The following is a 53995-nucleotide window of genomic DNA, read 5'->3' as shown; positions in this document are numbered from 1 at the left end:
GCGAATGGCTGCGAAGACGCCTGCGAATGTACATCTGGAAGCAATGGAAGAAGCCCAAAACAAAGGTGCAAAACCTACACAAGCTAGGGATACCGGAGTGGCAGGCCTACCAGTGGGGGAATTCCCGACTTGGCTATTGGCGTATCGCCGGAAGCCCTGTACTGTCTCGTTCCATAACAAACGAAAAGCTCGCACTGGCGGGATATTATGACTTCCCAGCACAGTACGAGCAATTACGTAAATTGCACTAATGCGATTGAACCGCCGTATACCGAACGGTACGTACGGTGGTGTGAGAGGTCGGCTACTCAGTCAATGGGTAGCCTCCTACTCGATTTCCTACAGCCTAATGCCCCCCATCCGTCTCCACAATCCATACCTCCGGCAGGTTGCGGTACTGCTCGGCGTAGTCGAGGCCGTAGCCGACGACGAATTCGTCGGGGATGTCGATGCCGCTGTAGTCGATGGGGATATCGGCCACGCGGCGGGAGGGCTTGCTGAGGATGGTGCAGATACGGACGCTGGCGGCTTCGCGGAGGGCGAAGAGCTGCTTCAGGTGCTGCAGGGTAAGGCCGGTGTCGATCAGGTCCTCGACGAGCAGCACATGCTTGCCGCGGATGTCGGTGTCGATGTCCTGCTTAATGGTAATGACACCTGAGGTGGTAGCGCTGCTGCCATAGCTGGATACAGACATATAGTCAACGGCGACAGGAAAGGTGATCTCCCGCATCAGATCGGACATGAATACTGCGGCTCCCTTCAGGATGCCGATGAGCACAAGCTCTTTGCCTTCATAATCGCGTGAGATGATGGCGCCCAGCTCCCGCACCTTGCTCTCCAGCTCTGCCTTGCTTACCAGTACCTTGCGTAATTCGTTCATAACCACTGCTCCTTGTGAGTCGATATTATCTGTCAGGATGTACGATCCTTCTCCTTTAGCATAACATCATGTGCCCCGCCTTCGTAAATAGTTGTGGCGGAGACAAGGGTGATTTTGGCGTGCTGCTGCAGCTGGGGGATGGTCAGTGCGCCGCAGTTGCACATGGTTGATTTGATTTTGCTGATGCTGAGATCCAGGTTATCCTTGAGCCGGCCGGCATAGGGGATGAAGGAATCGACGCCTTCTTCGAATTCGAGCTTGCTCTCCTTGTCGGCATTGCCGAAGTCGTAGCGCTGCCAGTTGCGGGCCCGGCTGGAGCCTTCGCCCCAGTATTCCTTGACAAAGTTCCCGCCTACGAGCAGCTTGCGGCCCGGGCTCTCGTCAAAACGGGCAAAGTAGCGGCCGAGCATAACAAAATCTGCGCCCATCGCCAGTGCAAGCACGATATGGTAGTCATGAACGATACCGCCGTCAGAGCAGATCGGTACGTAAATTCCCGTCTGCTCGTAATATTCCTGGCGGGCTGCGGCTACTTCGATTACAGCGGAAGCCTGGCCGCGGCCGATACCCTTCTGCTCCCGGGTAATGCAGATGGAGCCGCCGCCGATTCCGACCTTGATGAAATCCGCTCCAGCCTCGACCAGATACAGAAAACCTTCCTTATCCACCACATTGCCGGCGCCAACCTTTACAGCTTCTCCGAACGTTTCCTTTATATACTGGATCGTCTCGGCCTGCCATTCGGAATAGCCGTCCGAGGAGTCAATGCAGAGCACATCCGCTCCTGCTTCCACCAGTGCCGGTACCCGCTCCTTATAGTCACGCGAATTGATGCCTGCGCCGACGATCAGCTGCTTGTTGCTGTCATGAAGCTCCAGCGGATATTCCTGATGGCTGTCATAATCCTTGCGGAAGACCAGGTACATCAGATTGCCTTCGCTGTTCACGATCGGCAGACAGTTCAGCTTGTGGTCCCAGATCATATCATTAGCTTCGGTCAGGGTAATGCCTTCCTGGGCGTAGATCAGAGAGGAGAGCGGGGTCATGAACTCTGTAATCGGGCATTCCGGCGGCAGCCGGTTCTCACGGTAGTCGCGGCTGGTGACGATCCCCATCAGCTTGCCGGTCGGCTCCCCGTTATCAGTAATGGCGATGGTGGAGTGGCCGCTGCGGGCTTTAAGGGACAGAACATCCTGCAGGGTATCCTCCGGACGGAGGTTAGCGTCGCTTACGACAAAGCCTGCCTTGAATTTTTTGACTCGGCGGACCATCTCCACCTGCTGCTCGACGGACTGGGAGCCGTAGATGAAGGAGATGCCGCCGCTTTTGGCCAGGGCAATCGCCATATTATGGTCAGAGACCGCCTGCATAACGGCAGAGGTAACCGGAAGGTTCATGGTCAGCGCCGGAGTCTCGCCGCGTTTGAATTTGGTTACGGGGGTGCGCAGATCCACATTGCCCGGGATACATGCTTTGGTCGTCAGATTTGGAACGAGCAGAAATTCGCTGAACGTTCTGGACGGCTGCTCATAATAATAAGCCATTGTTTTCACTCCTTAAGTGTATGGTGAGTGCGGCTCCTCAACTGTTGCTGTATGCAGCCCGCTTTTGGAAAATCCGCAGTATTCTTTCATAAAAACCGTCCGTTATACCGCCGACAGCACCCGTACAGGAATCCCGTAGTCTGCTTCCAGCTGTCTGTAATGCTCGCCTTTGGCCAGAATGCCCTGTACCCCGACAAGCTCAATGCCCATGATCTTCATTTGATCAGCGATGCAGCGGATCGTTGCGCCCGAGCTGATGACATCATCGAGAATAAGCACCCGGTCCCCGGCCGTGAAGCCGTCAAAATAAATGTAATTCTCGTTATACGCCGTCTCCCGCTTGATACATACCTCATAATTGTCGTACAGCTCGGTGCTGAGCCGCAGGATGTTCATCGGTTTGTTCAGCTTGTAGGCCGCCAGCATTCCCCAGGTGTGACCGCCCGGCTCGGGCGATACGATATAATCGAAAGCCGGAAACTGCTCCGTAATGCTGCTGGCCAGATTATCGGTGATTTCACTGATCAGCTCGGGATGGATATAGGTGCCCCGCTCACCAAAAGGGTACAGCTTGAAATCATAGGCGGTATCCTTATTTTTGTAGATTCTCACGTTCTTGGCGCTGCTGATGGATTCACTGAGCCGTGCATACGATGCGCTCATGACCTTCACTCCCTTTGTCTGAATATGCAAAAATACCCCGGAATACAAGAGACGCCTGCAGAGCAAAGGTCGCTAAAAGCGGGCTGTCACAGTAACTTCTGCGGCAGCACGGATTCAAGCTTCTTCGTTCTTGCGGAGTCTCTTGTAGCCTGGGGCAATTTACGGTTGCCTGTAGAAACGCTCAAACCGGATTAATGAGCTTATACAAGAGTTATAATGTTGTAATGTTTGTGTTAGATATTATGACTTTTGTTATTTTTATATATGCTATCATTGTGGATTATATGTGTCAATCCTTGTTTTTGTGTCATTAAATATGACATTTATATTGACTAATCTGAATGGATTGGGCTTATAAAGGAAAAACGGGTGCTCTATGCGAAATGTAAAGGGATCAGTTACTTGCTGTTAGAGGAACGGAAGGGGGAGAGACATGGTAAGCATAAGCCATTGGACATTGGAAAAATATACGCTGCAAGGGGACGGGCAATGGAATGAGGATGCGCTGATCGTCAATGAAAATGCGAAGATTTACGGAGTCGTGGACGGGGCCACCTCGCTGTCACCTTACCGCAACAAGGAGGGAATGACCGGAGGGTATCTGGCTGCACAGCTGGCTGCTGCCTTTTTCGGGCAGGCGGACGGGCAGGAGCTGGAAAAGATAGCGGTCCAGGCCAACACACGTTTACGCGAGGTAATGGAAGCTGAAGGTGTGGATGTCCTGGATGCTTCTGCGCTATGGTCAGCTGCCTATGTCATTGTCAAAGTAAATCCGTATTCTATCGACTATATTCAGTCAGGAGACTGTATGCTGCTGTGCAAATACAGGGGTGGCGCGGTCAGGGCGCTAACGCATACCCAGGTGGCCCATATAGACAGGCTGACGCTGAACCGGATGGCGGAGCTGCGTGCGGCAGGAGTTGAAGATCCCCATGAGCTGCGCAGGCTGCTGCTCCCGCTGCTGCAGGATAACCGCAGAAAGGCAAATACGCTCGAAGGTTACGGTGTGATGAACGGCAGCCCGGAGTTCCCGCTTTTTCTGGAAAAGGGTACATTCAACCGGGCCAATGTGGAGAATCTATATTTGATAACAGACGGCTTATACTCGGGTGCGGAGAGCTGGGAAAGCCTGCTGGACAATATGGAGGCAAAAGGGCTGAATGGCTATACGGATGAGCTGTACACTAGAGAGCAGGAGGATGCCATGCTGCTGGCTGTTCCCCGTCTGAAGGTTTCGGATGACAAAACAGGAATGGTGCTTCGTTTCGTCTGACCTATAAATAAAATGAAAATAACCCATCATAAACCATAGTGCTTTTGTAGTTTTTTATTTATAATAATTATTATCTGGATGTCATAAAGAATTCAAAGGTTTTGTAAAAAGCCTTATATTGATGTGATATACTTAACACACGTGATTTGAGAAAATGTGAAAGACAGTGCCTGCACCACTGAATAGAGACTAGGATGGTGAACAAGCGATGCACATTGTCGTCGTTGGCCTGAATTACCGTACGGCTCCCGTTGAGGTGAGAGAGCAGTTCGCTTTTGCCGAGAAGGATCTGCCCGAAGCGCTTCATCAGCTGATGAAGACCAAGAGCGTGCTGGAAGGTGTCGTTGTTGCCACCTGTAACCGGACGGAAATTTATGTGGTCGTAGACCGCCTTCATATGTGCGGATATTTCATCCGCAGCTTTATGGAGCAGTGGTTCAATGTGAAAAGTGAGCAATTTACGCAGCATATGTATATATATGAGGATGAGCAGGCAATTGCCCATCTGTTCCGCGTAACCTGCGGTCTGGATTCCATGGTGATTGGTGAGACGCAGATTCTGGGGCAGGTGCGCAATTCTTTTTTGACTGCCCAGAGCGAGGGAGTGACCGGCACCTGGTTCAACCAGCTGTTCAAGCAGGCGGTGACGCTCGGCAAACGTGCGCATAATGAGACCTCGATCGGGGAGAGCGCCGTTTCGGTGAGCTATGCGGCTGTTGAGCTGGGTAAGCGGATCTTCGGCATGTTCACCGGTAAAAGAGTGCTGATTCTCGGCGCCGGCAAAATGAGCGAGCTTACCGTCAAGCACCTGTACAGCAGCGGCGCGGCTGAAGTGATTGTCGCGAACCGTACGCTATCGCGGGCGGTAGAGCTGGCGGAGAAGTTCTCCGGCAAACCGAGCACGATTGATGATGCGCTGCAGCATCTGGATGAGGTCGATATTGTGATCAGCTCCACCGGAGCTGAAGGCTATGTGCTGACTGCGGATCAGGTATCCGCCGGCATGAAGCGGCGCCCGTCGCGGCCGCTGTTCATGATCGACATTGCCGTTCCGCGTGATATTGATCCGGAAGCTGCGAATGTACAGGGTGTATTCCTGTATGATATTGATGATCTGGAAGGCATCGTGGAGAGCAATCTGGAAATGCGCCGCAGCGAAGCGGCGAAGATTGAAGTGATGATTGCCGAAGAGATGGAGGAGTTCCAGGTCTGGCTGAAGACGCTTGGTGTCAGACCGGTTATCCGCGCACTGCAGGACAAATCGAATGCCATTTATGAAGATACAATGGACAGCCTGTTCAACAAGCTGCCGGAGCTGGATGAGCATCAGCGCAAGGTGATCCGCCGCCTGACGAAGAGCATCGTGAACCAGATGATGCATGATCCGATCAATGTAATCAAGGAGATGTCCGGCGGAGACCAGGGGACCGAAGCGCTTGCGTATTTCACGCAGATCTTTGCCCTGCAGGAGCAGCTTGAAGCCGGCGGCGGAAGCGGAAGCAGACCAGCTCCTGCGCAGAAGCAGAAAAAAGAGGATGAACGTGTATCCGCTGCTGAATTCATTGTGCCTAAGACCGTTTTTGCTCCGGCAGGCCTGCTGGGCGGGTGAGCACCATGCAACTGCTGAACGGAATATATGATGCCGCTCTGCTGCTATATGCCCTGAGCCTGCTGTTTATTTTCTCGGATTGCCTAAGGCGTAATCCGGGCGGAAAGCGGCTGGGCACAGGGCTTCTTGCTGTTGTGGGCCTGCTGCAGATGGCGGGACTTGCGGTCCGTTTCTCCCAGGAGGGCGGGCTGCCGATTTTCACCCCTTATGATTTCCTGTTCTGGTTCTCCTTCATTATCGTCATTACGTCGCTGGCCATTGCCTATACTCGCGGCGGGGAATTTACCATTCTGCTGCTCAGCGGTGCCGGCTTCAGTGTGTTTCTGCTGAACCGGGTATGGCTGACGGCGGCAGATCATGGTCTGGAGAGCTGGAGGGCGGTGCACGGCTGGCTGGCGATGCATATTATTTTGGCCAATCTGAGCTTTGGCGCACTGACACTGGGGACGGTTTTTGCGATAATGTACCTGTTCCTGCATATGAAGCTGAAGAATAAAAAATGGGATGACCGCATCCGGCGGCTGCCGAGCCTCGAGACGATGGACAAATATTCATATACGGCGATACTGGCCGGTGTTCCGCTGCTGGTGGTGTCACTGGTGCTGGCGGGGATGTCGATCATTGCCGAGGGGCGGACGCCGCTGTTTCAGGATTCCAAGGTACTGACCACAATGGTCGGGCTGGGGGTATATATAACCTATATTCTGCTGAAAAGATCCGGCCGTAAAAGCGGTATGGTGATGGCCCGCTGGGCGATTTCGGGGTATGCTTTCATTATTCTCAATTTCCTGTTGAACTCGCTTTCTGAATTTCACGGCTGGAGCGGGAGGTGAGCGGGATGGCGGGGTATTTGCCGGTTATGCTGGATGTCAGCGGGCAAAAGATTGTGGTAATCGGCGGCGGAACTGTGGCGGAGCGCAAGGTACAGTCTCTGCTTGAAGCAGGAGCCGTGGTTACGGTGATCAGTCCGGGGCTTACGGCTGTGCTCTCCGGGCTGGCCGGGGAAGGCAGAATACAATGGATTAGCCGCGCTTATGAATCTGGAGATGTCCGGGGCGCCTTTCTGGTATACGCTGCGAGCAGTGATCATGCGGTAAATGAAGCAGCGGCTGCCGAAGCCAAGGCGCTTGGACTGCCGGTGAATGTAGCCAGTCATGCGGAAGCGGGAAATTTCATTACACCGGGGGTTCTGCGCCGGGGAAGGCTGACCGTGGCCGTCTCCACATCAGGCGCTGGACCCTCTGCTGCGGCTGAGATTACCGCGCAGCTGGCGGAGGTTTTGGGTGAGGAGTATGAGCCTTATCTGGATTTTCTGCACATGATGCGGTCCGAGATTAAGCGGCAGGAAGCCTCTGCCGAAGTCCGCAGACGGCTGCTGCACCGGCTCGGGCAGCTGGATGTGTTGAATCAGCTGCGTCAGGGCACCTTTATACAATGGACGCCGGAGACAGCCCGGGCGTGGATTACGGCGAACCGGGAGGAATAGCGGCGGAAGGAAGTGCCGGAAGAAGCGCCGGACCCTGGATGCTGGAAGTGATTGCACTTTGTGCAACAGAATCCTTGCTGAACAGCCGGGACAATCATTCTATTGCATTCTGTACAATTGATCTCAGGGAAATGAGGCTGAAACGCATAGAAGGTTCAACGTATATAATTGCCTGCCGCAGACTGTAAAAGAGTACTATGGCGGGAATAGTGGCGGGAGAAGAAGCGATACCGGGAGGAAGATGAGAATGCGCAAAATTATTGTAGGCAGCAGACAAAGCGCGCTGGCGCTGACCCAGACGGGGCATGTCATCGACGATCTGACGCGGCTTAGTGAGAAGCATGGCTTCGGGTTCACCTTTGAGGTGCACAAAATCATTACCAAGGGCGACCGGATTCTCGATGTCACCTTATCCAAGGTGGGCGGCAAAGGGCTGTTCGTAAAGGAAATTGAACAGGCCATGCTCGATAAAGTCATTGATATGGCCGTACATAGTATGAAGGATATGCCATCCGAGCTGCCGGAGGGGCTGATTAACGGGGCGGTGCCGAAGCGGGTCGACCCGCGCGACTGTCTGATTGCCACGGCTGCGGCAAGCCTTGAGGAGCTGCCGAGGGGTGCGCGCGTAGGCACAAGCAGCCTGCGCCGCTCCAGCCAGCTGGCCGCGCTGCGCCCTGATCTGGTGATTGAGCCGGTACGCGGCAACATTGATTCCCGGCTGAAGAAGCTGGAGAACGGCGAATACGACGCCATTCTGCTGGCCGCCGCCGGCCTGACCCGGATGGGCTGGCAGGACCGGGTAACCTCCTATCTGGAGCCGGAGGTATGTCTGCCGGCAGTAGGCCAGGGTGCGCTTGGCATTGAATGCCGTGAGGACGACAGCGAGCTGCGCAAGCTTTTGGCGCTGTACAATGATGAGCAGACAGCGCTTACGGTAGCTGCAGAACGGACGTTTCTTGGTGCGCTGAACGGCGGCTGCCAGGTACCGATTGGCGCATTTGCGGTGCTTGGGGCTGAAGGGAAAGTAGCAACGGCAGAAAGTCCGGAGGATCAAGAAAAAGTGGCAGAAGCGGTTTCTGGGAAAGCGGAGGAGTCCGGTCTTGCCGGGTCAAATAATCCTGCCGGACGGGTAATTACTTTGACAGGGATGGTCGGAACACCGGACGGTTCGGTGATTCTTAAAGAGACGCTTACGGGGACTGACCCGGTACAGCTTGGTGAAGAAGTGGCCCGCAAGCTGATTGCCCGGGGTGCGGAGAAGATTTTGGCGGATACAAGGGGATGATGGAGATGGCGGAGAAGACGGGGAAAGTATATCTGGTAGGTGCCGGTCCGGGAGATGCAAAGCTGATTACAGTAAAAGGGCTGGAGTGTATCCGCAAAGCGGATGTGCTGGTCTATGACCGTCTTGCCAGTCCGAGGCTGCTCAAGCATATGAAGTCCGGCGGGGAGAAAATCTATGTAGGCAAGCTGCCCGACCGCCACACCATGAAGCAGGAGGAGATCAACCAGCTTCTGGTTGATCTGGCGCTGGAAGGCAAAACGGTGGTGCGTCTTAAGGGCGGGGACCCGACGATCTTTGGCCGGGTGGGCGAAGAAGCAGAGCTGCTGCGCCAGAACGGCATCTATTATGAGATTGTGCCGGGCATTACCTCGGCCATCAGCGTGCCGGCATATGCCGGCATCCCGGTCACACACCGGGACTATGCGTCCTCCCTGTCGATTATTACCGGGCATGAAAGCCCGGACAAGCTGGACCATTCCATCCACTGGGACAAGGTTACGAATGCTACGGGAACGCTGGTCTTTCTGATGGGTGTAGCCAAAATCGGCTACATCAGCGGCCAGCTGATCAAGCACGGCCGTCCGCCGGAGACGCCGGTGGCGCTGGTGCGCTGGGGCACGCGCGCCGAGCAGGAGACGCTGACCGGTACGCTCGCCGACATTGAGGCGAAGGTAACAGCGGCCGGCTTCCAGCCGCCGGCGGTCATTGTGGTAGGCGAAGTGGTGCGCCAGCGCCCGCAGCTGATGTGGGCCGAGGCGCTGCCGCTGTTCGGCAAGCGCATCGTGGTGACCCGCGCCCGCAGCCAGGCAAGCGAGCTGGTGGACCGCATTGAGGAGCTCGGCGGCGAGCCGTACGAGTTCCCGGTGATTGAGACGGTCATGCCGGAGGATGCCGGGAAGAAAGCCGCCATAGCTTCCGCGCTGGGGGCGCTGGAAGCCTATGACTGGGTTTTCTTCACGAGCCCTAACGGCGTGGAGTTCTTTTGGCGTCACCTGGCGGAGCTTAAGGTGGATATCCGCGGTTTGCACCGCGCCCGGATCGGCGCGGTGGGGCCGGCCACAGCCGCCGCGCTGGCGGAGCGGGGGCTGGTGGCCGAGGAGTTGCCCGCCCGCTTCCAGGCGGAAGGGCTGCTGGAGGCGTTTGGCCCGCGGCTAGAGGCGGGCCAGAAGGTGCTGCTGCCGCGCGGGGACCTCGCGCGGGAGTGGCTTCCGGCCAAGCTGCGCGAGCTTGGGCTGGAAGTGACCGAGATCGACACCTACGAGACGGTGGTGACGGGCGAAGACGATATCGAGCTGCTGCGCCTGCTCGAGGAAAACCGCATCCATGCGGTTACATTCACCAGCTCCTCGACCGTGCGCAATTTCATCGAAATCCTGAAGCGCATGGGCCTGGAAGACCCGGTGGCCGTGCTGGCCGGCGTAAAGATCGCCTGCATCGGCCCGGTGACCGAGGAAACCGCCGTTGCTGCCGGCCTAACCCCCGGCCTGCTGCCGGACGAGGCTACGATCGAAGGCCTGGTACAGGAGCTGTGCCGCTGGAACGAGTCAACGAGAGTAAGATAGGGGCTTCATCCCCAGCAGGCGAAGCGGCAAGGATAGCTGCTTACGGCAGAGGATCGCCAGAGTGAATGGCAGGATTGCCTGTTACAAGCCGGCTGATGGTACAGATGACATTGGTTAGCTAGGCGGCTTGGACAGGCTGTTTGTCGTTAATGCGCCGGATGTCTGCGGAAGTGCAGAACGCGTTTGTGGGCTGGCTGGATGAGCTACGTTGTTGTAAGATGCGCCGGATGTCTGCTGAAGTGTTGAGGACATTAGGGTGCTGGCTGGATGAGCTATGCTGCATGTTGTGAAATGCGCCGGATGTCTGCGGAAGTGTTGAGCACATTAGAGTACTGGCTGGATGAGCTATGCTGTTGTAAGATGCGCCGGAGTCTGAAATAGGGCAGGTAACACTGTTCTGGTGCGGGTTAACTGCACTTTGTGCAACTAAACCCGGTCATATTCGGCTGCTGTATGGAATAGCTGCACTTTATACAACTAACTCTGCTTAAAACGGCTGGAAATCGCTTTTTCCGCCAGAATAGCTGCGCAAAATACAACTAATCTGGTTACTCGGGGGAAAACTGGAGTAATAGTTGTACAGCGTGCAGTTAACGTTAGTTTGAGGCGGGGGAGCCCTCCCGACCGATCAACATCAAGGGTATTCCGGACATTCGCTGACATTGCTCAGTGCTGCCGGACTTTTTTTACATATTAAATACACAGGAGGATACATCAATGAGCTTTCCAATTACCCGGCACCGCCGTCTGCGCGGTACAGCCGGAATCCGCGGGATGGTGCGGGAGACTGTGCTGAATACGCTGGATCTGATCCAGCCGATTTTTGTGACCTACGGGACAGGTGTGAAGACGGAGATTGGCTCGATGCCGGGCGTGTATCATTTTTCGCTTGATATGCTGAAGGCTGAGGTGGATGAAATTGCGGCGCTGGGAATTCCGGCGGTTCTGCTGTTCGGGATTCCGGAGACGAAGGATGCGGTGGGATCGTCCGGTTTTGCCGATGACGGGATTGTGCAGGAGGCGACACGCCTGATCAAACAATGGTACCCCGAGCTGCTGGTAGTAGCTGATACCTGTCTGTGTGAGTTCACGGACCACGGCCATTGCGGCATGGTTCATACTCATGTGGTTGACGGCGTGGTGCATGGGGATGTCATCAACGACGCTTCGCTGGAGCTGCTGACCCGCACGGCGGTATCGCAGGCCAAGGCCGGGGCGGATATTATCGCGCCTTCGAACATGATGGACGGGTTTGTGCAGGCCATTCGTGCCGGGCTGGATGAGAACGGATTTGAGCATGTGCCCATTATGTCCTATTCGGTAAAATACGCCTCCGCCTTCTACGGCCCTTTCCGCGAGGCTGCTGATTCTGCGCCGCAGTTCGGCAACCGCAAAACATACCAGATGGACCCGGCCAACCTGCGGGAAGCGATCCGCGAAGCGGACTCCGATGTGCTGGAAGGTGCCGACATGCTGATGGTTAAACCGGCGCTGGCTTATCTCGATGTGATCCGGACGATCCGCGACCAGTTTGATCTGCCTTTGGTGGCTTACAATGTGAGCGGGGAGTATTCGATGGTCAAAGCTGCTGCACTCCAGGGCTGGATCGATGAAAAAGCCATCGTAATGGAAATGCTGACCGGCATGAAGCGGGCTGGCGCGGACATTATTATCACTTATTTTGCCAAGGATGCGGCCCGCTGGCTGCGCGGATAACCAAAGAACAGAACAGGAGTGAATTACATGGGCAATGTGCCATTATCGCGCCGGGAAGAGGCTTCCCGGAACGCTTTTGAAGAAGCCAAGCAGTATATTCCCGGCGGGGTGAACAGCCCGGTGCGGGCGTTCAAATCGGTTGGCCTGACACCGGTGTATGTGGATCACGGGATCGGCTCGCGTATTTATGATATCGACGGCAACAGCTTTATCGACTATGTCTGCTCCTGGGGTCCGCTCATTATGGGACATGCGCATCCGGAGGTGGTCAAAGCGCTGCAGGAGACTGCGGTAAAAGGGACAAGCTTCGGCGCGCCGACGCTGCTGGAGACGGAAATGGCCAAGCTGGTCGTTGAGCGGGTACCGTCCGTTGATATTGTACGGATGGTTAATTCCGGTACGGAAGCTACCATGAGCGCCATCCGTCTGGCCCGCGGCTACACCGGACGCAGCAAAATCCTTAAATTCGAAGGCTCGTACCACGGCCATGCGGACAGCCTGCTGATCAAAGCCGGCTCGGGCGTCGCAACCTTGGGTCTGCCGGACAGCCCGGGAGTGCCGGAAGGGGTAGCGGTGAACACGATCACTGTACCTTACAACGATCTGGAAGGTGTCAAAATCGCCTTTGAACGCTACGGCAACGAAATCGCCGCAGTCATCGTCGAGCCGATTGCCGGCAATATGGGCGTTGTGCCGCCGCAGCCGGGCTTCCTTGAGGGTCTGCGGAAGGTGACTACGGGGTATGGGGCGCTGCTGATTTTTGACGAGGTGATGACCGGCTTCCGGGTGAACATCAGCTGTGCACAGGGCTTGTTCGGTATTGAACCGGATCTGACCTGCTTCGGCAAGGTCATCGGCGGCGGTCTTCCGGTCGGCGCTTACGGCGGCCGCAGGGAGATTATGGAGCAGATGGCTCCGGCTGGGCCGATCTATCAGGCCGGTACACTCAGCGGTAATCCGCTGGCGATGGCTGCCGGTTACAGCACGCTGAAGCTGCTCACGCCGGAGGTGTACGACCGGCTGGAAACGCTGGGCGCGCGTCTGGAAGCAGGGCTTAAGCGCAACAGCGTTGACACCGGCATCCCGCTGACGATCAACCGGATCGGCTCGATGGTCTGCCCGTTCTTCACGGAAGGGCCAGTCTATAACTTCGAAACGGCCAAGACCAGTAATCTTGAGCATTTCCGCAGCTACTTCGGCAAAATGCTCGACCAGGGCATCAGTGTGCCGCCTTCCCAGTTCGAGGGCATGTTCGTGTCAGGCGTGCACAGCGAGCAGGATATCGACGATACGCTTGAGGCGCACTATCAGGCGCTGAAGTCACTGTGACGGCTGGCGGCAGGGAGAAGCCGGGAAGCGGCGGTTGGGACAAGACGTCAACAGGCCGTTGGTATAAGCCTGCAAGAGGCGGCGAGAATAAGGCAGTAAAGGGCAGCTGGGATAAAGCGCCAAGAGGCCGCTGGGATAAGCCTGCAAAAGGCGGAGAGAATAGGGCATTAAAGGCCGCTGAGGATAAAGCGGTAAGAGGCAATTGGGATATGACCGCAAAAGGCAGCGGGAACAAGACGGTAAAGGGCAGCTGGGATAAGGCGGTCCAGGGCAGTGGAAATAAGGCTGCTAAGGGCGCCGGTGACAAGGCGGTAACAGGCAGTTGGGATAAGGCCGCCAAAAGCAGCGGGGACAACGCTGTAAAGAGCGCTGAGAACAAGCCGGCAGAGGCTGCCGGGAACAAGGCGGTCCAAGGCGGCGGCTCCTGGAAACGGCGCGGGGAATGGCTTGAAGCCATGCCTGGACGGGCTGTCACCGGAGCGGCCGATAAGGAGGCTGCGATTGACCGCTGGCTGCTGGAGACTGCCGGGATGCCGGCGAAGCTCCATGTCCGGCTGCGCCGCGAAGGCGGCATCCAGTGGCGGGGCGACCGGCTGCGGCTGGCGCTTTGGCCGCAGCGGGAAGCCGGGATAGAGCCGGTATGGCAGGAGGCGGAGGTGCTGTATGAAGACGACTTCTGCCTCGTCGTCCATAAGCCTGCGGGCATGGCGGTCCACCCGGACGGCAGCGGCTCGGATACTACGCTGGACCATCTGGTGGCCGGTCATTACGCCGCTTCCGGCGGCGGCATTGCCGTGCGCCATATCCACCGTCTGGACAAGGATACGACCGGTCCGGTGCTGTATGCGAAGAATGAGTACGCGCAGCTGGTACTCGATGAGGATATGCGCAGCAAGGACATTTCGCGCCGTTATGCAGCCATTGCTGAGGGCGCTGTGCCGGCTGAGCTCACCGTCATCGACGCGCCGATCGGCCGCGACCGGCATCATGCATCGCGGCGGCGGGTGTCGCCCGGCGGCCAGCCGGCGGTGACGCGGATTACCGGGCGCGAGGTGCTGCGCGGGGCAACCGCCCTGCAGGTCGAGCTCGAGACCGGGCGGACGCATCAAATCCGCGTTCACCTCAGCTATGCCGGCCATCCGCTCATTGGGGATGACCTGTATGGCGGGCCCCGCTGGGGACTGGCTGAGCCCGGGCGCCAGGCGCTGCATGGCGAAGCGCTGGCCTTCCGCCACCCCTGGACCCGAGAGCTGACCGTAGTGGCCGATCCGTGGCCCGAGGACATGCTCCGGCTGCGCGAGTCGCTGGGCGGCGCGCCTCTGTAACAAGGCGTACCGGAGAGCTTGACTGGCGGGGAATGGAGCACGCTCAACTGCGGGCTTATTAATTAAATCACTCTATGTTGCAAATAAAACCAGTGTGGCCCGCCAGAGTATTGGCGGGCCACACTGGTTTTGTGTAGGGGCTTGGAGTTGTTTCTCAAGCGAGCCTGCAGCTTGAGCTTTTTATGATACTCCGCAGGACACACCAATGAAATAAGTGGAAAATCGCCAACTAATTCTCGCTAAAACAACTTAACTTGGAAATTAGGTGGAAAAAGGCTGCTTAATTTTACGATTTTCGCCCTAAAAGGGGGTTGTGGCTTAAATTAAGTGGCATTTTTCCACTTAGGATTTGAAAAAGTGGGGAACCAAAGAAATTAGGTGGCGAAAATCCAACTAATTACATGAAGCCCACACAATACATGACCCCCACACAAAACATGCAGCTGACACTAGATTTTTATCTGAAGCCGCACTCCCGGCAGACTGTTAAACGGGTCCATCGAAATCCCTGGCGATTACCTCAATTTCCCAGCAGTCGCACCCTGCCGATTTTGGGTATAACACTATTAAGCGTTAGCAAACAAACATTAATAAGGTTTTGCTGGTTTTGCTGTTATCGCAAGAATCCGGAATGTCCGGATTGTTACGGAAACAATAATCCATTAATGTAAACGGACTGGAGGAAAGACACCATGAAGTGGCAGGGAAGAAGAGGCAGCTCGAATGTGGAGGACCGCAGAGGCAGCGGCGGCGGTGGCGGGAAGCTGGTCGGCGGCGGGATCGGAGGCATTATTCTGGTGGTTGTAGTCACGCTGCTGAGCGGCGGGAATGTCGGGGATATCCTGGGCAATCTGACTTCAGGCGGAACCACCACCTCCAATGCCCCTTATCAGGAGACGGCCGAGGAGCAGGAGCTGGCCCAATTTGTCTCAGTGGTGCTGGCGGATACGGAGGATGTGTGGAGTGACCTGTTTGCGGAGCAGGGGATGACTTACACTGATCCTACACTGGTGCTGTATAGCGGCAGCGTGAATTCGGCCTGCGGAACCGCAAGCTCGGCGGTCGGACCGTTTTATTGTCCGGGGGACAGCAAGCTGTATATCGACCTGAGCTTCTATGACGAGCTGCAGCAGCGCTTTAAGGCGCCGGGTGATTTTGCAATGGCCTATGTCATCGCCCATGAGGTTGGGCATCACGTGCAGACTCTGCTTGGAACGACCAAGCAGCTGGATTCCCTCCGCCGCAGCTTGAGCGAGACGGAATACAACAAATATCAGGTCCGCTTTGAGCTGCAGGCGGATTATCTGGCTGGAGTCTGGGCGAACCATGCCCAGGGGATGAATCTGCTGGAGGAGGGCGATCTGGAGGAGGCGCTGACGGCGGCGAGCGCTGTCGGCGATGATACGATCCAGAAGCAGGCCCAGGGCTATGCAGTCCCTGACAGCTTCACGCACGGGACGTCGGAGCAGCGGAAACGCTGGTTCTACAAAGGCTTCAACAACGGTACGATCACCGGCGGAGACACTTTTAACGCTGCCGAGCTGTAAACAATCGCGCCCTTTATGGAGCCGGTGATGTCCGCACTATTTATTGAGCTGCACGAACGCAGCCGGGTTTGCGGTGGATACCGCTTACCCTTATGCAGCTCTGCAGACACAACAAGAGCCGTTCCAACCGGGCAACCGGTGGAACGGCTCTTTTACATAACAGATTAGTCAGCCAGGGCATTATGTGACGAGAGGCGGCTACGGCCGAGTTTTTTGGATTCCAGCAGGAGCTGGTCGGCGCGGACGTACCCTTTTTCCATGGAAATGCTCAGGTCCGCTTTAAAGTAGTAGAGGCCAAATGAAGCCGAATAGCTGACCTCGATCTGCTGATCCTCATAATCCGCCACAGCGGAACTCCCTTCAATATCAAGCAGCATTTCCTGAATGATCAGGCTGCACTCCTGGTACGATTTGCCCCTCAGAAACAGTGTGAATTCCTCTCCACCGCTGCGGAACAGGATGTCCTCCTCCTGCAGACGGGCTTTCAGGGTATCGGCAAAATGAATAATGACCCTGTCACCAACAGCGTGATTGTAGGTATCGTTGATTTTTTTGAACCGGTCGATGTCTGCTACAACTATTCCTATATATTCGCTGCTGTGGTCGAGCTCGTTCATCATTTTGTCCATGTGGGCCCGGTTGAAGGTTCCGGTCAGGAAATCCTGATAGGCCATCTGCTCAAACTTGTCCCGTTCGAATTTGTGCTGGGCGCTCTGGGATTTGGAGAAGAAGGAAAGGCTGACAATGTAGTTCAGCAGGAACAACGCAATCAGCATCTCCCATTTCTCCATCTGCAGCAGACGCAGCAGCAGGGCATTGGTCAGCGCTACTTTGCTGAAATCCAGCAGGTTTCTGCTCTTGAACAGCAGGTCAAGCGCTTCTTTGCGTGTTGTAATGTCCCCGGAGAGGGCGAAGGTTATGACCAGAAACCCCGAGGACAAAAGAGTTGTTACACAGACCACCAGCAGGAACAGCAGCCAGTAACCGGCGGGAACATGTGCGGCAGCCGGATAGAGCAGCGTGTAGAGGTAATAGGCGGCGGTTCCGCCAAGCGTGAAAGAGCCGATATTATAAAAAGCGTCCAGGAATTCTCCCGTATCGGCGGTCTTTGTTTTCTTTTTATAGATGTACACTGTAGTCCGGTAGAAAATCTCATAAACTAGCGTGCCGAGCGGTCCGGCAAAAATACCGAAGGAAGAAGTATAGCTGATCGCATAGTCGATCGTGGAATTCCCTTTACGGGTAACAATGCGCAGCTGAAAGTAAAAGCTGGCGAATACCCAGTAGAGCAGCATGGCTTTTATATATGTAACATCCAGAACCACTGAAGGGTGCGTTAGAAGCGCCAGGACCACAGCAGCCGCGAACAGGGAGAGGTCGAATAATCTAGCTTTAGACATATCAGTAACATCCTTTCGAGCGTTATACCGATTATACCCGAAATGTGTAAACATGATGAAAATAGTTTTGCAAAAATTCACACTTTACTTCGTTGATAGAATTGAGACCCCACCCATGCCGGAAACCGGCGCCGGACATATAATACTTTGTTAATGCATATGCCGGCTGTTTCTTTTTCTGTAGTGAAATCTATAACCGGAGGAGAGGGATTCATGAGAATATTGCTGGTCACCTACTGGGGACTCACGAATCTGGGCGGGATCTGGACCTATATCAAGCAGCTCTCAGATAAGCTGGCCCAGCAGGGGCATGAGGTTACGCTCATGGGCAGCCATGTGGACAGCAACACGTTATACCTGCTGGACCGCAATGCTTATTTTGATAAAAAAGCTTACTACTCCTCGCTGCTTCCTTATCTGGATCCGCTGCAGTTTCCCCATCTCCACCAGGAGCACGGGATATTCAGCTTTGAGCTGGGACGCTATGTATTTGAAGGCGGCGCTGCAGCGCTCGGGCTTGAGCAGTATGATGTTATTCACGCCCAGGATCCTATTTCTGCATATGCGCTGCGCAGGGTAATGAAGAAGGAGGTGCCGCTGGTGGCAAGCATGCACGGGGCCCTTGCCCGCGAATCCTATTATGAATACAGGGGGCTTGAACCGGGACTGACCCGGGAGGAGTACGAGAAACGGCCGATCTGGAGCTATTTCCGGAGAATGGAGCAGCTTGCTGTACATGCGGCTGATCTGATTCTTGTTTCTTCAAAATGGATTGGACAGGTTGTGGGCGGCCACGGTGTCACGCCTGACCGGATTCATATTCAGCCCTATGGGGTCAATCTGGAGGAGTATGAGGCCAAGGCTTTAATGCCGTCCCCGCTGAAGCGGCGTCAAGGTAAAAAGCTCATCATGTATGCAGGACGCCTTGAATACATTAAGGGAGTTCACATCCTGATCCGTGCGCTCGGCCTATTGCAGCAGCGGCGCCGGGACTGGATCTGTGTCATCGCCGGCAGCGGAAGTCTGCTGGAGGAGCTGAAGCTGCAGGCACAGGCGCTGGGCGTGCAGGATGACATTGATTTTACCGGAACAATAGACAATATTCCTGCTGCGCTGACGTCCGCCGATATTTATGTCCAGCCCAGCCTGCAGGATACCCAACCCTTTTCAGTGACGGAAGCCCAGCTTGCCGGCATAGCACCCGTGGTGGCGGGTACGACAGGGATGCCCGAGATGGTACAGCACGGAGTGACAGGCTGGATTGTGCCTGCGGACAATGCAGCAGCACTGGCCGGTCAGCTGGAGCTGCTGCTGTGTGATGACAGCCTGCGGGCCAGAGCCGGCAGTGCAGCACAGCGGTGGGCACAGGCAAACCGTTCGTTGGATACGATGGCGGAAGGGACGCTTAAGGCTTACCGCAGAGCAGCAGAGATGCATGGCTGGCCGCAGCAGAGTCGTCCTGCCGGGCAGTCAGGACACCTTATTCAGGGGGCATTTCATCCGGCCGATCTGCTGAATGTAATCACTCCCGGCAATCCGCTGGAGTCTGTGCTGCGCAGCCGACTTCCGGCGGATTACAGAATACCTGATGCTAATATCCTCCCCGGGTAAAGCCGTAAGCACAGGGCAAAACCGGATGTGTCCAAATCAGTCATGCCTTCCTGATTGGAGCATATACATGAGTGGAGTAACATTTTGGGCTTATGCTCTGGGCTTGTCTCAGGGTTAGATTATGCCAAGAAGGAGGAAATTTCCCGTGTTTGACCAGTCCCACGGCTTGCGGTTTGATATTTATGAACGCATCCACCTGCCTGCAGAACTTCCGGGAATCGCTGAGCTGGAAGAGGTGGAGCTCATTCCGGAAATTCAGGTGATTCAGCGGGAAGACCGGGCCGAGCTCTACGGCCAGCTGCTGCTCACCGGGCTTTACCGGGGAGAAAATGACCGGACGGAGCGCCTGGAGCATGCAATCCCCGTTGAAATCACAGTCCCGCTGACCCGGGTCAGATCACTTGAAGACATAGGGGTAGAGATCGAGAACTTCGATATCGACCTGCTTACAATGCGTACTGTCAACATAACCGGCGTGCTTTCCCTGAGGGGAATTGGCGGAACGGAGACAGGGACGGCCTGGCAGCAGGAGGAGTATACAGTGGCTTACTCTCCCGAGCAGGAGGACCGGGCAGCTGCTGCTCCGGCCGAGGGCAGGGAACAGGACGGCGATGCCCTGTATGAGAATTCACTGTGGACCTACGGCGAGGGGGCGGCGGAAATTCCTGCTGACCAGCAGGAGTATACCTCCTTTATTCCCGATGCGGCAGCGGTCAATCCGCTGGTTCTGGAGAGCTCTGTCTATACACAGGCGGCTGAACCTGCTGCCCAGCCGCATAAGGATAAGGAAACGAAGCTGCGCACGCACAGCCTGGAGGACAAGGCGGGATTCACAGGTGGAGCAGCCGCGGAAGCCTGGGAGAAGGGGAAGGCACCGGCGGAGCCGGTATCCGGGTATTTTTTCGGCACGCGAGAGAAGGAACCGGCAGTGAAAACGGCCGTTTCTGCCGCTGATATTACGCTGGCAGGTTCCGGTGATGCTGCAGAGGAGATTGTTCCCGCAGCTGCGCAGGCGTTTGATTTCGCGGACATCGCCTCCGGGCAGCTCTATGCCGAGAGACGGGAAGAGCCGATTGCTGAAGTTGAGCCTGAGAATGAGAATGAGAATACTCCTCCGGAGGTTCAGGAAGAAGCAGTGCTGCCGGAAGCGGAGGACACCAAGGAGAAGGATACGTTTCTCTCACCGGAAACGCTGCCTGTCCAGGAAGATAAGGCAGATCTCAAGGTTGCGCTCGGCAGCAAGAAGGAAGAGGCAAGCTCCGCCAAGGAGCATCTCACCTTCTCCTCCCTGCTCAGCTCAAGCCGGGCCCATAAGGAGCAGGAGAGCGCAGTGACGGCTGCAGCGGCCCCGCAGCCGGAGGTTCAGGAAGCGGGGAATGACAGCGACTGGAAGAGCCGTTTTATCAGCAGAACCGGCGGTGCGGAGCTGTTCCGCAAGGTCCGGATGTGCATTGTGCAGCGGGAGGATACGCTGGATACGATTGCCGAAAAGTATCAGCTCAGCGCAAGGGAGCTGGTAATGTACAACCGGCTGGCCGGCCAGAATGTGGAAGAGGGGCAGGTTTTATATATTCCTTAGATTATGGTTATGGGACTGAGCAGCGGCTTCCTGAATGCGGGGAGTGCTGCTCAGTTTTTGTTAGCAAAGAATATATTCAATAGTATAAGACCGGCTGTTTGTGTGTATGCTGGTTGACTAGGAATAGTACTGAATGTATTATGGGAATAAGTAAAACTTAGCTAAAGACTGGGAACGGGAAGAGTAGGTCGTCAGCCCTTCAGAGAGCGGAATTGTAATTGCTGTGATTTTCCGCAGGATGCATGCCACCGAAGTCGCCCCGGAGTCGCCCTTCCGAAGGTTAAGCCGTTATCAGGCTGATCCGTGTAGGATGTGGCCGGACGCAGCCGTTATCTGCATGAGTGTCGCGCTAAGCTTGGGGAACTGCAGGTTCCCGGGCACAGGGTTATTTGGTATTAGCGCGAAACAAAGGTGGTACCGCGAAAGAATGGCCTTTCGTCCTTTGAGACGAAAGGCCTTTTTGTATTTTCAGAAGAGAAGAAATTAATGGAGGTTCTGAACATGGCTGATGACATCAAAGCGGCAGAGATGCTGCCGGACACGCAGGAAGCGGCAGCACAGGCTGCGGCTGACAATAGCGCTAAGAACGACATGCCTACTACCTACGATCCGAAAGCGGCAGAGAACAAGTGGTACACCTACTGGATGGAGAATGAATTCTTCAAGGCCGGCCAGCGGCCGGACGCAGAGCCTTACAGCATTGTAATCCCTCCGCCGAACGTAACAGGGATGCTGCACATCGGGCACGCGCTCGACTTCACCCTGCAGGATATTCTGATCCGTACCAAGCGTATGCAGGGTTATGATACCCTCTGGCTGCCGGGAACGGACCATGCGGGAATTGCTACCCAGACCAAGGTGGAACAGAAGCTGCGCCAGCAGGGGATTTCCCGCCATGACCTTGGCCGCGAGAAGTTCCTGGAGCAGGTATGGGCCTGGAAGGACCAGTATGCCGAAACGATTCACGGACAGTGGGCGAAGATGGGCTTGTCCCTGGACTATTCCCGCGAACGCTTCACCCTGGATGAAGGCTTGACCAAAGGGGTGCGCCAGGTTTTTGTTGAGCTGTACCGCAAAGGCCTGATCTACCGCGGCAAACGCATCATCAACTGGGACCCGGCTGCACGTACGGCCCTGTCGGATATTGAAGTTGAATACAAGGAAGTTAACGGGCACCTGTACCATCTGCGTTATCCGCTGAAGGACGGCAGCGGCCACATTACTGTAGCCACTACACGTCCAGAGACGATGCTCGGCGATACAGCGGTAGCCGTACATCCTAAGGATGAGCGTTATAAGGACCTGATCGGCAAAACGCTGATCCTGCCGATTATCGGTCGGGAAATTCCGATTATTGCTGATGACTATGTAGAGAAGGAATTCGGCAGCGGCGCGGTGAAGATTACTCCGGCCCATGATCCGAATGACTTTGAGGTAGGCCAGCGCCACAATCTGCCGCAGATCAATGTGATGGATGAGGGCGGCATCATGAATGAGGAAGCTGGACCTTATAACGGCCAGGACCGCAGCGAATGCCGCAAGAACATCGTAGCTGATCTGAAAGAGCAGGGCGTCCTGATCTCAATCGAGGATCACGTACACCAGGTAGGACACAGCGAGCGCTCCGGCGCTGTAGTTGAGCCTTATCTGTCCACCCAGTGGTTCGTTAAAATGCAGCCCCTGGCTGAAGTGGCCATCAATGCGCAGAAGGAAGGCAACGGCGTTAATTTTGTTCCTGAGCGTTTCGAGAAGACTTACCTGAACTGGATCGAAAATGTACGCGACTGGTGTATCTCCCGCCAGCTGTGGTGGGGACACCGCATTCCGGCCTGGTACTCGGAGTCTACAGGTGAAGTATTTGTAGCCTACAGTGAGGAAGAGGCCCGCCAAATGAGCGGACTTGATGATCTGAAGCAGGATGAGGATGTGCTGGATACCTGGTTCAGCTCGAATCTCTGGCCGTTTGCCACACTGGGCTGGCCTGACGAGAGCAGCAGCGACTACCAGCGCTACTATCCGAACAACGTGCTTGTTACCGGATACGATATCATCTATTTCTGGGTAGCGCGTATGATCTTCTCCGCCTTTGAATTTACCGGCCAGAAGCCGTTCGCTGATGTATTCATGCACGGTCTGGTACGGGATGCCGACGGCCGCAAAATGTCCAAATCGCTCGGCAACGGAATCGACCCGCTGGATGTTATTGAACAGTATGGCGCAGACGCTATGCGCTATATGATTTCAACCGGGATTACTGCCGGACAGGATTTGCGTTTCCGGATGGAAAAGGTAGAGCAGGCCCGCAATTTTGCCAACAAGATCTGGAACGCATCGCGTTTTGCGCTGATGAATCTGGAGGGCGTAACTTTTGCAGATATTGACATTACAGGTGAGCTTACAACGGCTGACCGCTGGATTTTGCACCGCCTGAACGAAACTTCCCGCGATATTACGCGTCTAATTGACGCGTACGAGTACGGCGAGACTGGCCGTCTGCTGTACAACTTCATCTGGGATGACCTGTGCGACTGGTATATCGAGTTCGCGAAGCTGTCTCTGTATGGTGCGGATGCGGCTGCCAAGGCCAAGACCCAATCGGTGCTCGCTTACGTGCTCGACCGCACACTGCGCCTGATTCACCCGTTCATGCCGTTCATTACCGAGGAGATCTGGCAGCATCTGCCGCACGAGGGAGCAACGATTACACTGGCAGAATGGCCTAAGTACGACGCAGCACTGGAAAGCCCTGAGGCTGTGGCCGAAATGAACCTGCTGATGGACATCATCCGCGCGGTACGCAATATCCGTGCAGAGGTTAATGTACCGATGAGCAAAAAGGTAGAGCTGATCATCAAGGCAGGCAATGCAGAAACACTCAGCATCATTACCCGCAACGACAATTACATCGGACGCTTCTGCAACACGTCTTCGTTCGAAGCCGGACTAGATCCTCAGACGCCGGACAAAGTCATGTCTGCAGTGGTTACCGGGGCAGAGCTGCTGCTGCCGCTGTCAGGGCTGATTGATATTGAGCAGGAGATTATCCGTCTCGAAAAAGAAGTGCAGACGCTGAACAGTGAAGTGGAACGCGTTGAGAAAAAGCTTGGCAACCAAGGCTTTGTTGCCAAGGCTCCGGCTAAAGTCATCGAAGAGGAACGGGCGAAGCAGGCGGATTATTCCGCTAAGCGCGAGAAAGTGCTGGCCCGCATCGCAGAGCTGAGAGGATAAGGGATATGGAAGAGATGATCGGGAGCGGTAACGCCGCTCCTTTGGGTTCTTATACAGAAGCAGTGGACTGGATTAACGGGCTGATTCCATTTGGCATCCGTCCAGGGCTGGAGCGGATCGAGCTCCTCATGGAGAAGCTCGGCAACCCGCACCGCCGGCTGAAGTTCATTCATGTGGCAGGGACGAACGGCAAAGGCTCGTCCTGCGCTTTTTTGACAAGTGTGCTGCTCAAAAGCGGCTACAGTGTTGGAACGTTTACTTCCCCGTACATCACCAAATTCACCAACCGTTTTCAGTATAACGGCACGGATATTCCCGAAGACACCCTTACTGCGCTTGCGGAAAAGCTGCGTCCTCTGGTGGAAGAGATCGCTGCCGGCGAGCTTGGTTCACCGACGATGTTCGAGGTCGCGACAGCACTGGCTATCCTCTACTATGCCGAATGCTGTTTCCCTGACGTAGTCGTATGGGAGACAGGGCTTGGGGGAAGGCTGGATGTAACGAACATCGTAATGCCGGTTGTTTCCGTAATTACCAATGTCGGGCATGACCATACTGATGTGCTGGGCGATACGCTGGAGAAGATTGCTTTTGAGAAGGCGGGTATTATTAAGCCCGGTGTTCCTGTGGTCAGCTGTGTCAGCCAGCCTGAAGTGATCGCCGTTCTGAAGGCGCGGGCCGAAGCCTGCCGTTCAAAGCTGTATCTGGCCGGGGAAGATTTCAGATATGAGCCTGCAGGTATCGAAGAAGGTGTACAGAGCTTTACCTTCAAGGGACCTTTCCGTGAGCTTCAGGTCGGCATCGCCATGAAAGGCGAGCATCAGCTGAGTAACGCGGCCGGAGCGATGATGGTTGTTGAGGTGCTGCGCCAGTATATGGCGTTCATGCTGGAGGATGAGGATGTGCTCCAGGGCTTCAGGGATACCTTCTGGGCCGGACGTCTGGAAGAAGTAAGCCGGCATCCGCGGATTGTACTCGACGGTGCGCATAATCCCGAAGGCGCGGAGAGCCTGGCCAGAAGCCTGCCGCAGTTTTATCAGTACGGTAAATTAAATTTACTCATGGGGATGCTGGCTAATAAGCATCATGAGTCATACTTCAAGCATATACTGCCTATAGTGGATACGCTCATCCTGACCGAACCGGATTTCCGGAAGAAAATGGACGCGGAAGAACTGCAGGCAATCGCAGAACGTCTGCGGGACAAATATGCCAGGAACCATTTGGAAATCATAGTAGAACGTAATTGGGGCAAGGCGCTGCAGCTGCTGCAGTCGATCACGTCGGAGAAGGATCTTGCGGTCGTGTCCGGCACACTGTATCTGATTTCCGATGTGCGCAGTACGCTTTTGCAGCAACCCGATTCTGAAAAAGGCTGGTGACGAACTGTTGGATACTACTGAACGTGTGCATTTTATTGGGATCGGCGGCTACGGTATGAGCGCGATTGCCCGGGTAATGCTGGAAATGGGATACACGGTTACGGGCTCCGATGTGGCGGCCCAGGAATTAACCGAAAAACTGATTGCCAAAGGCGCCAAGGTCTATATCGGGCATACGGCCGAGCAGGTTAAGGGTGCCGATCTTGTTGTCTATTCAACTGCGCTTGCAAGCGACAATGTGGAGTGGGTGGAGGCCGAGCGCCTCAACATCCCGGTGCTGCACCGTTCCCAGATGCTGGCGCGTCTGCTGAATGAACGCAAGGGCGTTGCTGTTGCGGGAGCGCACGGCAAAACCACCACCTCCTCCATGATTGCATTGATCATGGAAGACTGCGGAGTGGACCCGACGTATATTATCGGCGGGGAGATTATGAATGTCGGTACAAATGCCAAGGCAGGACAAGGGGAATACGTAGTAGCAGAAGCAGACGAGAGTGATGGTTCCTTCCTCCAGTACCACCCCTGGCTGGCTATTGTAACCAACATTGAAGCAGACCATCTGGAGAATTACGGCGGTGATTTCGGCAAGCTGAAGGCCGCTTACGTCCAGTTTATGAATCAGCTGCGTGAAGACGGCACGGCGATTGTATGTGCTGATGATGAGACAGCCAGCTCTCTATTGTCTGAAGTGAAGGGCAGCATTATCACTTACGGCATTGACTCTCCGGATGCGGACTACACTGCGACTGATATCGTGCTGGGGGACAGACAGGTTTCCTATACGATGAATCATCAGGGGCGCGTGCTGGGCAAGATTGAGCTGTCCATCCCGGGCAAATACAATCTTTACAACTCGATGGCTGCGGTAATCGCCTGCCTGAAGTCAGGCGTTGCCTTCGATGCCATTGCTGCCGCCATTGTGAAATTCCATGGCGCCAAGCGCCGCTTCCAGGTGCTGGGCGAGGTTAATGACATTCTGGTCATTGATGATTACGCCCACCATCCGACGGAAATTCAGGCTACGATCAGCGCCGCCAAGGCTACCGGCAAAAAGATCATCGCCGTATTCCAGCCGCAGCGCTATACGCGTACCTTCTTCCTGCTGGATGCATTCAGCCGCGCCTTCAGTGAAGCGGATGAGGTCATTATTACCGATATCTACTCGCCGGCAGGCGAGAAGCAGATTGAAGGGGTGACCTCTGCTAAGCTGGTGGAGCTGATTGTCCAGAACAGCAATTCCAGCGCAAGGCATCTGCCGACCAAGGAAGCGGTGCTAGCCGATCTGCAGGGCCGTATCGCTCCGGGCGATCTGGTGCTCACCATGGGCGCAGGCGATATCTGGAAGGTAGGCTACAAGCTGGCCGAAGACCTGCGTGAACACGGGAACAAGGAATAAATTAGCGGAGCTGCGCCGCCTGAGGCAGTGATCCGCTATGCTGAGCGTATTCTCTCTGGGTTCAGAGGGAATACGCTTTTTTATAAGTTGTCCTGAGTCCCCGCAATGTACCTGAATCAGCCTCCATGAGTGGCCCCGCTTTGCGGGGTTATTTGCTAATTAAGAATATATATGTTCTACGCTATCAATAATCCGTATCGTGGCCGCAGAAACGGTTACCGCCTTCTCTGAAGGGCGGCATGGCCGTTTCTGCTTGTGCAGGTCAACTCTTTAGGGGTGTCTGCCGATAATAGATTTGATAGACTGCAGTTTGCTGCTTACTTAATGATTCCCGGACAGTTGGTGGTGTGATTATGGAGTTTCAGCTTGATATCAGAACCTTAGTGTACCTTTTCATCTTTGGGAATTTATTTACAGGGCTCCTGATCACCTTCTACCGGTTACATTCCCCGAAGGATACGGCTTCAGCTCTGTTCATCGGGGGCAAATGGGTACAGGTGCTCTTCTGGAGTTCAATCCTGCTGTGGGATTATCTGCCGCATAAGCTGATGATTCCGCTTAGCAATGTCCTGATCCTGATCGGGGGAATACTGGAAATTACGGCTCTTATGATGATGATGGATATCTTCGGGCGTACGGCCAGACTGTATTATGCGCTCCTGACAGCTTTAAGTGTCACCAGCTTCTGCGTGATCGCGCTGTTCTTCAACCAGGCCAACCTGCGGGTAGCATCTGCATCATTGTCGGTACTGCTGTATGTCCTCTATCCGGCTGGACGGCTGTCAGCGGGTAAGGAAACGCCACCTCTGCACAGGATGACCGGACTCGTCTTTTATGGAATGGCCTTTGCCATGCTGGCAAGGTTTATTGCCGCACTTTTTATTGACCCGGAGATGGGCGCGTTATCGGCTAATATGGCGCAGTATCTTTATTATGTGGGCATGTTTTTTATGCTTGTGTCGGGAACCGCGGCCTTTATTCTTCTCTCCAATGGGCATTCCTACGAAAGGTTGAAAAGAATCGCCACCTACGACTCTCTCACCGGTATCCTTAGCCGCAGGGCGTTTCTGCTGGAGGCGGAGCTGAAGCTTGCGCTTGCTGTTAAAAAAGGCCGGCCCTATTCCCTGCTGCTGCTGGATCTTGATCATTTCAAGAGGATTAATGATACCTACGGGCATGATAAGGGTGACGGAGTACTGCAGGAATTTGCCCTTACTGTGCAAAACAATCTTGGCAATGGCGCTTTGTTCGGGAGGATCGGCGGTGAGGAGTTCGCTGCGGTTCTGTACGGTCTGGGTGAAGCTGAGAGCAGCTGTAAGACGGAGCAGCTGCGTATGGCGGTAGCGGAAACCTCCAGGATCACCGGCACGATCGGGTATACAGTTAGCATTGGCGTCATGACGGTCATTCCGCGTCCGCACACCTCGGTCAATATGCTGTTCAAGCTGTGTGACCGGGCACTGTACCAGGCCAAGCAGGGGGGGAGAAACCGGGTCGTGCGTTACAGTAGCCACTAGGCGGGAAAGAGCGGCAAAATACATATTAAGATTCAGGAATAATCCGGGCGGGGAAGGTGAAGCACATAGCGGCAGCGGTCAGTTTGGATTTTGAAACAATGCTGGTATGCCTTTTTATTGTCAACTTCTTTACTGTTCTATTCATGCTGTCGCACCGTTCATACTATACGAAAGGCAGCGTTCTCAGGCCTTACATTATAGCCAAGGTGATTCAACTGCTGGCATGGATGCTGCTGCTTACAGAAGCCGCTGTTGAACTGCGTGGCATGCAGCTGCCGGTTATGCTGATAAGCCTGGCTGGGGGAATGATGGAAGCTTTGGCCCTTCTAAAGCTGCTGGGAGTTTACAATGCCGGAATCCGGCGTGTATATTACAGGCTGGCAGGTATATCGGGGGCCGGGGTGCTGCTGCTGGCGGGGCTGTATCCTTCAGCGGAGTCGGCCGGCGCCCTGACTGCGGTGGCTGGTGCGGCCATGATTATCTATCCTGTCTATTTACTCTGCATGAAGCTGGGGGAGACTCCGCTGCAAAAGCTGACCGGGCTGCTGTACGGCCTCGCCATCATCGCGCTGCTCGGGCAGGCGGTTCACCTGCTGTATGCGCAGCCCTTGGCAGGCTCGGCGGCATCCCGCTGGCTGCAGGAGTTTTTTTATATCAGCCTGTACCTGCTGATGTTTCTGGGTACGGCCGGATACATGCTGCTATCGCGGGAGTATACTTATGCTGAATTGGAGCGCGTGGCCACCTATGATGAGCTTACGGGAATCCTGAACCGCAGGGCTTTTGTAGTGCGGGCCCGGCCGCTGATTGCTGAAGCAGCCAGAGCAGATGAACCCTTTTCTTTTCTGCTCCTTGACGTGGATCACTTCAAGCAAATCAATGATACATTCGGACATGAGACCGGAGATAAGGTGCTGTGGGATTTTTCGCGCAAAATCGAGGCTCAGCTCAGCAGCAGCGACCTGTTCGGAAGATTTGGCGGCGAGGAATTTGCAGTACTGCTGCACAGGGCGGATGAGACCGCCAGTACCGGCCTTGCCGAGCGGCTTCGGCGGTGCGTTCTGGGTGCGGTTATTGATGACACCTTGCTGCCCTATACAGTGAGCATTGGAGTGGTGACCATCCGCTCGGATAAGCGGGTACCGCTGGACAGATTATACAAGCTGACCGATTTAGCCCTGTATGAGGCCAAGCAAACAGGCAGAAACCGCGTCGTAAGAACCTATGAACACAGCAGTTTGCTGGACGAAAAAGTACCATCCTCTTAACTGGTTAAAGGAGGAGGATGCTTTTTTGTTTTGATTTTACCGCTATTATCAGGTCTTCCTTTCACACAGCCTCCTCGGCTCCTGCATTGATATTGTACGAAGCGTGCTACCAGAGGCAGTTATTATTACGGATGCCCACAATTTCGAGAGCAGCCAAATATTTTGATTGCCGATAGTGTTCTGCAGCTGCTGAGTCTTGTCTGAAGAATTTCATATTTTGAAATAAAAAAAGTTTTCTCCCATAAATCGACATTCTTTCACGTTGAACTGCGCTACTATTGATCTACAACTAAAGTTTCAGGTTTAAGTAGAATCAAGGAGTCGTAAGAGATGAGAGAGAGAATGCTGTATCTGTCAGCCCGGAACCGGGGTCCGGAGGAAGAATTTGAGGAAGAAACGCGCACGGAAGGGATGATCGGCATCCTGCTGGAGAAATTCGATATCGATCTGCTGGAATACTGCAGTTACGGACGGAAGACCCGCTTGAGGCCTGATCCCGCATTAAAAATACATGCAGTTACGCCTGCACCAAGGCCGCATACCATTCTGCGGAATTCACTGAATAAGCTGCGCGGCAGCTCTTATCATACCGATACGCATAAAGCTTTGCAGAATGAGATCAGGCACCTGTGCAAAAACAATGACTATAGTCATGTGTATATTACCCGGGGAGTGCCGGGCAGCTGCGTGGAACTCATTTCATCCCTGCTGCCGGAAGCCTTTATTATCACAGACGCGCTGTATCTGGAGAGCCGGCATTCTGAGGGGAAGGCAGCCGGCAAGCGGGGTCTAAGCAAACGTTATCACATGCTTAATGCAGCACTTTCCCGGCGGGATGAGCGCAGGCTGATGAACAAAACCGGACTGCTCCTGACTGTTTCGGAGTGGGAGGCGCTGTCCTTTAAGGCGCTGTCCTTTGCAGATGCAGGGAAGGTCCATGTGGTGCCGCAATTTATAGATCTGGACGAATACCGGTTCAGCAAGCCTGCCGTCAAGGAGGATGCGGTTCTGCTGCACTGGAATATGCAGACCAGTCAGGGCAAGAACACTGCGTTGACCTTCCTTAAGAAGGTGTTTCCGCTGATCAAGGAGAAAGTGCCGGGCTGCAAATGTTATATTGTCGGCCCCGAGATCCATCCGGAAGTGGCAGCACTCGCCAATCTGGATTCCTCAGTACAGGTTATAGAGGACGGCAGCGCCGTCCATGAATACATACGGCGCTCCAAAGCAGTTGTGGCCTCCCTGCGCGAAGGCTGCGGCGGCCAGCTGCGGATTCTTGAAGCGTGGGCGCTTAGGACGCCGGTAGTTACCGGTCAGAAGAGTGCGGAAGGATTAAACTGTGAACCGGGCCGCAACATTCTGCTGGCTGGTACGACCGGGGAAATGGCCAACCAGGTGCTGAGGCTGCTGCAGACACCGGAGCTGGGACCCATTATCGCCGATCAGGCCTACCGGACACTGCAGAAGCATTATGAAGCAGGTAATGTCCGGGCTAAAGTGCTCAGTCTGGTCTAAAGTATTATTATCTCAAAATAGCATATCCCTCTCTTTTCTATCATATATTCTCTTAAAGAATTGAAGATAGCGAGGTGTGGGACTTGAATAACGGAAAGATGACGTTCCGCTTTGATACAGGCTATGGCAGGGATAAGTCCGGACAAGCAGGAAGTATAAAGGATTCGGATTCCGGGCGGGGATATCTTGGTACGGCCCGGGATAACGGCACCGTTAAGGAATCCGGCACAAATGAAGGATACGGTAACGTTAAGAGTTACGAGGCGGCTATGGATTATGACATAGTCAAGGATTACCATACACTGCTGCATCGCGCCGATGTTTCTGAAGAAGTCCAGACATACAATACAGCTGATGATTCCGGCTTGCGGGCTGAACCGGTATCGGTGCACTACGGGGACCGGGATGATCTGAGCCGTGGCACCGGCCGCTCGGCATCGTCCTTCTTCCGTCCGGAGCCGGTGACTGACCTGTGGGAAAGAACACCGCGGTTTCGGACTCCGGAGGTTATCCAGGAGGACGGGGACGGCCGAAGTGACCGTTACTCTGAGACATATACGGAAGATGAGCCGGGCACGTTCGGGGATATCTCTTACTCCGGTCTCAGTTACGGGAGCGGAGGCTCTTACCAGACCCGCAGGCCGACCCATTGGTGGAAGTTCGCCTTATCCATCGCGGGGGCCCTTGGTACAGGGCTGCTGCTGGGGTATGCTGCGCTTAATTTCATCAGCGGTGTGAACGACGGCGGCAGCGGATCTAATCCGGCTGCCGTGCAGACTGCGGATGCAGGGGCTGCCGGCCAGCAGGCTGACGGCGGTGCTGTATCGCCGTCTGCGGCCGGCCGCATACCGGTTGCAGTTGCTTCGCAGAGCTATTACCTGCTTCAATACGGCGTGTTCAGCACACCTGCCGGAGCAGAGCAGGCGCAGCAGGAGCTGCTCGCTGCCGGACTGGCCGCCGGAGCTGATCCTGAAGGCGGCAACCGTGTCTATGCCGGAGTGTCGCCTGACCGTGAGCAGGCTAAGCTGCTCAGCAGCGGCCTCAAGCATCAGGGGATAGAGCTTTACGTCAGGGAGGTTAAGCTGCCTGCCTTGGAACAGGCTGCTTTTACCGGAGAGGGGGCGGCGGTAGACAGCTATTTCGCAGCCAGCACAGAGCTGCTGAATGAGCTGAGCAGCCTGTCGGCCTCCTTGCTAAGCGGTGCCTCAGGGTTACCGGATGCCGCTGCCGTCAGCAATCTTCATATGCAGTGGACCGAAGCCGTCAAAGCGCTGGAGCCTGGCCTGAGCGCGCAAGGGCAGAGCCAGTGCGCAAGTCTGCAGAAGGCAATGAGTCAGGGTATTGCCGCCCTGAATGAATACAACAAAAACCAGGCGCAGGGCCTGCTCTGGGAGATGCAGGAATCCATGCTGAGCTTCCTTACAGGTCAGAAGGCCCTGCTCTCCCTGCTTGCTTAGACTGGTGCAGTCCCCCGGCCGCGGTAACCCCGCGGCCGGGGGACTCTTCTATGTCTTGAGATCACTATGCTTGTTATTCAGTTATGAGGAATAGTAACTGGGGATTGGTGAACAAATTATGTGGAAATTCGCCACCTAATTCTTGCTCAATCAGCGGGAAAAGGATTTTAGTTGGAAAAAAGACACTTGTTTTGACGGATTCCGCTCTTAATTGGCGTTTTAGTCTGAATTAAGTGACAAATTTCCACCTAATCATAAGAAACGTTGGGAATTGGAGGAATTAAATGGCGAAAATCCAACTAAATTTGAAGAACGTCTCGTCAGGTGCACCCCCCAATCCCCCAATCCCGATCCTTATACCTATCCCCAAAGACGTCCCATGGGACATGTATCCTGCACTCCTCATAACCGGCTGATGCATGTTCGGTGGTAATCATTTCCGCTGAGGATTTTGAGTTTGTATTGAGCCAAGTTTCACCGTATAATAATTAGGGTGTCAAAAAATGGCGAGGGAAGACGTGGATGAAGAAGAAAAATGTAGGAACATTGCTGTTATTTCTTATTCTGGGCTGGCTCGCCGGTGCGTGGATCGCAAAGCTGCTGGAGCCTGTAAAAGCCCTGTCTTTGCTTACAGCTTCGACTGTCCTGTCATGGTCGCCGCAAGCCGATTTGGACATCATAACCTACGACATCACCATTCATTTGAAATTGTGCCTGCTCAGTCTTGCCGGTATGATTACAGCCGTGTGGCTGTACCGCAGGCTGTAGCCTTCAAGCTGCTGACTTTAGAAGGGACGTTTATACAGTGGAGCATGACAACTCACGAATCATTATCCTTGCTTCAGGCTCACCCCGCCGCCGGGAGCTGTTATCCAACCTTGGCCTGCCTTTCGAGGTGCAGGTCAGCGATGCGGATGAGAGTACGCCCGCAGATTATACACCGGAGATGATCGTGCACACCCTGGCTTTGCGCAAGGCGGAAGCCGTTTTGCCTGCTGCCCGGGATCGGAATGCAGTTATTGTCGGCAGCGACACTATTGTCGTGCTGGACGGTAAAGTACTGGGCAAGCCTAAGGATGCGCAGGACAGCCATGCTATGCTGAGCATGCTTCAGGGCCGTACACATGAAGTGTATACCGGCGTAGCCTGCATCGGGCTGCCGGACGGCAGGTCTGAAGTAGCGCACCGGGTAACCTCAGTAACCATGAGAGTACTTGGCGAAGAGGAAATCTCTGCCTACATAGCAACTGGAGAGCCTGCTGACAAAGCCGGCTCCTATGCGATACAAGGATTTGGTGCCACGCTGGTCGAAGAGATTCAGGGCTGTTATTTTAACGTGGTCGGACTACCGCTGTCGCTGCTTGGCGGCATGCTGCCCCGGTTTGGCATATCTGTGCTGGGCCGGCAAGGATAGTACAGGAGAGAGGGATAGGGATGGAGTCGCACACATTTATGCTGCGGGACCTCCCCCATGAAGAACGACCACGAGAGCGCATGATGCATTATGGGGCAGAATCACTCAGTCAGGCGGAGCTGCTGGCAATCCTCCTGCGCACGGGAACGCGCCGGGAATCAGCCATTCACATTGCCCAGCAGCTGCTGCGCCATTCAGGCGGACTCCGCGGGCTCGCGGATCTGAGCATTGAAGAACTTACGAATATCAAAGGCATCGGCCCTGCCAAGGCGGTGCAACTGAAAGCTGGCATAGAGCTGGGCAGGCGGATGGCGAACTCCAGGCTTACCGAGCCGGTCATCATCCGCAGCCCGCAGGACGCAGCTGAGATTCTGACAGAGCAGCTGCGTTATTTACAGAAGGAGCATTTTGTCTGCCTGTTTCTGAATACGAAGAATCATGTAATTGCACAGGAAACCTTGTCGATGGGCAGCCTTAACGCATCAATCGTGCATCCGCGCGAGGTGTTCCGGGCTGCCATGAAATGCAGCAGTGCAGCGATTATCTGTGCGCATAATCATCCCAGCGGTGATCCTGCGCCGAGTCCCGAGGATATTTCCCTGACCACAAGACTGGTTCAGGCGGGCGAAATTGTCGGAATTGACGTACTGGATCACCTGATTATCGGTGACAGCCGGTTTGTAAGTTTGAAAGAAAAAGGGTACATGTAATATAATTGTGCAGATTCACTAGGAAAAGGAGAATACAAGCATGTTAGGTGGTTTTACGAAAGATTTGGGGATTGACCTGGGGACAGCGAATACGCTCGTCTATGTACGCGGTAAGGGAATTGTAGTGAGAGAGCCTTCCGTGGTGGCCATTAATACTGATACTAAGACAATTGAAGCGGTAGGCGAATCTGCCAAAAAAATGATCGGACGCACGCCGGGCAACATCCGTGCCATCCGTCCGATGAAAGACGGCGTTATCGCTGATTTTGATACGACGGCGACAATGATCAAATACTTCATCCGCCAGGCGCAGAAGCAGCGCTCCATGTTCCAGCGGCATCCGAACGTGATGGTCTGTGTGCCTTCGGGCATTACTGCGGTTGAACAGCGCGCCGTTGAGGATGCGACCAAGCAGGCAGGCGCACGTGAAGCCTACATTATTGAAGAGCCTTTTGCTGCGGCAATCGGTGCGGATCTTCCGGTATGGGAGCCGACAGGCAGCATGGTGGTGGATATCGGCGGAGGAACGACTGAAGTTGCTGTTATTTCGCTTGGCGGTATCGTTACCAGCCGTTCTGTACGTGTAGCGGGCGATGAAGCGGATGAGTCTATTATCCAGTACATCAAACGCCAGTATAACCTGATGATTGGTGAACGTACGGCTGAGCAGCTCAAGATGGACGTAGGTTCAGCTCTGCCGCTTGAGAAGGCGGAAACGATGGAGATCCGCGGCCGTGACCTGGTAACGGGACTGCCGAAGACGCTGACCATTACTTCAGATGAGATTTGTGAAGCGTTGTCGGATACGGTAAATGCGATTGTCGAAGCTGTAAAAGTAACGCTTGAGAAATGTCCGCCGGAGCTTGCAGCCGACATTATGGACCGGGGCATTGTACTGACCGGAGGCGGCGCACTGCTGCGCAACCTGGACAAGCTGCTTGCCCGTGAGACAGGGATGCCGGTTATTGTTGCCGAGAATCCGCTGGATTGTGTCGTTATCGGCACAGGCAAAGCGCTTGATAACATTCATCTGTTCAAGAGCCGCAACAATACAGGACTTCGTCAGAAACGTTAGGCCTACAGCTATTTGTGCACATCAACCCCTGATATGGGTGGAATACGGTTGTTAGAGGGTGTTGAAACTGTTTAAACTGTTTAACAATAAACGTCTGTTCATCCTGCTGATTACACTGGTGATGTTCATCGTGGTCATGGGCTTCAGCCTGGGAACAAGGAAGTCCTTGTCCTGGCCGGAGAATTTTCTCAGGGATACGACCGGATTCGTGCAAAATTTGTTCTACAAGCCCGCTGGATATGTAGCGGGCTTCTTCCAAGATATCGCAAATTTGCATGATCTGGCCGAAGAGAACGAGCAGCTCAAAATTCTGGCCGCCCAGTACGCGCGGGATAAGGCGATTTATAATTTCACCAAAGCGGAGAATGAGCGTTATAAAGAAAGACTTGAGTTCAAGGAAGCCCAGAAGAAGCTGTACGATTATGAACTTCACATTGCGCAGGTTATCAGCCTGACGACTGAGCCTAGCAACAGCTCGGTTGTAATTGATCTAGGATCGAAGGACGGAATTAAACCCAACATGTCTGTAATTTCGTCTGAGGGGATGGTCGGTGTTATCAGTCAAGTGAGTAATTTCACCTCGACTGTGAAGCTGATGACGATGATGGATATCAACGATCCCAATTCCCAGCCGCCGATTGCCGGAACAGCGCTGAACAAAGAGCAGAACAGCTTCGGGATGATCGAGAGCTATGACCCGCAGACCGGATTGCTGGAAATGAACAAAATCCCGGTTGGCGATCCGATCGCTGTTGGTGATACCATTATTTCTTCAGGCGGTGGAGGAGTATATCCGCGTGGTTTGACCATTGGTACTGTAAAGAGTGTTCAGGAGGGAGCCTATGGCTATACCTCAACTGCCCTCATTGAACCTACGGCCAATTTTCAGGACTGGAAGGATCTGTTCGTGGTGTTTACGGAGGAGCGTGCTGAATAGTGAGGATGCGCAGATCAGTTCTTATCCTGTTGTTATTTCTTTTGTTCATTATTCAGGGAACCCTTTTGCCATGGCTGCTTCCAAATGCCTGGGAAATGAGAATCATCCCTAATCTTGTCTTTATCGTAATTCTGTTTGTTACTGTTTATCATCACCGGCATACAGCACTTATTCTGGGTTTAGCCTTCGGCATGCTGCATGATGTGGTTTTTTATGGAAGAATCCTTGGAGCCCATTCCTTTGCAATGGGCTTATCCGCCTATCTGATCGGTCTGGTGTTTCAGCTTCCCCGGGCGCCTCTGCCGCTGATGATGTCGGTTGTGCTGCTCGGCAGCCTGCTGGAGAACAGTATCCTTTTTGGTATTTACAGTGTGTTCAATTTGAACCGGGAGCCTTACAATTGGGCGCTTCTGAATCATATGCTGCCGACCATGCTGTTCCATTTCGCTATCGGGCTGCTTCTGTACATTCCGGTAAGGCGCCAGCTGGAGCTGCTGAAGAAAGAGACGCAGAAGGAAGAATCCGCGTAGCAGGGCGCCGTAATTTCTTTGAGACCAAGCAGGAATTTACCTGATCCGGAACGAATGAATGAGGATGGGGGGACAGGCATATGACAGTAAAATCCAAGCACGTGAGGATTAAGGGCATCAAGGACGGCCTGGTATTCCTGCTAGACGACAAGTGTCCCTTTGAAGATCTCTTAAGCGAGCTGCGTTACAAGCTGGAGCACAGCCATCAGAATATTCTAACCGGACCGATTGTGCATGTGGACGTTAAACTGGGCAGCCGTCCTGTTACTGAGGAAGATAAGGAAGCTGTGCTGGAGATTCTGAAAGGTCAAGGCAACCTGCTGATCCGGTCCATAGATGCGGTTGTTGAATCCGCCCAGGCCGATCAGGACGTCCTGTTCATTATGAGCGGAATTATCCGTTCCGGCCAGGTGGTTCATCATGTTGGTAACCTGCTGTATCTGGGTGATGTCAATCCGGGAGGGACGGTTACCTGCACAGGTGATATTTATGTTCTCGGAGCGCTCAGGGGCGTCGCTCATGCCGGTGTGGACGGTAATCAGGAGGCGATAATCGCCGCTTCTTTATTAACCCCGACCCAGCTGCGGATTGCCGATTGTATAAGCCGGCCTCCGGATGAATGGGGAGCCCGGGAGAGCAGTATGGAATTTGCCTATTTGTCCAGTGGTGCTATGCAAATCGATAAAATTCATAATATAGTCAAAGTACGTCAGGGTTTAAATGTGTTTAAAGGGGTGTAGCCTCCATGGGAGAAGCGATTGTCGTAACCTCGGGCAAAGGCGGTGTGGGCAAAACAACCACAACGGCCAATATTGGAACCGCGCTTGCACTGCAGGGCAAAAAAGTATGTCTGGTTGATACGGATATCGGACTGCGGAATCTGGATGTGGTTATGGGACTGGAAAACCGGATCATTTATGATCTTGTTGATGTGGCGGAAGGGCGCTGCCGCCTGAATCAGGCGCTGGTCAAGGACAAACGTTTTGATGAGCTGTACATGCTTCCGGCTGCCCAGACAAAGGATAAGACGTCCGTTACTCCGGAGCAGGTCAAGGACATCATTCTGGAGCTTAAAAAGGAGTACGAATACGTACTGATCGATTGTCCGGCCGGGATTGAGCACGGGTTCCGCAATGCTATAGCCGGTGCCGACAAAGCTATTGTGGTCACAACTCCGGAGCATGCGGCTGTGAGAGACGCGGACCGGATCATCGGGCTGCTGGAGCAATCCAGTGTGGAGTCACCGAAGCTTGTAGTTAACCGCATCCGTCCCGGACTGGTCAAATCCGGGGACATGCTTGATATTGAAGATATTTTACAGGTGCTTAATATTGACCTGATCGGAATCGTTCCGGACGATGAGCTGGTCATTAAGGCGGCCAATAACGGTGAGCCTACGGTCATGAATCCAGACTCGTCCGCCGCCATTGCCTACCGCAATATTGCCCGTCGGATTCTCGGCGATGCCGTGCCGCTGATGCAGCTGGACCGGAAGATGGGCGCTTTCAAGAAGTTTAAGAAATTTTTCGGCATGGGCTAATCCTTATTCAGCAATCATACAAAGACATACACCCCCGTCGCAGGGCATACTGCGGCGGGATTTTTGCGTTGTGAAGAGACGCAGCGGCCCCTTGTACCCGTAGATGTATCCTAACGGTCTTCCCTTTTCCGGTATTGTGATTGCTGCCTTGGAGGGCTTGTTCTAAACAGGCTCCGGGCTCTCATAAACTAGCAATAAAACAAGCCCGCCGGAGGGATCAATATGGAACAGGGATCAGGGATCAAAGGACGGCGCAAAGAGCGCATCCGCAGTCTGCTGGATGATCAGCGGGAAGCCGCACCGCTTCCGCTGTATACGCTGGAGGAGGATGTGCCCAGCTTCAAAGAATGGGGCAGGCAGCGCGACGGGAGGGAGCCCGGCTATGAGCCGGACCCCGAGGTCCTGTGGAAGCAGAGCCGCAGAGGGTGGATGGACGAAGGGGGCGACGGCGGCAGGCCGCGCTTCACCGCCGGGCTTATCCGCAGAACTGTAGCGAGTGTACTTGTGTTCGGGGCAGTATGGGGCATTTTCCTCGCAAGAGAGCCTTGGGCCGTCAAAGCACAGGCATTTATTACAGATGCGCTGAGCAATGATATGGATTTTGCAGCTGCCCAGGTATGGTACGAAACGCATTTTAACGGTGCGCCATCGTTTATTCCGATCTTTGGAGAGGATGAGGTTCCGGCCGAAAAGGTCAGTACCGCGCATACCCTGAGTGCCCCGCTGGAGGGCAGCATTATGCGATCTTTCGCCGACACCTTGTACGGTGTTGAAATTATGCCTCAGTCCGATTCAAGCGGCAATGTCACGGTGAAAAGTGTAGATACGGGACGGGTTCTATCCGTGTCCAAAGAGGCGCAGGGAGGCATCCGGATCGTTATCCGCCACACAGGCAGCCTGACAGCGGAATACGGGCATTTAAGCGGAACCAGACTGTCGGCGGATGACTGGGTGGAGAGCGGGGATACCGTCGGCTGGATGCAGGAGACGGAGAGCGAGGCACCTCTGCTTTTTTTCGCGGTTATGAAAGACAAGACTTATATTGATCCCGCTGAAGTGGTATCGTTTGATTAGGATATTTGGAATCCAGCTGTCGCTGCATCCGCTGTTTGTGCTGGTCATGCTTCTTTCAGTTATCACCGGACAGTTTCTGGAACTGCTAACGTTATTTATGATCGTATTTATTCACGAAATGGGACATGTGTGTGCCGCTCTGCTGAACGGGGTTACGGTAAAGTCTGTCCAACTGCTGCCCTTCGGCGGGGTGGCTGTCATTGAGGATCATGGACGGCTGAATGCCGGCCGCGAGATTGCCATTGCGATTGCCGGACCGCTGCAGAACGGGATCATGATTCTGATTGCACTCCTGCTTCAGCAGCTTGGGGGTGGCAGCAGCGCCTTTCTTGCCTACTTTATCCAGGCCAACGCTATAATTGCGCTGTTCAACCTGCTGCCGGTACTGCCGCTGGACGGGGGCAAAATCGTACAAGCTGCGCTGAGTACACTCGTACCTTATTACTATACCCTGCTCTGGAGCGGAAGAGTGAGCATTGCAGCAAGCGGACTTGTCATTGGTTATGCGCTGCTGCCCCTGACAGCAGGGGCAGGACTGCGGCTTAATCTGCTCATGATCGGAGCATTTTTGCTCTATTCCAATGTTACGGACCAGCGTAATCTGCCTTACCGCTTTCTGGCTTTTCTGATGAACAGGGAGGCTGCCTATGAGCGGTATTTAAGTCTCGGCAGTACGGCTCGTCCGATTGTTGCCTTTTACGCGAAACCTTTAGATGATATATTGCGTCTATTTAAACGTAACCAGTATCATTTTATCTATGTGATGAATGAGGATAACAATGTGGTAGCCGTTGTACCGGAGCAGCGCCTGATCGCTTCCTATTTCGGGAGGTAGAGCATGGCTTAGCGCTGCACAGCGGATGGCGACGAATGAAGATCTAGACCAGAGGTGAAGCCATGAAACAAATGATCGTTCACTGCACGCAGCATGTTACCCGGATGGCTCTTCTGGAAAACGGGCGGCTCGTGGAGTATGCGGCTGAACGCGATCAGCAGCAAGGGCTGGTCGGCAGTTATTACAAGGGCCGGGTTATGAATGTTCTGCCAGGCATGCAGGCTGCTTTTGTCGATATCGGACAGAAGAAAAATGCCTTTCTATATGTAGATGATGTCCTCCATCCCCACCTGGAGAAGCAGCCGCAGGTGAAGCCCTCTATTGATACTCTGCTGCAGCCCGGCCAGGAGATCATCGTCCAGGTCCGTAAAGAGCCGCGGGGGGGCAAGGGGGCCAGGGTAACCACCCATTATACACTGCCGGGACGCTGGATGGTGTACATGCCCTTTGCCGAATATGTCGGAGTATCCAAAAAAATCAGCCGCGAATCAGAGCGCAACCGGCTGAAAGCAATCGGCGAGCGGCTGCGGCGGCGGGAAGAGGGCCTGATCATGCGTACCGTATCCGAGGATGAGCAGGCGGATGCGGTCGAGGGAGATCTGTCTTTTCTGCGCGCGCAGTGGGAGATGATTGTCCGCCGGGCTGAAGAAGCAAGTGCACCTGCCCTTTTGCACTCGGATCTCAGCATTGTGCAAAGGTTCATCCGCGATGCCTTTAACCCGCAGCGGGATGAGCTGATGATTGACTCGCCCAAGGCCGTGCGGGAAGCGGAGGCTTTTCTCGCAGATATGGCCCCTGACGGGCATAAGCCGGTCGGCCTCTACCGCGGGCAGGAGTCGATCTTCACTGCGTACGGCGTTCAGGAGCAGCTGCTGAAGAGCTTCAGCCGCAAAATCATCCTCGAAGGCGGAGGCACGCTGATCTGGGATGAAACCGAAGCGCTGACGGTTATTGATGTTAATACAGCACAGTACACAGGCGGCTCAACACTGGAAGAGACTGTGACGCAGACAAATCTGCTTGCGGCAGAGGAAATCGGCCGGCTGATCCGGCTGCGTGACACCGGGGGCATCATCATCGTTGACTTTATTGATATGGAACTGGATGAGCACCGGCGACAGGTGCTGGAACGGCTGGAACGGGTGATCTGTAATGACCGTACCAAAACGCATATTCTGGGCTGGACGCATCTTGGCCTGCTGGAAATGACCCGCAAAAAGGCGAGGCACGATGCAGCAGGCTTTGCGCCCGTTATCTGCCAGTGCTGCGGCGGGACAGGCAAGGTTGGCGCCTGGCTGGAATAAAGGAAATTCAGCTGGTATTATTGACTCTGTTAAATAAGTATGATAATATCTTCAAGTATGTGTTTGGTTATCTTATTCCTGCACATGCTGTAACCGCTCCGATCGGGTACATAAGCGCGGTTCCTCCGGGAATCTGCCACCTAGACTAGGCGAGTCTGAGACATGAGGAGGTGCAAGTACAATGTATGCAATTATCGAAACTGGCGGTAAACAATACAGAGTCCAAGAGGGCGATGTTCTGTTCATCGAGAAGCTGGAAGCTGAAGACGGCGCAAGCGTAACGTTTGACCGTGTATTGGCTGTTTCCAACGAAGGCGGTCTGACTGCAGGAACTCCGCTCGTAAGCGGCGCGTCTGTAACAGCTAAGGTCGAGAAACACGGTAAGGGTCAGAAGGTTGTAGTTTACAAATACAAACCGAAGAAGAACTACCACAAGAAACAAGGCCATCGTCAACCGTACACTAAAGTAACTATCGAGAAGATTCAGGCGTAAGAAGGTGCGTTAATGATTAACGTGCGGATTACACGGGCTTCTGACATGGGTGCTGTTATCGGTTTTGAGGTGGAAGGGCATGCGGGTTATGCCAGACGCGGTGAAGATATTGTATGCGCCGGAGTATCTGCTATTACAGTGGGTACGGTGAACTCAATTGAGAGCCTGACCGGAATTTCTATGGATACGTCCATGAAGAACGGCTTTTTAAGCGGAACCCTGGGTTCTGTTGAAGATGCTGAAACTTCCGCGAAAGTTCAACTGCTGCTGGAATCCATGGTCTTAATGCTCAGTGATATCGCAGAATCATACGGGAAGTATATTAAGATACAGCAAGTTATCATTTAAAGAAGGAGGTTGACCAACATGTTGAAATTGGATCTTCAGTTATTCGCATCCAAAAAAGGGGTAGGTTCCACAAAGAACGGACGTGACTCCCACTCCAAGCGTCTTGGCGTGAAACGTGCTGACGGTCAGGCGGTTACCGGCGGTAACATTCTGGTTCGTCAACGCGGAACCAAGATTCACCCGGGCACTAACGTAGGCATCGGTAAAGATGATACGCTGTTCGCTCTGGTTGATGGCGTAGTGAAGTTCGAACGTTGGGGACGCGATCGCAAAAAAGTGAGCGTGTACCCGGTTGATGTCGCTCCGGTAGCAGCGGCAGTGGAAGCGTAAGCTTTCCGAACCATATTTGCATGAGAAGCCTCCGGCATGAGTGCCGGGGGTTTTTTTGATAAGTGAGACGGCGGATCAGGGGGATCCCTGAAACTGTCTGAATGCTGGTGATTGCACCGGATGCGTGTGTTATACTGGAAAATGGTAAAAGCGCCTTAGGGCTGGCTAGACTAAATTTGGCATGAATTTTGCGAACTGAGGGACGGGGAGAAAGAATGAAATCCTGGAAAGGTATTGTCTGGGCAGTCATGTTATCCGTAACGCTTCCTTTGGGCCTTCTGTATTGGCACACCACCCTTTTCACATGCCTGCTGCTCGCAGTATGGGTAGCTGCAGTGCTTGCTTTCAGCTTTTTTTACAACCGGCGTCATTTTGAAGAGGAACTGCGTATACAGGAGAAGACTCTGCAGCAGGCGGCGAACCGGACACTGAATCATCATCGTCATGACTGGATGAATGATCTGCAAGTGCTGTATGGATATATTCAGCTGAACAAGCCTGATAAATCCGTACAATGTGTGGAAAGAATAAAGGAACGAATCGCACTCGACAGCCGGATCGCCAAGCTTGGCATTCCGTCACTGGTATTCTATCTGCAGTCGTTCCGCACCTTCAGCAGCAATCTGGAGCTGGAAGTACAGGTGGAGGAAGGCTTACAGCTGGAGGACAAGCTGACTCCCGGCCAGGGTGAGGAGCTGACATCTGTGGTGATGCAGACGGTAAGGGCTTACCAGTACAGCGGGCTTACGTCCCAGGGCGATACGCGGATACTCCGCCTCAGCTTTACACAAGACAAGGGAGATATTCTTATCTCATTCGAAGGCAAGGGTGAGCATGGTAACCCTGAGCTGCTGCAGGAGCAAATTTATAATATAGTGCAAGGCAAAATCATGAAGGCGGAGCAGTGGAGGCCAAGCGAGGCTTACGTAGAGCTGCGGATGCCGCTGGAAATGTAAGGAAGGTGAAAATTCATGTTCGTAGATAAGGCTAAGATTTATGTTAAAGGTGGCGACGGCGGCGACGGTCTCGTGGCCTTCCGCCGTGAGAAGTACGTGCCGGAAGGCGGGCCGGCCGGCGGTGACGGCGGCCGCGGCGGCGATGTGATTTTCCGTGTGGATGAAGGGCTGCGGACACTGATGGATTTCCGTTATCAGCGCCATTTTAAAGCTGACCGCGGAGTTAAGGGCCGTAACAAGAGCCAGCACGGGGCAAATGCCGAGCATATGATCGTAAGAATCCCTCCGGGAACGATACTGATTGATGATGATACCCAGGAAGTCATTGCCGACATGACCCGTCATGGACAGCAGGTGGTTGTAGCGAAGGGCGGACGGGGCGGACGCGGGAATATCCGGTTTGCCACTGCAAATAATCCAGCGCCTGAGCTTGCCGAGAACGGGGAAGAAGGCCAGGAACGTTATATTGTAATGGAACTGAAGGTTATGGCGGATGTGGGCCTGGTAGGCTTTCCAAGTGTAGGCAAGTCCACTCTGCTGTCGGTAGTCTCTGCTGCGCAGCCAAAGATTGGTGCGTATCACTTTACTACGATTACCCCGAACCTGGGTGTGGTTGCAGCAGGTGACGGCCGCAGCTTCGTTATGGCGGATCTGCCGGGCCTGATTGAGGGAGCCAGCGAGGGTGTAGGCCTTGGACATGAGTTCCTGCGCCATGTTGAGCGTACGCGGATCATCATTCATGTAGTGGATATGTCCGGCTCCGAAGGGCGTGATCCGTTCGAGGACTGGGTGCTGATCAACGATGAGCTGAAGCAGTATAATGCCAATCTGCTCGACCGTCCGCAGATCGTGGCGGCGAACAAGATGGATATGCCGGAATCGGAGGAGAATCTGATTGCCTTCCGGGAACGGATTGCTGAAATTCGTCCTGACCTCGAAATTATGCCGATCTCCTCGCTGACCCGCCAGGGGATTCAGGAGCTGCTCTACCGTGCAGCTGATCTTCTGGACAGCATTCCAGTTGCTCCGGTGGTCGAAGAGGTTGCTGAAACAGTTGAACGCAAGGTGTATAAGCTGGAAGCCGAAGCGGATGACAGCTTTACTATTACACGTGATAACGAGGCCTTCGTCGTCAGCAGTCCGCGTATTGAGAAGATGCTCAAACGCATGCAGCTGAGCACGCATGATGCGATTCTGAAGCTGGCCCGTACGCTGCGTCATATGGGAGTCGATGCCGAGCTGCGTAAGCGCGGAGCTGTGGAAGGGACGATCGTCCGCATCGGCGATTTCGAATTCGAATTTGTTGAGAACAGCAGCTACTACTAAAAAATGCTTCTGCCCGCGGGCAGGCAGTTATAGAACGCCGGCGGTGCCTTCTCCTAGTGGAGAGCACTGCCGGCGTTTTTTTTTAAAGACTAAGAAAGTATATATTTCACGCAATCCTTTATCCTTATCTTTCTCGCAGAAACGGATACCGTCCTGTTTAGGACGGCGTAGCCGTTTCTACTTGTCATGTCGGGCACATCCAAACCGGCAGCAGATCGTATACAATGGGATGGAAGGCGCGATTACCTATATAAGCCGGATGGCCTGAACTGAAGCCAGGACAGAAGTTCTGCGGCAGGTGTGGCAGAAGGACCGGTTAAAGGAGGACCTTATGCAAAAGAACAGGAGCTATGCAGGAAACATTAGTCTATTCTATGCAGCAGTGGTAATTCTGACAGTCGCCTTCTTCATCATGCTTGAGCTGCCCGGACTGCAGCCCCGCTCTATCGTTAGCATGCTGGCTATGCTGTCTGCGGAAAGTGTGTTTTTCGGCTTTACCGTATACCGGCTGCGCACGCCCAAAAGTAACCGGAGTCCCTCTCCGGTGCAGACTGGCGGCGCCTGGATTACTGCCGCTTATGCGGCTGCTGTGTTGATTGCAGCGGCTCTGCTCGACTGGGGCCTGCAGCTCCAGACGCCGGCTTATGCGGCAGTGCAGGTGACGCTGCTGCTGGTTAGTGCTGCCCTGCTGGCGGTGACAGGCATATACAGCCGCAAAGCCGCTGCACAGGAACAGCGTACTAACGATGCCACTAGGGCTCACACAGAGCACCAGGCCGAGCTGAAGGACATCCGGGAGCTGGCCGGAAGCTGGAGGCATCCCGGGGCGCAGTGGCTTGCGGAGCTTATCGCCGGGCTGGAGGAGCAGTTCCGGTATAGCGACCCGCACTCCAGACCGGATCTGTATGATACCGAGGAAATGCTTACCCGGCAGATTTCTTTGCTGCATGATCAGGTGGCGCTGCTGCTGACGCTCAGGGACCCGGGCAGCGGCTGGGAAGGGGCGGCCGGTGAACTGGCGGATAACATAGCCGGTACGCTCCTGCTGCGGAACAGGCAGCTTGCGGCGTTAAAGTAGGGGACAGCATAAAAATGCTATAATGCAGGAAATACCGAAGGGCAAACACCAGGGCGGAGCGGCGGTAATGCTCTTAACAATCCTGGCATGACAGCACCGCCTAGATGTTGTGATAGCTGCATGAATTCTTTAATGCAGGCTGATTTTGCAGTTGAACAGGGATAGCCCCGTCTGCACCCGGTGAAAATCTATTGCTTTTTTCAGAGCTTTTCAAGTATAATGTCCACTATGAAAACACAAAAGTCTTTGGGGTGAGGACGTTCGTGAAAGAGCGCTATTATTTGGTCCGCGAGGACATTTTGCCTGACGCTGTGCTGAAGACCATGCAGGTCAAACAGCTGCTGGAAGCAGGAGACGCCAAGACGGTACATGAAGGTGTGGAGCAGGTTGGACTTAGCCGCAGCGCTTTTTATAAATATAAAGACGGCATTCATCTGATCCACCAGCTGGAGCGGGAACGGATCGTAACCATTTCACTTGATCTGGAGCATGAGTCGGGTATGCTGTCCAAGGTGCTTGGCTGTGTGGCGGTTCACGGGGCTAACGTGCTGACGATCAACCAGAGTATTCCGCTGCAGGGACGGGCGAACGTCGTCATTTCTGTGGAGATTTCACATATGAATCAGGAGCTGGGCGATATGCTGGACGGTCTGCGGGAGATATCCGGTGTAAAACGGGCTTTGATCATAGGCCAGGGGTAGTAGTATAGCTTCATAAAACTAAGCGGGTGCTTACGAAGCGAGTTTTATTGCGTAGAAATTCAGAGTAGTATAGCTTCATAAAACTAAGCGGATGCTTACGAAGCTAGTTTTATTGCGTAGAAATTCAGAGTAGTATAGCTTCATAAAACTTTTAGGAGGAACCACATGAAGCCGGTTAAAGTTGGATTATTGGGCCTTGGCACGGTCGGTGCAGGTGTTGTCCGTATCGTGGAAGGAAATCAGGAGGACCTGAGCAGTCAGGTGGGTTCCCCGATCGTTATTGAACGTATAGCTGTAAAAAATGTCGATAAGCCGCGGGACATCGAAGTGGATGCGGCGCTGATCACTACAGATCCTTGGGAGGTTATCCGCGATCCTGAGATTGATGTTATCGTTGAGGTAATGGGCGGCATCGCCGGCACGAAGGAATATATTCTTGAGGCGCTGGAACTCGGCAAGCACATCGTCACCGCCAATAAAGATCTGATGGCACTCCACGGGTCGGAGATTCTGGCCAAGGCGCAGGAGAAGCAGTGTGACGTATTTTATGAGGCCAGCGTGGCCGGCGGGATTCCGATTATCCGTACGCTTATCGAGGGCTTTTCCTCTGACAAAATCAAAAAAATCATGGGGATCGTAAACGGTACAACCAATTACATACTGAGCAAAATGAGCCAGGAAGGCGCCTCGTATCACGATGTGCTGAAAGAAGCGCAGGGACTGGGCTATGCCGAATCCGACCCGACCTCTGATGTGGAGGGCCTTGATGCTGCACGCAAAATGGCCATTCTCGGCACGCTCGGCTTCCGCACCAATGTGGAGCTGAATGATGTCAGCGTCAGCGGGATTTCCGGCGTTAGCAAGGAGGATATCGCTTTTGCCAAACGGCTTGGCTATGATATGAAGCTGCTGGGAATCGCCGAATGCGAGGATGAGGAATTCAGCATCAGCGTCCAGCCGACGATGATCCGTACGAGTCACCCGCTCGCTTCCGTGAACGGAGTGTTTAATGCGGTTTATGTATACGGGCAGGCGGTTGGAGAGACGATGTTCTACGGTGCAGGCGCAGGTGCAATGCCTACAGCAACCTCTATCGTGGCGGACCTGGTGGCAGTGATCAAGAACCTGAAGCTGGGCGTGAATGGCCTGAAGCAGATTGTGCCTTATAAGCAGAAGAAGCTGAAGAGCGACGAAGATATCTTTTACAAAAATTTTCTGCTGCTGCATGTCGATGACAAAGCGGGTGTGCTGGCCAAAATTACCCAGGTATTTGCTGAGTATGATGTCAGTCTCGATTCCGTGGTGCAGCAGGCGAATCCGAATAATCCGGACGCGGAAATTATTATTGTAACTCATAATGCCAGCAAGGCGAGTATGAATAAGGTGCTGCGCCACCTGGAGGAGCTTCCGGTTATTCACCGGATCAAGAGCCATTACCGTGTAGAGGGATAGTACTCGCAAAAAAGACGAAGGAGATTTCACCCGCTATGAGTATGTATGGAAGGTCTAGAGTAAAAGTACCCGCCAGTACCGCCAATCTGGGACCCGGCTTTGATACGCTGGGTATGGCCTTGTCGCTGTATGCCTGGATTGAGATGGAAGAAGCCGAAGAGACGGTGTTTTACTTTTACGGCGACCAGATGAACGGACTTCCCTGTGATAAAAGCAATCTGCTCTACCAGGTGGCCCAGATGGTATTTGCCGAAGCAGGCGTCTCTGTTCCCGAGCTGTCCATATCGATGTATTCTGATATCCCGCTTACCCGGGGGCTTGGCAGCAGCGCGTCGGCCATTGTCGGAGCACTGGCTGCGGCCAATACCATGATCGGCTCTCCGCTGGATAATACCAAGCTGTTCGATATGGCCTGCTCCCTCGAAAAGCATCCTGACAACGTTGGAGCCTCCCTGTTCGGAGGAATTATTACGGCTGTCTGGGACGGCACACATGCCGACCATATCCGGATTGAACCGCCCCGGGATATGGAGGTGCTCGTTGTCATTCCGGAGTTTGAGCTCGCTACGACCAAGGCACGGGGGGTAATCCCTACAGAAATTACCGTCAGCGATGCCGTGTATAATATTAGCCGCACCTCATTGCTTACAGCAGCCTTTGCCGCTGGCAGGCTTGATCTGATCGGCCGGGCGATGCTGGACCGTCTGCATCAGCCGTACCGCGCTCCGCTTGTCCCCGGAATGGAGAAGCTGCTCGCTGAAGCCCCGCAGCACGGGGCCCTGGGAATTGCGCTTAGCGGAGCAGGCCCGACCCTGCTCTGTCTGGTGGACGCTGGCAGCACTGAGAAGCAGGAGCTGGAGCTGTTCCTGAGGGAGACGATGGCGGAGCACGGGATTCCGGCGCAGACCCGCTGGCTGCCTCCGTGTACGGACGGCGTGAAGGTGGAGCTCATGGAAAGAAACGGGATGCAAAACGGCTCATTTTTGGATATGATAAAAGGAGAAGTACAGTCATGAAATCAATAGCGGTATTGCCGCAGGGTACGGTATCCCACGAAGCGCTGCTGCATTTATTTGGTGGCGAGCCGGTCAGCATTGTGCATCACAAGCTGATTTCCGATGTTTTTCTCTCGACGGCAGGCGGCACAACGGATTACAGTGTGATCCCGATTGAGAATACAATCGACGGTTCGGTAAGCCTGCATATTGATTGGCTCATCAATGAAGTCAATTTGCCTATGCAGGCGGAGTGGATTTTTCCGTCTATTCAGAATCTGATCGGTCATCCCGGAGAATTCAAGAATAGCAGCGGCGAAAAGGATTATTCCGGAATCAGAAAGATCCTCTCCCATCCTGTCGCTATGGCGCAGTGTCTGCAGTTCATCCGCGCGCATGTGCCGTGGGCTGAGCTGGAGTCGGTGGGAAGCACCTCCGAGGCTGTGGAGATTGTGAAGAACAATCCCGGCCGGGGCTGGGCGGCCATCGGTACGGCGCTTGGAGCCGCGACACACGGCCTGGAGATAGTCGAGCGCAAGATTACGGATCACCATAATAACTACACGCGTTTCGTTCTGGTAGGGCCTCAGAAGCTGAGCCTTCCGAAGAAGAGCTCTGGTGACAAGACGAGTATTCTTGTAACCCTGCCGGAGGATTTTCCGGGAGCCCTGCATCAGGTGCTGGCCGCATTTGCCTGGCGGCGATTGAATTTATCACGCATTGAATCACGGCCGACGAAGAAGAAGTTGGGTACTTATTATTTTTACATTGATGTGCTGGAACCGATAGAATCGGTCCTGCTGCCGGCGGCGATTGAAGAGATCAAGGCCTTGGGCTGCCAGGTGCGGATTCTGGGCTCGTATCCCACATACACCTATGAGGAAGAGAAAGCGGAGGTGCAGTAAGTTCATGGCTGAGCAATGGATCTATCTGGATGGACAACACGTAACAAAGGAAAATGCAAAGGTATCCGTATTTGATCACGGTTTTCTTTACGGGGACGGTATTTTCGAAGGCATCCGTATTTATAACGGTAATATTTTTAAATGCAAAGAGCATCTGGACAGGCTGTATGATTCGGCCAAATCCATCATGCTGGACATTCCGCTGACTTATGATGAAATGCTGGAAGCGATGGCAGAGACGATCCGCCTGAATGAAATGCGCAACGGCTATATCCGTCTGATCGTTTCACGCGGTGTAGGTAATCTTGGACTTGATCCGCGCCGCTGTCCTAAGGCCAGTGTAATCATCATTGTGGAGCAGCTTGCGATCTATCCGGAGCAGGCTTACCTGAACGGCTTGCGTGCCGTCTCCGTATCCCAGCGCCGCAACCTTCCGGATGCGCTCAATCCGAAGATCAAGTCACTTAACTATCTGAACAACATCCTCGTCAAAATCCAGTCCAATCTGGCGGAAGCCGACGAAGCCATCATGATGAATGCCCAGGGCTATGTAACTGAGGGCTCCGGTGACAACATCTTTATCGTCAAAAGAGGAGTTGTCTACACGCCGCCTTGCTATCTGGGGGCGCTGGAAGGCATCACCCGCCTGGCGATCATCGAGCTGTGTGAGAAGCTGGGTCTGCCGTTGAAGGAAGAGCCATTCACTATGCACGACGTGTATATTGCCGACGAGGTTTTCTTCACCGGAACAGCAGCCGAAGTTATCGCCGCCCGCGAAATCGACGGCCGGATCATCGGCGAAGGACATGCCGGTCCGATTACGCTGCAGCTGCTTGAAGAATTCCGTAATGCCGTGGATAAAGACGGCTATAAAGTCTGGGAGTAAGGTTTATCCGGGACTGAGCCTGCTTTAATTAGACAAATAAATCCCTTCATGCAAGCGGGATGGACCTTTGTGAATAAGACAAAGGCTAGTCCCGTCTGAGCATGAAGGGATTTTTTTTGTTCCAGGGATGTCAATCGCCCATGGGCTGCATAAGATGTAGTAACGAAGGAGGCAGCTGTAACGCATATAACGATGCTCAGGAGCAGTACCCGGGAGTGGGGACGGATGCTTCTATGAGCCGGAATTTGCAGCCGGATCAGAGAGGACGTGGCTGTAAAGCTTGCAACGCGCTCCAACCATTACGCATTTTTTAGGAGGTTAATGCTGCGTGAAAATACACATTGTCAAACAAGGCGATTCGCTTTATGCATTATCGCAAAAGTACGGAGTACCGCTGCAAAAAATCATTGAGGCTAATCCGCAGATCAGTAATCCGGATGTGCTGAACGTAGGGGATAAAGTCAAGATTCCGTCAGCTCCGGCCTCTGTGCCGGAAACCAGTGAGCTTTTTTATAAGCATACAGTCAAACAGGGGGATACCTTGTGGAAATTATCTAAAGCCTGGGGAATAACGCTCAAGGAAGTGATCGATGCCAATCCGCAGCTTAAAAATCCGAATGCGCTTTTGACGGGCGAGATTGTGAACATCCCTAAGAAATCGAATGGAGCGGCCATCCAGCCGCAATCTATCCAGGGGAATGCCACACCGGTTCCGGCCGATGCCACATCTCCGGCAGTTGTAGATAAAACAAAGGTCGGCGGAAAAACCTACACCGGACCTATAGCAGAGCCTGCTAAGGAAACGGAGACCGCCCCGGTAGCAGAAACGCTTCCAGAGCCTGTGATCAATAAAGCGCCTGAAGTGAATACTGCTCCGGAAGTAAACATAGCTCCGGAAGTAAATATAGCTCCGGAAGTAAATATAGCTCCGGTAGTGAACAAAGCGCCTGAGCCTGCGCCTGTCCAGATGGTCCATGAATCGCAAAGCTTGTACGTGCAGATTTCCGTTCCCGCCCAGGAAGCCGTGGTCTATGAGCCTAAGGAAAAGGGGAAAGCAGCGGTTGAACCGGCAGTCTGGGCTCCGGCGACTAAGGAAACACATTGTGATCCGGCAGCAGGATACCCGGGGTTGAATGAAAACCCTTATGCCTATGACTGTCCGCCGGTATATCCGTATTACGAGCAGGCTATGCCGATGATGGGCGTAAACACGATGGAAAATATGGTTCAGCCCGCCATGTATATGCCGGATTGCATGATTCCGTATGGTGTGCCATACGGTTATCCCGGCAATGTATATCCGGCAGCTGAGGCACAGGGAGCCTGGTATCCAAATATGGTGCCTGAGTATCCTGCTGCACCCATTACCGGTGTAAGCCCGGCGACGGATTATCCCCCTTACGGAATTCCGCAGTATGGCGGACAGCCCGTCAATCTGCCATGGCCGTCCTGCGGCTGCGGAGGCGGACCAGTAATTCAGCCGTACAGCTATGAGCAGCCGGTATATGGCGGCGGTTATCCTGTATTCACGCCTCAGCCAGAGGGAATTTCGCCATATGGATTTATGACAGAGTCTATGCCTAATGCCGGCATTAACGATGCAGCACCGTTAGGTGCATACACTAGTCCGGCGATAAGCGGCATTCCGGCTTATCCGGTGTACCCCGGTATGGAGAACGCTGTGCATAACCGGGTGCCGGAGATTCTGGAACCGGAGCCTGCCGTGCAGGATATTCCTCGAGCATCCGCCGAACTGAAAGAGACAGCAGCGAAGGGGAAGGCACGGAGTGGTAAGACGGGAGGAGCGAAAGTGAAGGTCTCCAGCCATACCGAGGGGAAATCGGCGAAAACAACGTCTAAACAGGGAAGTAACCGGGGCAGTAAAAAAAGCAAAAATCCATGGATTTCGAATTAACCGGGATTAGTTGATACAGAAGCATGCGGGCTGTTGGCCTGCATGCTTTTTAATAGAATATAAAGCCCTTGGGAGAGTAGCTCTTTTGCACTAATACAACAAAATTATAAATGGGTAATATTGTGGGTTGTCTTTATGGGACAGACCATGGTATATTATAAATCCAGTCGCGAACAGAAAGAAATTATTGGTGATTGGGACATGCTCTGCTGATAAGATTGCAAAACACTTTTTCAAAAAAAAGTGTTGCATTAAATCGAAAGACATGATATATTATAAAAGTTGCTGCTGACGAGTTAATCGAAAGCGACAACGAGCTTGATCTTTGAAAACTGAACAACGAGTGAGTATCGGAATTCACTTCGGTGATTCCAAAACTGATGATTTTCACAGCGTCTTGTACGTTTTAGAAATTCATCTTGAGAATGTAACATTCTCGTCAGATGTTTCAAAATGAGCGAATCGCTCTTTTCGATAGTTTTCGGATGGTTATTTCCTCGGAGTGATTCGGGTGAAGTAACCGTCCGGAAAAACCTTATTGGAGAGTTTGATCCTGGCTCAGGACGAACGCTGGCGGCGTGCCTAATACATGCAAGTCGAGCGGAGCTTATCCTTCGGG

General features: G+C 53.9%; 46 protein-coding genes, 1 rRNA gene, 1 pseudogene, 1 riboswitch and 2 other annotated features. Of the genes and pseudogenes, 44 read left to right on the top strand and 4 right to left on the bottom strand.

The window, feature by feature from the left end; genetic code table 11:
* Positions 1-251: pseudogene (locus BLR64_RS30605) on the top strand (group II intron reverse transcriptase/maturase); the annotation flags it as partial.
* Positions 252-346: 95 nt separating this feature from the next.
* Here BLR64_RS30605 and hpt read toward each other — a convergent pair.
* The 3 genes from hpt to BLR64_RS23700 form a co-directional block, all read right to left on the bottom strand.
* Complete coding sequence (hpt, locus tag BLR64_RS23710; RefSeq protein WP_090718346.1) at positions 347-880, bottom strand: hypoxanthine phosphoribosyltransferase; 534 nt, start codon at positions 878-880, stop codon at positions 347-349.
* 32 nt (positions 881-912) lie between these two features.
* Entirely contained in the window at positions 913-2424 is a 1512-nt protein-coding gene (locus BLR64_RS23705; RefSeq protein WP_090718343.1) for an IMP dehydrogenase, read from the bottom strand.
* Positions 2425-2526: 102 nt separating this feature from the next.
* Positions 2527-3087, bottom strand: coding sequence for a phosphoribosyltransferase (locus BLR64_RS23700; RefSeq protein ID WP_090718340.1), 561 nt, complete (start codon positions 3085-3087; stop codon positions 2527-2529).
* 125 nt (positions 3088-3212) lie between these two features.
* A riboswitch (purine riboswitch) is annotated at positions 3213-3315 on the bottom strand.
* 205 nt (positions 3316-3520) lie between these two features.
* On the opposite strand from BLR64_RS23700, the gene BLR64_RS23695 reads away from it, so the two are divergent.
* The 10 genes from BLR64_RS23695 to ypfJ all read left to right on the top strand — a co-directional run bounded on the left by BLR64_RS23695 (position 3521) and on the right by ypfJ (position 16219).
* Positions 3521-4360, top strand: coding sequence for a protein phosphatase 2C domain-containing protein (locus BLR64_RS23695; RefSeq protein WP_090718338.1), 840 nt, complete (start codon positions 3521-3523; stop codon positions 4358-4360).
* Between the two features lie 208 nt (positions 4361-4568).
* Positions 4569-5969 (top strand): glutamyl-tRNA reductase, encoded by a 1401-nt coding sequence (hemA, locus tag BLR64_RS23690; protein WP_090718336.1) that lies wholly within the window; start codon positions 4569-4571, stop codon positions 5967-5969.
* Positions 5970-5974: 5 nt separating this feature from the next.
* The gene (gene ccsA, locus BLR64_RS23685; RefSeq protein ID WP_090718333.1) at positions 5975-6802 is read left to right on the top strand and encodes a cytochrome c biogenesis protein CcsA; all 828 of its coding nucleotides are present in this window, start codon (positions 5975-5977) and stop codon (positions 6800-6802) included.
* 5 nt (positions 6803-6807) lie between these two features.
* Complete coding sequence (locus tag BLR64_RS23680; protein ID WP_090718331.1) at positions 6808-7455, top strand: precorrin-2 dehydrogenase/sirohydrochlorin ferrochelatase family protein; 648 nt, start codon at positions 6808-6810, stop codon at positions 7453-7455.
* 247 nt (positions 7456-7702) lie between these two features.
* On the top strand, positions 7703-8740 hold the full coding sequence (gene hemC / locus BLR64_RS23670) for a hydroxymethylbilane synthase (protein ID WP_090718326.1): 1038 nt from the start codon (positions 7703-7705) through the stop codon (positions 8738-8740).
* A gap of 5 nt (positions 8741-8745) precedes the next feature.
* Complete coding sequence (cobA, locus tag BLR64_RS23665) at positions 8746-10302, top strand: uroporphyrinogen-III C-methyltransferase (RefSeq protein WP_090718323.1); 1557 nt, start codon at positions 8746-8748, stop codon at positions 10300-10302.
* 717 nt (positions 10303-11019) lie between these two features.
* Entirely contained in the window at positions 11020-12018 is a 999-nt protein-coding gene (gene hemB, locus BLR64_RS23660; protein WP_090718320.1) for a porphobilinogen synthase, read from the top strand.
* A gap of 27 nt (positions 12019-12045) precedes the next feature.
* The gene (gene hemL, locus BLR64_RS23655; protein WP_090718318.1) at positions 12046-13347 is read left to right on the top strand and encodes a glutamate-1-semialdehyde 2,1-aminomutase; all 1302 of its coding nucleotides are present in this window, start codon (positions 12046-12048) and stop codon (positions 13345-13347) included.
* A 455-nt stretch (positions 13348-13802) separates the two neighbouring features.
* Positions 13803-14672, top strand: coding sequence for an RluA family pseudouridine synthase (locus BLR64_RS23650; RefSeq protein WP_090718351.1), 870 nt, complete (start codon positions 13803-13805; stop codon positions 14670-14672).
* A 692-nt stretch (positions 14673-15364) separates the two neighbouring features.
* Positions 15365-16219, top strand: coding sequence for a KPN_02809 family neutral zinc metallopeptidase (gene ypfJ / locus BLR64_RS23645; RefSeq protein ID WP_090718315.1), 855 nt, complete (start codon positions 15365-15367; stop codon positions 16217-16219).
* A gap of 164 nt (positions 16220-16383) precedes the next feature.
* Here ypfJ and BLR64_RS23640 read toward each other — a convergent pair whose 3' ends face one another.
* The gene (locus BLR64_RS23640; RefSeq protein ID WP_090718313.1) at positions 16384-17619 is read right to left on the bottom strand and encodes a GGDEF domain-containing protein; all 1236 of its coding nucleotides are present in this window, start codon (positions 17617-17619) and stop codon (positions 16384-16386) included.
* A 213-nt stretch (positions 17620-17832) separates the two neighbouring features.
* On the opposite strand from BLR64_RS23640, the gene BLR64_RS23635 reads away from it, so the two are divergent.
* From BLR64_RS23635 to BLR64_RS23475, 33 genes are all read left to right on the top strand, one after another.
* Positions 17833-19230: a glycosyltransferase family 4 protein gene (locus BLR64_RS23635; protein WP_167360771.1), complete on the top strand. Its 1398-nt coding sequence runs from the start codon at positions 17833-17835 to the stop codon at positions 19228-19230.
* A 145-nt stretch (positions 19231-19375) separates the two neighbouring features.
* Entirely contained in the window at positions 19376-20809 is a 1434-nt protein-coding gene (locus BLR64_RS23630) for a LysM peptidoglycan-binding domain-containing protein (RefSeq protein WP_090718307.1), read from the top strand.
* A 161-nt stretch (positions 20810-20970) separates the two neighbouring features.
* Positions 20971-21255 (top strand) — a binding site (T-box leader).
* A gap of 82 nt (positions 21256-21337) precedes the next feature.
* On the top strand, positions 21338-24037 hold the full coding sequence (locus tag BLR64_RS23625) for a valine--tRNA ligase (protein WP_090718348.1): 2700 nt from the start codon (positions 21338-21340) through the stop codon (positions 24035-24037).
* A 5-nt stretch (positions 24038-24042) separates the two neighbouring features.
* On the top strand, positions 24043-25419 hold the full coding sequence (locus tag BLR64_RS23620) for a bifunctional folylpolyglutamate synthase/dihydrofolate synthase (RefSeq protein WP_090718304.1): 1377 nt from the start codon (positions 24043-24045) through the stop codon (positions 25417-25419).
* 7 nt (positions 25420-25426) lie between these two features.
* Positions 25427-26815 (top strand): UDP-N-acetylmuramate--L-alanine ligase, encoded by a 1389-nt coding sequence (murC, locus tag BLR64_RS23615; RefSeq protein WP_090718302.1) that lies wholly within the window; start codon positions 25427-25429, stop codon positions 26813-26815.
* A gap of 353 nt (positions 26816-27168) precedes the next feature.
* A complete protein-coding gene (locus BLR64_RS23610) occupies positions 27169-28332 on the top strand; it encodes a GGDEF domain-containing protein (RefSeq protein WP_090718299.1) in 1164 nt (387 codons plus the stop codon).
* A gap of 56 nt (positions 28333-28388) precedes the next feature.
* Positions 28389-29600 (top strand): GGDEF domain-containing protein, encoded by a 1212-nt coding sequence (locus BLR64_RS23605; RefSeq protein ID WP_090718297.1) that lies wholly within the window; start codon positions 28389-28391, stop codon positions 29598-29600.
* A gap of 330 nt (positions 29601-29930) precedes the next feature.
* Positions 29931-31115, top strand: a complete 1185-nt coding sequence (locus tag BLR64_RS23600; protein ID WP_090718294.1) for a glycosyltransferase family 4 protein — start codon at positions 29931-29933, stop codon at positions 31113-31115.
* Between the two features lie 83 nt (positions 31116-31198).
* Positions 31199-32572: an SPOR domain-containing protein gene (locus tag BLR64_RS23595; protein WP_090718292.1), complete on the top strand. Its 1374-nt coding sequence runs from the start codon at positions 31199-31201 to the stop codon at positions 32570-32572.
* Positions 32573-33094: 522 nt separating this feature from the next.
* Complete coding sequence (locus BLR64_RS23590; RefSeq protein WP_068728431.1) at positions 33095-33340, top strand: DUF4321 domain-containing protein; 246 nt, start codon at positions 33095-33097, stop codon at positions 33338-33340.
* A gap of 37 nt (positions 33341-33377) precedes the next feature.
* On the top strand, positions 33378-33986 hold the full coding sequence (locus tag BLR64_RS23585; RefSeq protein ID WP_090718290.1) for a Maf family protein: 609 nt from the start codon (positions 33378-33380) through the stop codon (positions 33984-33986).
* 20 nt (positions 33987-34006) lie between these two features.
* Positions 34007-34696: a RadC family protein gene (radC, locus tag BLR64_RS23580; RefSeq protein ID WP_090718288.1), complete on the top strand. Its 690-nt coding sequence runs from the start codon at positions 34007-34009 to the stop codon at positions 34694-34696.
* Positions 34697-34736: 40 nt separating this feature from the next.
* On the top strand, positions 34737-35771 hold the full coding sequence (locus BLR64_RS23575; RefSeq protein WP_068728428.1) for a rod shape-determining protein: 1035 nt from the start codon (positions 34737-34739) through the stop codon (positions 35769-35771).
* Positions 35772-35829: 58 nt separating this feature from the next.
* Positions 35830-36708 carry a rod shape-determining protein MreC gene (gene mreC / locus BLR64_RS23570; protein WP_090718285.1) on the top strand — a complete coding sequence of 293 codons (879 nt, stop codon included), beginning with the start codon at positions 35830-35832 and terminating at the stop codon, positions 36706-36708.
* Positions 36708-37238: a rod shape-determining protein MreD gene (gene mreD / locus BLR64_RS23565; protein WP_090718282.1), complete on the top strand. Its 531-nt coding sequence runs from the start codon at positions 36708-36710 to the stop codon at positions 37236-37238. The genes mreC and mreD overlap by 1 nt, the downstream gene beginning before the upstream one ends.
* A gap of 80 nt (positions 37239-37318) precedes the next feature.
* Positions 37319-37978: a septum site-determining protein MinC gene (locus tag BLR64_RS23560; protein WP_090718280.1), complete on the top strand. Its 660-nt coding sequence runs from the start codon at positions 37319-37321 to the stop codon at positions 37976-37978.
* A gap of 5 nt (positions 37979-37983) precedes the next feature.
* The gene (gene minD / locus BLR64_RS23555) at positions 37984-38778 is read left to right on the top strand and encodes a septum site-determining protein MinD (protein ID WP_090718278.1); all 795 of its coding nucleotides are present in this window, start codon (positions 37984-37986) and stop codon (positions 38776-38778) included.
* Positions 38779-39000: 222 nt separating this feature from the next.
* Positions 39001-39852 carry a M23 family metallopeptidase gene (locus BLR64_RS23550; protein ID WP_090718273.1) on the top strand — a complete coding sequence of 284 codons (852 nt, stop codon included), beginning with the start codon at positions 39001-39003 and terminating at the stop codon, positions 39850-39852.
* Positions 39845-40687 (top strand): M50 family metallopeptidase, encoded by an 843-nt coding sequence (locus BLR64_RS23545; RefSeq protein WP_090718270.1) that lies wholly within the window; start codon positions 39845-39847, stop codon positions 40685-40687. The genes BLR64_RS23550 and BLR64_RS23545 overlap by 8 nt, the downstream gene beginning before the upstream one ends.
* Before the next feature lie 62 nt (positions 40688-40749).
* Complete coding sequence (locus tag BLR64_RS23540; protein ID WP_090718268.1) at positions 40750-41991, top strand: Rne/Rng family ribonuclease; 1242 nt, start codon at positions 40750-40752, stop codon at positions 41989-41991.
* An 81-nt stretch (positions 41992-42072) separates the two neighbouring features.
* Positions 42073-42158 (top strand) — a sequence feature (ribosomal protein L21 leader region).
* A gap of 14 nt (positions 42159-42172) precedes the next feature.
* The gene (gene rplU / locus BLR64_RS23535; RefSeq protein WP_019908991.1) at positions 42173-42484 is read left to right on the top strand and encodes a 50S ribosomal protein L21; all 312 of its coding nucleotides are present in this window, start codon (positions 42173-42175) and stop codon (positions 42482-42484) included.
* 12 nt (positions 42485-42496) lie between these two features.
* Positions 42497-42832 (top strand): ribosomal-processing cysteine protease Prp, encoded by a 336-nt coding sequence (locus BLR64_RS23530; protein ID WP_090718266.1) that lies wholly within the window; start codon positions 42497-42499, stop codon positions 42830-42832.
* Between the two features lie 18 nt (positions 42833-42850).
* On the top strand, positions 42851-43162 hold the full coding sequence (gene rpmA / locus BLR64_RS23525; RefSeq protein WP_039876443.1) for a 50S ribosomal protein L27: 312 nt from the start codon (positions 42851-42853) through the stop codon (positions 43160-43162).
* A gap of 215 nt (positions 43163-43377) precedes the next feature.
* Positions 43378-44118, top strand: a complete 741-nt coding sequence (locus tag BLR64_RS23520) for a Spo0B domain-containing protein (RefSeq protein ID WP_090718263.1) — start codon at positions 43378-43380, stop codon at positions 44116-44118.
* Positions 44119-44133: 15 nt separating this feature from the next.
* A complete protein-coding gene (gene obgE, locus BLR64_RS23515; RefSeq protein ID WP_068728419.1) occupies positions 44134-45444 on the top strand; it encodes a GTPase ObgE in 1311 nt (436 codons plus the stop codon).
* Between the two features lie 331 nt (positions 45445-45775).
* Positions 45776-46522, top strand: a complete 747-nt coding sequence (locus BLR64_RS23510) for a hypothetical protein (RefSeq protein ID WP_090718261.1) — start codon at positions 45776-45778, stop codon at positions 46520-46522.
* Between the two features lie 263 nt (positions 46523-46785).
* Positions 46786-47223 carry an ACT domain-containing protein gene (locus BLR64_RS23505; protein ID WP_090718259.1) on the top strand — a complete coding sequence of 146 codons (438 nt, stop codon included), beginning with the start codon at positions 46786-46788 and terminating at the stop codon, positions 47221-47223.
* A 165-nt stretch (positions 47224-47388) separates the two neighbouring features.
* Positions 47389-48675 carry a homoserine dehydrogenase gene (locus BLR64_RS23500; RefSeq protein WP_090718257.1) on the top strand — a complete coding sequence of 429 codons (1287 nt, stop codon included), beginning with the start codon at positions 47389-47391 and terminating at the stop codon, positions 48673-48675.
* A 35-nt stretch (positions 48676-48710) separates the two neighbouring features.
* A complete protein-coding gene (gene thrB, locus BLR64_RS23495; RefSeq protein ID WP_090718254.1) occupies positions 48711-49691 on the top strand; it encodes a homoserine kinase in 981 nt (326 codons plus the stop codon).
* Positions 49688-50575, top strand: coding sequence for a prephenate dehydratase (gene pheA / locus BLR64_RS23490; protein WP_090718252.1), 888 nt, complete (start codon positions 49688-49690; stop codon positions 50573-50575). Before thrB ends, pheA begins: the two co-directional genes overlap by 4 nt.
* Positions 50576-50579: 4 nt before the next feature.
* On the top strand, positions 50580-51461 hold the full coding sequence (ilvE, locus tag BLR64_RS23485) for a branched-chain-amino-acid transaminase (RefSeq protein WP_090718249.1): 882 nt from the start codon (positions 50580-50582) through the stop codon (positions 51459-51461).
* 328 nt (positions 51462-51789) lie between these two features.
* Entirely contained in the window at positions 51790-53376 is a 1587-nt protein-coding gene (locus BLR64_RS23480) for a LysM peptidoglycan-binding domain-containing protein (protein ID WP_090718246.1), read from the top strand.
* Positions 53377-53911: 535 nt separating this feature from the next.
* A 16S ribosomal RNA gene (locus tag BLR64_RS23475) occupies positions 53912-53995 on the top strand; the annotation flags it as partial.

Origin of the sequence: Paenibacillus typhae (assembly GCF_900099765.1) — a bacterium.
GTDB classification, from domain to species: domain Bacteria; phylum Bacillota; class Bacilli; order Paenibacillales; family Paenibacillaceae; genus Paenibacillus_AQ; species Paenibacillus_AQ typhae.
Note: the sequence above shows the minus strand (reverse complement) of the source record. Positions and strands in the feature narration are given on the sequence as shown.

Bases quoted from the DNA above. Each gene is read 5' to 3' on its own strand.
- hpt (WP_090718346.1), bottom strand. From the start codon at position 880: ATGAACGAATTACGCAAGGTACTGGTAAGCAAGGCAGAGCTGGAGAGC.
- BLR64_RS23705 (WP_090718343.1), bottom strand. From the start codon at position 2,424: ATGGCTTATTATTATGAGCAGCCGTCCAGAACGTTCAGCGAATTTCTG.
- BLR64_RS23700 (WP_090718340.1), bottom strand. From the start codon at position 3,087: ATGAGCGCATCGTATGCACGGCTCAGTGAATCCATCAGCAGCGCCAAG.
- BLR64_RS23695 (WP_090718338.1), top strand. From the start codon at position 3,521: ATGGTAAGCATAAGCCATTGGACATTGGAAAAATATACGCTGCAAGGG.
- hemA (WP_090718336.1), top strand. From the start codon at position 4,569: ATGCACATTGTCGTCGTTGGCCTGAATTACCGTACGGCTCCCGTTGAG.
- ccsA (WP_090718333.1), top strand. From the start codon at position 5,975: ATGCAACTGCTGAACGGAATATATGATGCCGCTCTGCTGCTATATGCC.
- BLR64_RS23680 (WP_090718331.1), top strand. From the start codon at position 6,808: ATGGCGGGGTATTTGCCGGTTATGCTGGATGTCAGCGGGCAAAAGATT.
- hemC (WP_090718326.1), top strand. From the start codon at position 7,703: ATGCGCAAAATTATTGTAGGCAGCAGACAAAGCGCGCTGGCGCTGACC.
- cobA (WP_090718323.1), top strand. From the start codon at position 8,746: ATGGCGGAGAAGACGGGGAAAGTATATCTGGTAGGTGCCGGTCCGGGA.
- hemB (WP_090718320.1), top strand. From the start codon at position 11,020: ATGAGCTTTCCAATTACCCGGCACCGCCGTCTGCGCGGTACAGCCGGA.
- hemL (WP_090718318.1), top strand. From the start codon at position 12,046: ATGGGCAATGTGCCATTATCGCGCCGGGAAGAGGCTTCCCGGAACGCT.
- BLR64_RS23650 (WP_090718351.1), top strand. From the start codon at position 13,803: ATGCCTGGACGGGCTGTCACCGGAGCGGCCGATAAGGAGGCTGCGATT.
- ypfJ (WP_090718315.1), top strand. From the start codon at position 15,365: ATGAAGTGGCAGGGAAGAAGAGGCAGCTCGAATGTGGAGGACCGCAGA.
- BLR64_RS23640 (WP_090718313.1), bottom strand. From the start codon at position 17,619: ATGTCTAAAGCTAGATTATTCGACCTCTCCCTGTTCGCGGCTGCTGTG.
- BLR64_RS23635 (WP_167360771.1), top strand. From the start codon at position 17,833: ATGAGAATATTGCTGGTCACCTACTGGGGACTCACGAATCTGGGCGGG.
- BLR64_RS23625 (WP_090718348.1), top strand. From the start codon at position 21,338: ATGCTGCCGGACACGCAGGAAGCGGCAGCACAGGCTGCGGCTGACAAT.
- BLR64_RS23620 (WP_090718304.1), top strand. From the start codon at position 24,043: ATGGAAGAGATGATCGGGAGCGGTAACGCCGCTCCTTTGGGTTCTTAT.
- BLR64_RS23610 (WP_090718299.1), top strand. From the start codon at position 27,169: ATGGAGTTTCAGCTTGATATCAGAACCTTAGTGTACCTTTTCATCTTT.
- BLR64_RS23600 (WP_090718294.1), top strand. From the start codon at position 29,931: ATGAGAGAGAGAATGCTGTATCTGTCAGCCCGGAACCGGGGTCCGGAG.
- BLR64_RS23590 (WP_068728431.1), top strand. From the start codon at position 33,095: ATGAAGAAGAAAAATGTAGGAACATTGCTGTTATTTCTTATTCTGGGC.
- radC (WP_090718288.1), top strand. From the start codon at position 34,007: ATGGAGTCGCACACATTTATGCTGCGGGACCTCCCCCATGAAGAACGA.
- BLR64_RS23575 (WP_068728428.1), top strand. From the start codon at position 34,737: ATGTTAGGTGGTTTTACGAAAGATTTGGGGATTGACCTGGGGACAGCG.
- BLR64_RS23560 (WP_090718280.1), top strand. From the start codon at position 37,319: ATGACAGTAAAATCCAAGCACGTGAGGATTAAGGGCATCAAGGACGGC.
- minD (WP_090718278.1), top strand. From the start codon at position 37,984: ATGGGAGAAGCGATTGTCGTAACCTCGGGCAAAGGCGGTGTGGGCAAA.
- BLR64_RS23550 (WP_090718273.1), top strand. From the start codon at position 39,001: ATGGAACAGGGATCAGGGATCAAAGGACGGCGCAAAGAGCGCATCCGC.
- BLR64_RS23540 (WP_090718268.1), top strand. From the start codon at position 40,750: ATGAAACAAATGATCGTTCACTGCACGCAGCATGTTACCCGGATGGCT.
- rplU (WP_019908991.1), top strand. From the start codon at position 42,173: ATGTATGCAATTATCGAAACTGGCGGTAAACAATACAGAGTCCAAGAG.
- BLR64_RS23530 (WP_090718266.1), top strand. From the start codon at position 42,497: ATGATTAACGTGCGGATTACACGGGCTTCTGACATGGGTGCTGTTATC.
- rpmA (WP_039876443.1), top strand. From the start codon at position 42,851: ATGTTGAAATTGGATCTTCAGTTATTCGCATCCAAAAAAGGGGTAGGT.
- BLR64_RS23520 (WP_090718263.1), top strand. From the start codon at position 43,378: ATGAAATCCTGGAAAGGTATTGTCTGGGCAGTCATGTTATCCGTAACG.
- obgE (WP_068728419.1), top strand. From the start codon at position 44,134: ATGTTCGTAGATAAGGCTAAGATTTATGTTAAAGGTGGCGACGGCGGC.
- BLR64_RS23510 (WP_090718261.1), top strand. From the start codon at position 45,776: ATGCAAAAGAACAGGAGCTATGCAGGAAACATTAGTCTATTCTATGCA.
- BLR64_RS23500 (WP_090718257.1), top strand. From the start codon at position 47,389: ATGAAGCCGGTTAAAGTTGGATTATTGGGCCTTGGCACGGTCGGTGCA.
- thrB (WP_090718254.1), top strand. From the start codon at position 48,711: ATGAGTATGTATGGAAGGTCTAGAGTAAAAGTACCCGCCAGTACCGCC.
- pheA (WP_090718252.1), top strand. From the start codon at position 49,688: ATGAAATCAATAGCGGTATTGCCGCAGGGTACGGTATCCCACGAAGCG.
- ilvE (WP_090718249.1), top strand. From the start codon at position 50,580: ATGGCTGAGCAATGGATCTATCTGGATGGACAACACGTAACAAAGGAA.